We start from the raw sequence: 56,526 nt of genomic DNA on the forward strand, positions 1-56,526 counted from the left end.
TGCCGACGCCGCCCGTCTGCGGCAGATGGAGGCCGGGGCGCGGCAGCTGATGCCGGCGGCCACGGCACTGGCGCAGGAAGTGAGCGGACTGAGCTTCGACGTGCTCGACGGGGTCTATGAAAGCCTTACCGGCACTGCCAACAGCCGCAAGGTCCGGCGCCTGCGCCGGCAGGCCGATGACTGGATCGGCAGCACCCTGGGCAAGGGCTACTGGGAACAGGCGGTGTTCGGGCCGGGCTTCGAGGCCAGGGTGCAGGACATGGCCGAGTCGCTGTCCGCCTCCATCGCGCGCAGCATGCTGTGGCAGATGGTCACCGGCCGCAGCGATGCGATGGAAGAGCGCGCCGATCGCCTGGATGCGCAGATGGAGCAGCAGCTGGAAGGCCGCGCCGAGCGCATCGAAGCCCGCGCGCAGGCGCTGTGCCCGCTGGTGGCGGCCGTGGCCGAGGCCCACGACGCGCTGGAGGTGCGCTACCAGGGGCAGCCGCTGCGGCTGATCCAGCGCAGTGACGGCGTGCAGGTGGCGGCCAGCGTGCGCGAGCAGCCGCAGGATGATGCGGTGGCGCCGAGCCGATAAGCGCGCCGCGCTGTTGTAGAGCCGAGCCCACGCTCGGCTGCCTTTCGGCACGTCATTCAGAAGCAGCCGAGCATGGGCTCGGCTCTACAACCAGCGGCCCCCTCACGCCCGGTGCGGGGTGCCCAGGTACTCGGCGCTCTGCATTTCAATCAGGCGCGAGGCGGTGCGCTCGAAGGCACCCTGCAGGCGCTCGCCGGCATACAGCTCCACCGGCGAGGTGCTGGCGGTGCAGACCAGGTTGACGTGGCGGTCGTACAGCTCGTCGATCAGGTTCACGAAACGGCGCGCGGCATCTTCGTTCAGGCGGTCGAAGGCGGGAATGCCGCCCAGCAGCACCGTGTTGAACTCGTGCGCGATCTCGATGTAATCCGACGGGCCGCGCGGGCCTTCGCACAGCGCGGCGAAATCGAACCAGGCGATGCTCTTGCCGCGGCCGCGCACCGGAATCTTGCGGCCCTCGATCTGGATGTTGCCGGCCTTGGCCGGCTGCCCGCCGCTCAGTTCACCCCAGCGGCTGGCCAGCCAGCCATCGCTGTCGGCGGCCAGCGGCGCGCGGTACACCGGCGAACGGGTCAGCGCGCGCATGCGGTAATCCTCAGTGCCCTCGGCATACAGCTCGACGCAGTAGCGCTGCAGCAGGCCGATGGCCGGCATGAAGCTCTCGCGCTGCAGGCCGTTGAGGTACAGGTTCTCCACCGCCGTGTTGGAGGTGGTGACCAGGGTCACGCCCTCGGCGAACAGGCGTTCGAGCAGGCGCGCCAGCAGCATGGCATCGCCGATGTCGGTCACGAAGAACTCGTCCAGCACCAGCACGCGCAGGTTGCTGCGCCATTCCTGGGCGATCTTCGCCAGCGGGTCGCTCTGCCCCTGGTGCTCGCGCAGGCGCTCGTGGACGCTGCGCATGAAGCGGTGGAAGTGCGTGCGGTACTTCTGCTTGATCGGCAGGCCGTCGTAGAACAGGTCGACCAGGAAGGTCTTGCCACGGCCGACACCGCCCCAGAAGTACAGGCCCTTGACCGGCTCGGGCTTCTTCCAGAACGAGGACAGGCGGTCCAGCCAGCCGTCCTCGGCGCTGTCGACCAGGCCCCGGTGGATGCGGTCCAGCTCGGCCAGGGCCGCGTGCTGGGCCGGGTCGTCCTGCCAGTCGCCGCTGGCAACCCCGGCCGCGTACCGCTGCGACGGGGTCAACGCCTGCTCGCTCATGCCGCCGCGCCCAGCCAGTGCTTGACGCCGTGGGTCAGCGCGCCGCGCAGGTCGATCAGCTTGCGGTGGAAGAAGTGGCTGGTCTCGGGCATGCGCACCAGCTCATGCGGAAAATCGAGCGTGTCCAGCCACTGGTAGACGGCCTGCGGGTCGACGATCTCGTCCTGCTCGCCCTGGATGACCAGCCAGCGGGCCGGCGGCTGCACGCCGCTGAAATCCCAGCGGCCGGCCGGCGGCGCGATCGAGATCAGCGCTTCCGGCTGCAGCTCGCCTGCGGCCTTCAGCGAAACGAAGGAACCGAAGCTGAAACCGGCCAGCCACAGGCGGTCGTCCGGGCGCTGGCTGCGCACCCAGGCGGTGACGGCCTTGAGGTCGTCCTGCTCGCCCACGCCGTGGTCGAAGCTGCCGGCCGAGCCGCCGACGCTGCGGAAATTGAAGCGCACCGTGGCGATGCCCAGCTCGCGCAGGGTGGTGGCGGTCATGGTGACCACCTTGTTGTGCAGGGTGCCGCCTTCGGTGGACAGCGGGTGGCAGATGACGGCCACGATCGGCTGCACCGGCACATCGGCCTTGGGCAGGTCGACGACCACTTCCAGCGGGCCGGCCGGGCCATCCAGTACGAGGCATGCGGTTTCGCCGGGGGCGACGGGGAACGAGGGCTTGTGCATGGCACCATGATAGCGTCCCCCGCCCCTGCCCTGTGCCCGCCCCATGCTCTACCTGTCCCTGGCCGTGATCTGCAGTGTGCTGGTTTCGGTGTTGTTGAAGCTGGCCAAGCGCCGCGCGCTGGACGTGCCGCAGATGGTGACCTGGAACTATCTGGTGGCCGCCACCCTGACCGCCGTGGTGCTGCAGCCGCCGCTGGACGCGCTGCGTGCACCGCATGCGCCGTGGGTTTCGCTGCTGGCGCTGGCGGTGGTGCTGCCCTCGATCTTCCTGGTGCTGGGCCGCGCGGTGGCGGTGGCCGGCATCGTGCGCAGCGATGTGGCCCAGCGCCTGTCGCTGCTGCTGTCACTGGCCGCCGCCTTCCTGTTCTTCGGCCAGACCGCCACGCCGTGGAAGCTGGCCGGGCTGGGTCTTGGCCTGGTGGCGATGGTGGCCATCAGCCTGCGCCCGCGCGGCCCGACGGTGACTGCATCGGCCGGTGGCTGGGGCTGGTTGCTGGGCGTGTGGGCCGGCTTTGCGGTGGTGGACGTGCTGCTCAAGCAGGTGGCGCTGTCGGGCACGCCGTCGATGGCGGCGGTGCTGGCCAGCTTCAGCGTGGCCTTCGTGCTGATGCTGGCGCTGCAGCTGTGGCGGCATTTCAGCGGGCGCAGCCGGCTGGCCTGGCGCAACCTGGGGGCCGGCGCGCTGCTGGGCCTGCTCAACGGCGGCAACATCCTGTTCTATGTGCACGCGCACCAGTCGATGCCGGACAGTCCGGCCACCGTGTTCGCCGGCATGAACATCGGCGTGGTGGTGCTGGGCGCGCTGGTGGGCGTGTTCGCCTTCGGCGAGGCCACCACGAAGTGGAACCGCGCCGGCCTGGCGCTGGCAGTGCTGGCAATCGGCTTGATCGCCTGGGGGTGAGGCCCCGGCAATCCTGCACTTGTAGAGCCGAGCATGGGCTCGGCTCTACAAAATGGATCGCGAGGTTATTTACCGAAACCCAGCAGCAGCGGGTCGTGGTCGGAGCTGCGCCACGGGCCCGGCACGTTGCGGCCCTGGTAGCCGCTGGCGTCCTGCTCGTCGGCGTTGCTGTGCCATTCGGCGGCACCGCGCAGGCGCTTGGCCATGCCCGGGCTCAGCAGCGCGTGGTCGAGGCGGCCGGTGTAGCCGTTGTAGACGTAGCTGTAGGGGTGTTTGACCTTGGCCACCTTGAAGGCGTCCTGCCAGCCGAGGTCATGCAGGGTGCGGATCGGGTCTTCCTGCGCATAGGCGTTGAAGTCGCCCAGCAGCACCGCGTCCTGGCTGCCGGTGCCGGTCGGGTTGGTCTTCAGCCAGTCGTTCAACTGCTGCGCCGAGGCCACGCGGGTGGCGTTCCAGCAGCCCTGGCCGTCGTTGCGGTCGGCGTCGGCGCCTGCGGCATCACGGCAGCCCTTGGACTTGAAGTGGTTGGCCACCACCACGAACGGCGCGCCCTGCTTGGCCTGGAAGGCCTGGGCCAGCGGCACGCGGCTGTGTTCGACGAACGGGCCGCCGTTCAGCGTGGCCGGCTTGCCCAGCGGCTGCAGGCGGCTGCTGCGGTAGATGATGCCGACGCGGATCGGGTTGTCGCCCGGGCCGTTGCCAGCATCGACGAAGCGCCAATCACCCTGCGCGCCACGGTCGCGGTTGAGCGCATCGACCAGTTCGGCGATGGCCGACTGCGGGCCGTAGCCGTCGTTCTCCAGTTCCATCAACGCGGCGACATCGGCGCCGAGCGCGTTGACGGTGGCGACCAGCTTGGTCACCTGGGCCTTGTGCTCGTCCAGCGTGCGCGCGCCGCGCAGGGTCGGGAAGCCGCCGCCCTGGCCATCACCGTTGAAGAAATTCTCCAGATTGAACGCAGCGATATGCAGGTCTCCGGCCACCTTCGGCACCGCCGGGCGCTGCAGCGCCGGCAGCTTCAGCGTGCCCTGCACCTGCAGGCTGGGGCGGCCCTGTGCGTCCACCCGCACGATGCCTTCGACGTTGCGCAGCTGCATGCCGGTGCGCAGCACCGGGTTGCCGGCCAGGTACGGCACGCTGCCCGGGTCGCGGGCATCGCTGCCGTCATCGAGCACCAGGCGGCGACGCTGGTTGTCGGCCATCACCTGTTCGATGCCGGCCGTGCCGGGCGCGGCCACTTCGGTGGGCTGCCAGAGGCGGCCATCGAAGGCCACGGTGAGCTGGCCGAAGCGCTCCAGGCCGTCGGTACCGGCCAGGGTGAGCGGGGCGGCGATGCGCACGTGCTGCCCGTCCAGCGCGCGCCAGTCGGCCGGCGCGGTGGTCAGCACGACCGGGGCCTTGCTGCGCGCGGTGGCTGCGGTCGGAGTCGGCGCGGCCTGCGGCTGGGCCTGGGCAAAGGCGGTGGCCGGCAGCAGCAGGGACAGGGCAAGGGCGAGGGAACGGCGGCGCATCGACGGGCGACTCCACGAAATGGGCGCACAGACTAACCCTGAAATGTGCAGCCTTGCTTGCAGCGCAGGTTTCGGCCTTGGTGGGCAAAGCCGGGGTGGTGGCAAGGGATGTTGTAGAGCCGAGCCCATGCTCGGCTGCGCTTGGCCATGCCGCGCGCAGAGCAGCCGAGCGTGGGCTCGGCTCTACAGAAGGCGGCGTATTGCGGCGCTTACTTCAGGTTGCCCAGCATCCAGTCCACGGTGGCGTGGATCTGCTCCTCGGTGAGTGCCGGGTTGCCGCCCTTGGGCGGCATGATGCCGCCATCCGGGCCGGTGTAGCCCTCGATGGCGTGCTTGTAGAGGGTGTCCTTGCCCTGCGCCAGGCGCTGGTCCCAGTGCGCGTGGTCAAGCGTAGGGGCCTGACCGACGCCGGTGGTGTGGCAGGCGGTGCACAGGTTGTCGAAGATGACCTTGCCATCCTTGGTGCCGCCGTAGGCGACCTGGGAAGCCGCCTTGGCCAGTGCGGCGGCCTTGGCTGCGGCCTGTGCGGCGGCGCCGGTGCTGCCGGCATAGACCGCGCCGGTGGGCGAAATGCGCTGCTCGGTGCGTTTGGCCGCCGTGGGCGACACCTCCGGCGGAATCCGGGTGTGGATGTAAGCCGCCAGGAGGATGAGACCGAGGGTGATGGTCGCCAGCAGCGCGATCACCATGGAGAAGCGTTTCAGGAACTCCAGATCGTAATTCCGCACTCTTCGTTACCCCTGGCTGATAGTCGTTGGACCACGGCTGAGCGACTGCGTGATGGGCCGAGTATAGAACGCGCTTTGCGTGCGACAACAGGCGTCGATGCTGGTGCGGCGCAGCATGCGGCCGTGGCCGCCTCGCTTTGTAGAGTCGAGCCATGCTGCTTCTGCCAAGCAGCATGGCAACAGCCGCCGGGCATGGCCCGGCGCTACCGTGTTGCGGGGGCGCCGATCGCGCGCAGGCAGAAGCTGCAGATGGCATCCACCAGCGCGCCTTCGTCGCGATGCGCTTCGCGGCTGGGCGCGGTCGGGCCCACCATCGCTTCGGTGAAGGCACCGACCAGACAGGCCGCGGTGGCGTGCGCGTCCTGCGCGGGCAGCTCACCGGCGGCCACGCCCTCTTCCACCAGGCGCAGGAACACATCACCGAACGCGCGGCGCCCGCGCATGCGCTCGGCCTCCACGTCCGGGTCCACCGGTTCGACGATGAAGGCATGGGCCAGCCCCGGCCCGGCCAGCGCGCGGCGGACGAAGGCGGAGATCGCCAGGCGCAGGCGCTCGCTGGCCACCTCGGGCCCGCTGGCAATGCGCTCCATGATCGCTACCTCGTGGGCCACGGCGGCGTTGAGCACCTCCACGAACAGATCGGCCTTGGACGGGAAGTGCCGGTAGATCAGCCCGGTGGACACCCCCGCCTGGGTCGCCACGGCGGTCACCGGGGCATTGCGCCAGCCGCCGGCAGCGACCAGCTCGCGGGTCGCCAGCAGGATCCGTTCACGGGCCCCGGCCAGGCGTTCTTCCATCAATGCAGAGCGTTTGTAGGCCATATCCTGATTCTAGTTTCAATTTTTGAATTTGTATTCACTTCTTTCCCGAACCCCGCTACGCTGGGGCCATCGCCCGTGCTGGCCGCTGCCTTCAACAGCCACCAGCCTCCCCCTGACGGGTGCGTCCATTCCCCCACCTTCCTCGTGGAGCCGCTGTAATGCACGTGCCATCCCTGAACTTCGATCTTGGCGAAGAGATCGACCTGCTGCGCCAGAGCGTGGCCCATTTTGCCGCTGCCGAGGTCGCTCCGCTGGCCGCCGAGGCCGATGCCACCAATCAGTTCCCGCTGGCCCTGTGGCCGAAGCTGGGCGAACAGGGCCTGCTCGGCCTCACCGTGGAAGAAGCATACGGCGGCACCGGCATGGGTTACCTGGCCCACGTGGTGGCGATGGAAGAAATCTCGCGCGCGTCCGGCGGCATCGGCCTGTCCTATGGCGCGCACTCCAACCTGTGCGTGAACCAGCTGCGCAAGAACGGCAACGAGGAACAGAAGCAGCGCTTCCTGCCCGGCCTGTGCAGCGGCGCGCTGGTCGGTGCGCTGGCGATGAGCGAGCCGGGCGCCGGTTCGGACGTGGTGTCGATGAAGCTGCGCGCGGACAAGCGCGGCGACCGCTACGTGCTCAACGGCAACAAGATGTGGATCACCAACGGCCCCGATGCCGACGTGCTGGTGGTCTACGCCAAGACCGACATGGAGGCCGGCGCCAAGGGCATCACCGCGTTCCTGGTTGAAAAGGGCATGAAGGGTTTCTCCACCGCGCAGAAGCTGGACAAGCTGGGCATGCGCTCCTCGCCCACCTGCGAGCTGGTGTTCCAGGACTGCGAAGTGCCGGAAGAGAACGTGCTGGGCCAGGTCGGTGGTGGCGTGCGCGTGCTGATGTCCGGCCTGGACTACGAGCGCGTGGTGCTGTCCGGTGGCCCGCTGGGCCTGATGGCGGCGGCCATGGACGTGGTGATGCCCTACGTGCACGAGCGCCACCAGTTCGGCGAGGCGATCGGCAGCTTCCAGCTGATCCAGGCCAAGATCGCCGACATGTACGTGGGCCTGGGTGCCTGCCGCGCCTATGTCTACGCCGTGGCGCGCGCCTGCGACCAGGGCCGCACCACCCGCCAGGACGCGGCCGGTGCCATTCTCTACGCCGCCGAAAAGGCCACCTGGCTGACCGGCCAGGCGATCCAGATCCTCGGCGGCAACGGCTACATCAACGAATACCCGACCGGCCGCTTGTGGCGCGACGCCAAGCTGTATGAAATCGGCGCCGGCACCTCGGAGATCCGCCGCATGCTGATCGGCCGCGAACTGTTCCAGCGCACCCTGTAAGGCACCGCGATGACCGTCCTCAACAGCCAGCTGCAACCGGGCAGCGACACCTTCGAAAGCAACCGCGCGGCCATGCAGGCCGTGGTTGATGACCTGCACGCCACGCTGGCGCGCACCGCGCTGGGCGGCAACGAGGCCGCGCGTGCCAAGCACACCGCGCGCGGCAAGCTGCTGGTGCGCGACCGCATCGATGCCCTGCTCGACCCCGGCAGCGCCTTCCTGGAAATCGCACCGCTGGCCGCGCACGGCATGTATGACGACGCCGTGCCAGCGGCGGGCGTGGTGGCCGGCATCGGCCGGGTCAGCGGCGTGGAATGCGTGATCGTGGCAAACGATGCCACGGTCAAGGGCGGCACCTACTACCCGATGACGGTGAAGAAGCACCTGCGCGCGCAGGAGATCGCCGAGCAGAACCACCTGCCCTGCATCTACCTGGTCGATTCCGGTGGCGCCTTCCTGCCGCTGCAGGACGAGGTCTTCCCCGACCGCGATCATTTCGGCCGCATCTTCTACAACCAGGCCAACCTGTCCGCACAGGGCATCCCGCAGATCGCCTGCGTGATGGGCAGCTGCACCGCTGGCGGTGCCTATGTGCCGGCGATGAGCGACGAGACCGTGATCGTGCGCGAACAGGGCACGATCTTCCTCGGCGGCCCGCCGCTGGTGAAGGCGGCGACCGGTGAGGTGGTGACGGCCGAGGAACTGGGTGGCGCCGACGTGCACACGCGCATTTCCGGCGTGGCCGACCACATGGCCGACAACGACCTGCAGGCACTGGCGCGGGTGCGCGCGATCATCGCGCAGTTGAACTGGCGCAAGCCGGAGCCGGCGATGGCGGTGCAGCCCAGCGAGGAACCGCTGCTGTCGGCGCACGACCTGTACGGCGTGATCCCGGCCGATACGCGCAAGCCCTACGACGTGCGCGAAGTGATCGCACGCCTGGTCGATGGCTCGCGCTTTGATGAATTCAAGCCGCGCTACGGCACCACGCTGGTCACCGGCTTTGCCCATCTGAACGGTTACCCGATCGGCATCATCGCCAACAACGGCATCCTGTTCTCCGAGTCGGCACTGAAGGGCGCGCACTTCATCGAGCTGTGCACCCAGCGCAACATCCCGCTGGTGTTCCTGCAGAACATCACCGGCTTCATGGTCGGCCGCAAGTACGAACAGGGCGGCATCGCCAAGGACGGGGCCAAGCTGGTGATGGCCGTGGCCTGCGCCAAGGTGCCCAAGTTCACCGTGGTCATCGGCGGCTCGTTCGGTGCCGGCAACTACGGCATGTGCGGCCGTGCCTATTCGCCCAACTTCCTGTGGATGTGGCCCAACGCACGCATCGGCGTGATGGGCGGCGAACAGGCCGCCAGCGTGCTGGCTACGGTGAAGCGCGATGGCATCGAAGCCAAGGGTGGGCGGTGGCCGGCGGCGGAAGAAGATGCGTTCAAGGCGCCGATCCGCGAGCAGTTCGAACAGCAGGGCCACCCCTACTACGCCAGTGCCCGCCTCTGGGATGACGGCGTGATCGATCCGGCCGACACCCGCCGCGTGCTGGCCCTGGCCCTGTCGGCCAGCCTCAACGCCGCCCCGCAGCAGACGCGCTTCGGCGTGTTCCGCATGTAACCCGTGCCATGACCGGACACGTTCCCATGAAGCCCGTTGCCATGTTCAGCAAAATCCTCATCGCCAACCGTGGCGAGATCGCCTGCCGCGTCATTGCCACCTGCCGTCGCCTGGGCATCGCCACGGTGGCGGTGTATTCCGATGCCGACCGCAACGCGCGCCACGTGCGCCTGGCCGACGAGGCCATCCATATCGGCCCGGCCGCCGCGCGCGAAAGCTACCTGCGCGGCGACGTGCTGCTGGACGCCGCGCGCGCGACCGGCGCACAGGCGATCCATCCCGGCTACGGCTTCCTCTCCGAAAACGCCGATTTCGCCGATGCCTGTGCCGCTGCCGGCATCACCTTCATCGGCCCGCCGGCCAGCGCCATCCGCGCGATGGGTGACAAGAGCGCAGCCAAGGCGCTGATGGCCCAGGCCGGCGTGCCGCTGACCCCGGGCTACCACGGCGACCAGCAGGAACCCGCGTTCCTGCGTGCGCAGGCCGATGCCATCGGCTACCCGGTGCTGATCAAGGCCAGCGCCGGTGGCGGTGGCAAGGGCATGCGCAAGGTCGAACGCAGCGAAGACTTCGTCGATGCGCTGGCCAGCTGCCAGCGCGAGGCCGCCTCGGCCTTCGGCAACGACCACGTGCTGGTGGAAAAGTATGTCGAGCGCCCGCGCCACATCGAGATCCAGGTGTTCGGCGATACCCACGGTGATGCGGTCTACCTGTTCGAGCGCGACTGTTCGGTGCAGCGCCGCCACCAGAAGGTGCTGGAAGAAGCCCCTGCACCGGGCATGAGCGCCGAGCGCCGGGCAGCGATGGGCAAGGCGGCGGTCGATGCCGCGCGCGCGGTGGGCTACGTCGGGGCAGGCACGGTGGAGTTCATTGCCGGCCCGGACGGCGATTTCTACTTCATGGAAATGAACACGCGCCTGCAGGTCGAACATCCGGTGACCGAATACATCACCGGCACCGACCTGGTGGAATGGCAGCTGCGCGTAGCCGCTGGCCAGCCGATGCCGCTGCGCCAGGAACAACTGGCCATCCACGGCCATGCCATCGAAGCGCGCCTGTATGCCGAAGATGCCGACCGTGGTTTCCTGCCGTCCACCGGCACCCTGCGCCGCCTGCGCCTGCCGATGCCCTCGGCGAAGGTGCGCGTGGATGCCGGCGTGGAAGAAGGCGACAGCATCACCCCGTACTACGACCCGATGATCGCCAAGCTGATCGTCTGGGACGTGGATCGCGATGCCGCGCTGCGCCGCATGAGCCAGGCCCTGGCCGACTGCCAGGTGGTGGGCGTGACCACCAATGCCGGTTTCCTGCGCCGTCTGGTCAACACCGATTCGTTCGCCAACGCGAAGCTGGATACCGCGTTGATTGAACGCGAACAGGCTACGCTGAACGCCGTGGGCGACAGCGACGATGCACTGTGGCAGCTGGCCGCCATCGCCGCCGTGGCGAGTACCGCGCGTGCCGGCAGTGACGCGCGCGATCCGCATTCGCCGTGGCAGGCGCAGGACGGCTGGCGCCTGGGGGCTTCGGCACCGCGCGTGCTGCCGCTGCAGCAGGGTGAGCGTACGCACACGTTGAAGGTGTGGGCGCAGGCCGATGGCTGGCGTGTGCAGCGCGATGATGCGGCAGCGACTACGGTGGCCGGTCGCATCGACGGCGAGCGCCTGACCGCGCAGCTGGACGGGCGCCGCTGGCAACTGCGGCTGCTGCGCGAAGGCGACCAGCTGTATCTGTTCGGCGCCGATGGCCAGCACCGCTTCACCCTGCATGACCCGGTGGGTGAATCGGACAACGCAGCGGCCGACGCGGGCAGCCTGCTGGCACCGATGCCGGGGAAGATCGTGGCCACCCTGGTGGAAGCCGGTACGCAGGTGAAGCGCGGCACGCCGCTGGTGGTGCTGGAAGCGATGAAGATGGAGCACACCCTGCAGGCCCCGGCCGATGGCACGGTGAAGGGCTATCGGGCCAAGGCCGGTGACCAGGTGGGGGATGGGGCGGTGCTGGTGGATTTTGAAGCCGTTTGACAGGGACGGACGCGCGCTCAACCGGCGCGCGTCCAGATCTCGCCGGCCGGGTCCAGCTCGGCGGCCTGCATCCTGGTCGCACGCCAACCAAAGCCACAGATGGCCAGAGCCCCTTCCGTCAGCGGATCCAAGGCGAACACCTTTTCAAGGGGGCGCTCATTGATCGCGCCTGTGATGAAAGCACCAAGTCCCAGATCGGTAGCCGACAGGTACAGCGTCTGGGAGATGTGACCCGCCTCGAGCGTCACCACGCGGTAGCCCTTGTCGTGCCGCCGATACTTCCAGAACGTACGCTCGAACGCGGCCACCAGTACCACCAGGCAGTGGGCATTGGCGAACCAGTCCTGCTGGCTGACTGCTTCCAGCGCCAGCGCCGGCAGGTCCGCAGCATCGAAAGGCAGTGCCACCAACTGGTGGCTGTCCGCAAGGTAACGGTAGAGACCTGGCGCGATGCCTTCAACGTTCTGCACGATCAGGCAGGCCGAGGTGGGATGCAACCCGCCCCCCGAGGGCGAGTTCTTCTTGTCGAAGACCAGGCCGCCGCGCTGCACCCGCGCCTGGACGCCAAACGTGCGGGCCAGCAGCGTCGAGAACAGCGACAGCGGCAGTGCGCGTGCTACATCGAAGTTGCGACACGTGACACGTCGGCGCAGCAGGGTGTCAAAGTCAGTCTGCCGCGCAGCTGGCAGCGTACGCACATCGGCGGCAGAGGGCAAAGACCTTGGGCCCGGTGGCTCACCATGGCGTTCCAGCAGGCCGGCCGCAGTGTCGATACCCGCTGCGCGCGCGTCGGTCACCGAATCCACGTCGCTCCAGCGAGTGAACGAGTGCAACAAGGCAGCCAATGGGTGCCAGTACACGTGGCGCAGACGAGCGTCGTCGACTGCGGCAGATGAGGCGGTCGCCGAAAGCTCGGGCTGGAGGGATGCAGCTTCCTGGACAACGAGGCCGTTGTCGATCAATGACTGAAGCTCACTGGCCTGTGCCACCGCGCTCTGCTCGATCCACTGGTTGGGGCTGAGGCTGCCCAGCAACTCGCGTCCGGCGAGGCTGACTTCCACCGGCGCCGCCAGATGTGGCGCCAGTGCGTACCAGCGCATCGTCCGGGTAACGCCTGCACCACCGGACAACAGCCCTGTCAAGGCGAAAACTACGTCTTCGCGCGGCTCGAGGAAGACGATTGCACAACGTCGTATACGCATGGAGTCACGCCACCTTCAAGAGATTGCCTTGGGTTGCCGATAAGTTCGCCACATGCCGCACGCACATCTGCGTGCGGGTGCACGTCGACAGGGGAACATCCGTGAGCACCGAAGGCAACAATCCGCAATCACATCCGGCTTTTACGACCGAGTTCGCTACCCATCTGCTTGATCTGCTGTCCAGCGATGACGCGTTCCGTACACTCTTCGTCAGCGATGCGCACGCTGCGCTGGTGCAGGCAGGGCTGACAAGTGCAGACGCTGACGCCGCGCTGGTGGGCGACAGTTGTATGCGTCCGGAAACGTTGGCCAGCAAGGAGGAGATCGCTGCAGCGCGGGATGCGCTACTGGAAAGCATGACGTCGCAGACGGCGCACACTGTCCCCTTCTGCCTGCTGACCTGAGCGGTCCACTTTGATCGTCGCCGACGCGGCAGGGACATCTGCAAGGTCGGCGACGTTCATCACCATGAACGCCTGCGCGGCGATGGGATCCCCATAGGCACGTCCACGGTTCTGTTGAAGCCACTGCTGTTCGCGCACGGAGCGCGTTGCCTGGCCCAGATCATGCTGCGCATCGCGCATGGCGACATGCCACTGCACCAGATCCTGTCCATCACTCATGCCCATCAGCATCTGGGCGCTGCCCTCTGCATCGTGCCGCAGGCGCAGCTGGTCGGCTCTGACAATGGCCCACAGTGATTCATTGCGCGGATGACCGGATGCTGCCACCACCTGCGCCATCCGGCTCATCTGGGTGACGTTCAACGCGATGCCGGCGTAGCGTTGCTGGAGCCTGGCTGTGGCAAGGGCAATGCCCGCAAGGTCGTCACGTTCTTCACCAGCTGCGCTGGACGCAGAACGCAGCGCCTGTTGCAGTAATGCATCGACCTGCTGCGTCGAAGGTGGCTGGCCGGCGCGATAGCGAGCCACCATGGCACCCAGCTTCAACGGTACCGACATTACCTCCCCTTCCGTTGCGGCCTTGCTGACCCCCTTGTCGGCGATCATGATCGCCTCCTCCGCACGGCCGGCCCCGATCAACGTCGCCGCCCAGTCCAGGTACAACAGAAAGTCCTCGGGATGCGTGTGGGCGCGGGTCTGCGCCATCAGCAGCGCCTGATCGTTTCGGCCCAGGGTCGCCAGCACCGACACATGGCGCCGGTTCGGCGTGCTGGCACCGATACGCTCGGATTCGATCAGATCGCGTAGCGCGCCTTCCTGGTCACCCATCTGCTGGCGGATGCGCGCGGCCAATTCACGCGAAAGATGACGCGTGGCCTCCTTGGCCTGCGCAGCTTGGTCGGCCGCGCGCAACGCTTCCTGCGAATGCCCTTGCACGAACATCGCCCAGGCATAGTTCTGCTGTGCTGCGGGAATGTCCGGGTATACCTGCGCCAGCAGGCGCCATTTGGCTGGGGCGTGCAGTGCGGGTTGGCTTCCGAACTCGGCCTGCCAAGCGTCGATATAGAGGCGATCACGCACCGGCAGGTGATCACGGAGTGCTGCGGCCTTCTGCATCCATGGCGCGGCCTGTGCGGCCTCGCCCTGTGCCAGGTAGGTCAGCATCACGCCCACGTAGGCCAATGCGAACTGCGGGTCCACGGCCAGTGCCTGCATGTGAAGGTCCCGCGCGTCATCCATCTTCCGGGCGATGTACGCCTTGCGGGCAAGTGCGTAGATCTTCAGCGCATCCAGGCTGGACGTCGCGACCGCAGGCAATGCCTCGCCGCGCACCTGCATTGAGCTGGACGCCTCTCCGAGTTTGTCGCGCACTTCCCTCGATACGCCGTCAACAGCCTCCAACAGGCCGCCTACACCGCGTGCGTCACGCGCAACGAGATAGACCGTGCTCCTGTTGGCAGGATCGACAACTTCGGCAGACACGCGGAGGCGTCCGCCCACCTCAGCCACCACTGGCAGGATCACGGCACGTGCGCCGTCGCGCGTGGCGATCTCGCTGCCCAGCGCACGATCAACGGTGGAGTCACTCGGCTTCTGCATGCGTTCCAGCGCCTGACTCACCGCGACGTCGCTGATGATGTTCACGTGCTGGGACTGTTCCAGACTGATTCGAAACGCCTGGTCCAGAGAACCATCAAGAATGTGGTTCGCGGTCAGGTTGCGGAAACCGCCGACCACCACCCAATCGCGCTCGGCAAAGGCAATGGCCGGCTGCGGCCGGGTCAGGAACCAGCCGCCGACCAGCAACGCTGCCGCCAGCGCGACTTCGGCCGTCATCATCGCCGGCTGCCGCCAGAACGGGATGTCACGGCTCGCCTTGGCGCTCTGCCGCGGCCGTCCGGTCGACGCCATGCCGGGGTCCTGCAGGCCGAACACTTCCATCGACTGCGCCACGCCCTTGAAGCGCCAGCGCCCGAAGGACTTCCACTTCAGCCCCAGCGCGGCATCACCCAGATCGCCGGCCGCGCGCCGCACCATCGATTCGGCGGTGGCCGACAGCAGGAACTGGCCGGGCTGCGCCAGCTGCATCAGGCGCGCGGCCATCGGCTTGGCCAGGCCTTCCACTTCCACCGGCTTGGCGCCCAGCGCAATGGACTCGGCACTGTTGTTCCACAACAGCACCTCACCCACATGCAGGCCCATGCGTGCGCGCAGCAGGATGTTGCGCTTGCCGCCCAGCGCCTGCAGGCCGCGCTGGTAATCCAGCGCGAAGCCGAGGGCATCCACTGGCCGTTCAAACAGCATGAACAGGCCGTCGGAGCGATCGATCTGCTGCCCGGTCCAGCGCTGCTGCAGCGCCATCACCAGACGGTCGTGGTCCTGGAACAGTTCCGCCGCGGCGGCATCGCCCATGCGCTCCACCAGCAGGGTGGAATCGCACAGATCAGTGAACAGCAGTGCCCGCAGCTGTGCGGTGTGCGGGGTCGACGTTCCGGTGTCGCCGTTCATTGCCCAGGCCTCCGTTCACTGTCCGTCCATGCTGTCAGCCCAATGCAGACAGTTGCCGCCCGCGCGCTTGGCACGGTAGAGCGCACGGTCGGCGCCCGCATACCATTCGCTCCAGTCCCCTTCGGCCGCGAGCAGGCTGACACCGATGCTGGCCGGAGTGACATGCGGCGTACCATGGCTGCGCTCGAGCAGGCCATGCACCGCGCTGAGGATGAACTCGGCCGCGTGCTGTGCCGCCTCACGGTCTGCATGGCGCAGAATCAGGCAGAACTCATCGCCGCCCAGCCGGCAGGCCAGATCGTGTTCGCCGGCCATCGACCGCAGGATGTTGCCCATGCTCTGCAGCACGCGGTCGCCGGCCTGGTGGCCATGGCGGTCGTTGACCTGCTTGAAGCGGTCGCAGTCGATCAGCAGCAGTGCCTGCGGCGTGCCGTGGGGCTGGCTGCGGCACTCCTGCAGGTACAGGGTCAGGCCGCGGCGGTTGTGCAGGCCGGTCAGTTCATCGGTACGCACCAGTTCGCGGGTATGGGTGAGCTGGTGGGTGGTGATGTACAGGTTGTCCAGCGCGGTTTCCAGGTCGTGGTTGCGCCGGCGCAGCTGGCTGATCAGGGCCTGTTCGTTGGCCAGCACGCGCATGATCGTGCGCCGCAGGAAGTAGGCCACCAGCCCCGGATCGGATTCGACCAGGCAATGGAAATCGGTCGGCCCCAGTTCCAGCAGATGGCAGTCTTCGACCGCACGGGCGCCGGCGCTGCGCGGATGGTCGCCCACCAGCAGGCCCAGTTCACCGAAGAACTCGTGGCGCCCCAGGGTCTTGGTCACCAGGTCATCGCCGAAGTCCAGTTCGATCTGGCCGTCCAGGATGACGTACATGCCATCGCCGCGGTGGCCCCGGTGGAACAGCCATTGCCCGGCCTCGACCTTCAGCGGCCGCGCGAAGCGCGCGAACAGGGCCACTTCATCGTCCGACAGCAAGGCATGCACGATCTCGGCCATCGCCACCTGGGCGATACCGGTTGTCATATCGATGTTCTCGGCCGTGCCCCTGCCGGTCATTCCCTGCCGCCAGCGTCCCCTGGTGAGATGCGGAGCATAGCAGCGAAACAAACTGTGCGCCCCTTCTCATTTTTCATGAAGTGGCCGCCATCTGCCCCGAACAGGCGGGCAAGGCGCATTCAGGGGGGGCGGCCAGGCCCCCGGATACAACGACGCCGGCAGGTCCCCCGACCTGCCGGCGTCGTCTGGCCCTTCCCTGGCCACCCTGATCGGTCCGAAGGCCTTGGTAGCGTCGAGCTTGCTCGACTGCACTGGCTTCGGCTGGGGGCACGTCAGTCGAGCAAGCTCGACTCTACTGACATACCGGGTCAAGGCCGGGTCAGGCGGCGCGCTCGCTGCGGCCGCCATGGAACTGCTCTTCCTCGGTCGAGCCGGTCAGCGCCGTGGTCGAGGACTGGCCCTGCTGGATGGCCTGGGTGACCGCATCGAAGTAGCCGGTGCCGACCTCGCGCTGGTGCTTGACCGCGGTGAACCCGCGCTCGGCCGCTTCGAACTCGGCTTCCTGCAGTTCCACGAAGGCGCTCATCTGCCGGCGGGCATAGCCGTGGGCCAGGTTGAACATGCCGTAGTTCAGCGCATGGAAGCCAGCCAGGGTGATGAACTGGAACTTGTAGCCATAGCTGCCCAGCTCGCGCTGGAACTTCGCAATCGTGGCGTCGTCCAGGTTCTTCTTCCAGTTGAAGCTGGGCGAGCAGTTGTAGGCCAGCAGCTTGCCGGGGAACTTCGCATGGATGGCCTCGGCGAACTTCCGCGCGAACTCCAGGTCCGGCTTGCCGGTCTCGCACCAGACCAGGTCGGCATAGGGGGCGTAGGCCAGGCCGCGGCTGATCGCCTGGTCCAGGCCGTTGCGGGTCTTGTAGAAGCCTTCCACGGTGCGCTCGCCGGTGGTGAACGGCTGGTCGTTGCCGTCGATGTCACTGGTCAGCAGATCCGCCGCCTCGGCATCGGTACGCGCCACCAGCAGGGTCGGCACGCCCAGCACGTCGGCGGCCAGGCGCGCGGCGTTGAGCTTCTCGATCGCCTCACGGGTCGGCACCAGCACCTTGCCGCCCATGTGGCCGCACTTCTTCACCGAGGCCAGCTGGTCTTCGAAGTGCACGCCGGCCGCACCGGCTTCGATCATCGCCTTCATCAGCTCGAAGGCGTTGAGCACGCCACCGAATCCGGCCTCGGCGTCGGCCACGATCGGCTGCAGGAAGTCGATGTCATCCTTGCCCTCGGCGTGGTGCAGCTGGTCGGCACGCAGCAGGGTGTTGTTGATGCGCTTGACCACCGCCGGCACCGAGTCGGCCGGGTACAGCGACTGGTCCGGGTACATCTGCCCGGCCAGGTTGGCATCGGCCGCCACCTGCCAGCCGGACAGGTAGATCGCCTTCAGCCCGGCCTTGACCTGCTGCATGGCCTGGTTGCCGGTCAGCGCGCCCAGTGCGTTGACGAACTCCCGCTCGTGCAGCGATTTCCACAGCTTTTCCGCGCCCAGCCGGGCCAGCGAATGCTCGATGTGGACGGTGCCACGCAGGCGCACCACGTCGGCGGCGCTGTAGTTGCGCTGGATGCCTTGCCAGCGCGGGTGGGTGTCCCAGTCGTGCTGGATCTGTTCGGCAGTGGGCAGGGTGCTCATGTCTTTCTCCAGTTCGGTTCGTGCAGCGGTTGCAGCGGGGAAGGAACAGCGGGGAAGCAGGCCGTCAGTCGATGCGTGCGTAGGCCGGCAGGGTCAGGAAGTCGGTCAGTTCGTCGCTGCGGCTCAGTTCGCCCAGCAGGGCGATGGCTTCGCCGATGCGGGCGCCACCGGGCAGTGCGCGGGTGTCGCCCAGCCGCGCCGGCAGCTGGGCCAGAGCGGTGTCGAGCAGCGGCAGGTCGATGGCGGTACCGTCGTCCAGCTGCTGGCCCGGGGTGTGCAGCCACTGCCACAGCTGGCTGCGGCTGATCTCGGCGGTGGCCGCGTCTTCCATCAGGTGATGGATGGGCACGCAGCCATTGCCGTCCAGCCAGGCGGCCAGGTAGCGCACGCAGACTTCGACGTTGCCCTCGAAACCGGCGCGGGTGATGCTGCCCGGTGGCCGCGCGATCAGGTCATCGCGGCCCACCCGCACATCCTGGCGCAGCACCTGGTGCTGGTTCGGGGTCGGCATGTGTTCGTCGAAGATGGCCATCGCCACCGGGATCAGCGCCGGGTGCGCGACCCAGGTGCCGTCGTGGCCGGCACTGACTTCACGCAGCTTGTCGGCACGCACGCGGGCCATGGCCTGTTCGTTGGCGGCGGCATCGCTGTTGATCGGGATCTGCGCGGCCATGCCGCCCATCGCATGCGCGCCACGGCGGTGGCAGGTCTGGATCAGCAGTTCCGAATACGCCTTCAGGAACGGCTGGGTCATGGTCACCTGGCCACGCTCGGGCAGCACGCGGTCGGCGTGGCGGCGGAAGGTTTTCAGATAGGAAAAGATGTAGTCCCAGCGGCCACAGTTCAGGCCGACGATGCGCTCGCGCAGGGCGTGCAGGATTTCGTCCATCTCGAACACCGCCGGCAGCGTTTCGATCAGCACGGTCACCTTGATCTGGCCATGCGGCAGGCCGAGCATGCCTTCGATGTGCGACAGCGCGGTCTCCCACAGCGCGGCCTCTTCCATGCTCTGCAGCTTGGGCAGGTAGAAGTACGGGCCGCGGTCCTTGGCCTGCAGCGCGCGGGCATTGTGGAAGGCGAACACCGCCGCATCGAACAGGCCACCGGCCAGCGGCTGGCCGTCCACGGCCACGTGCTTCTCGTCCAGGTGCCAGCCGCGCGGGCGCACGATCAGGACCGCCTGTTCCTCAAAGGGGCGCAGGCTGTAGTGCTTGCCTGGCTTGCCGTTGACGGCCGGTGCGGTGAACTGCAGATCGCCGCGCACGGCGGCGGCCAGCGACTGCTGTCCGGCCAGCAGGTTGCGCCAGGTGGGCGAGGTCGAATCCTCGAAGTCGGCCATGAACACCTTGGCACCGGAGTTCAGCGCGTTGATGACCATCTTCGGGTCGGTCGGGCCGGTGATCTCGACGCGGCGGTCCTGCAGCGCGGCCGGCAGCGGGGCCACGCGCCAGTCACCTTCGCGGATGGCGGCGGTATCGCTGCGGAAGTCCGGCAGCCCGCCTTGGTCGAAGAACGCCTGGCGCTCGCGGCGGGCCTGCAGCCGCGCCTGCCGGCCCGGTTCCACCGTCCGGTGCAGCGAGACCAGCAAGGCCAGCAGCGGCGCCGGCAGCAGGGTCTCCTGGCCGGCCACGCGGGTCGCCAGGGCGATGCCGGGGGTGGCCTTTGCAGGGGCGGGGGAAACGGCAGAAGCGACGGCGGACATGGGGCGACTCCAGCGGTGGGGGAACGCCCCCAAAGTGCCGCCCGGGCCGAGTATTTGGCAAAACAGTTTTTGCAATGTTCCACATAAGGTGTGCTAATACTTATGACGCCATGACCACGCGCAGCCCGCCAAGTCCGCGTTTTTCCTACAAATCCGACCGGCTGAAGCCGCTGCGGGCGTTCTGCCAGACGGTGCGCCTGGGCTCGGTCTCACGGGCAGCTGAGGCGCTTTTCGTCAGCCAGCCCGCGATCAGCCTGCAGCTGCAGGCACTGGAACGTGAGCTGGGAGTGCCGCTGTTCGAGCGCAGCGGACGGCGCCTGGTGCCCAGCCGCGAGGGCCAGGTGCTCTATGAGATGGCGCAGCCGCTGGTGGAAAGCCTGGACGGGCTGGAAGCGCGCTTCCGCGACAAGGTGCGCGGGCTGGATGCGGGCGAGCTGAACATCGCCGCCAACAGCTCGACCATCCTCTACCTGCTGCCGAAGATCGTTGAACGCTTCCGCCTGCACCATCCGGACGTGCGCCTGACCCTGCACAACGCGATCAGCGCCGATGGCACCGACCTGCTGCGCGAGGATGCGGCCGACCTGGCGATCGGGTCGATGACCGACGTGCCGGCCGACCTGACCTATGCACCGGCCTACCGCTTCGAGCAGGTGCTGATCGCGCCACACGACCATCCACTGGCCAGTGGTGGCGAGCTGGAGCTGGCCGACATCGCCCGTTACCCGCTGGTGCTGCCGCCGAAGCGGCAGATCACCTACCGGCTGGTGGACCAGGTGTTCCAGCGCCACCGCATTGCGTACACCGTTGCATTGGAAGTGGGCGGCTGGGAGGTCATCAAACAGTACGTGGCGATGGGCATGGGCATTTCCATCGTGCCGGCGCTGTGCCTGCATGAAAGCGACCATGCGCGCTTGGCGGCGCGGTCGATGAAGCGCTGGTTCCCCGAGCGCAGTTACGGGGTGATCGTGCGGCGGGGCAAGGCGTTGTCGGCGCAGGCGCGGGCGTTCATCGAGCTGATCCAGCCGGAGCTGTTCAGTCCGCGCGATTACGACCAGAGCGGGCATTCCGAGCGGTAGGGGTGTCCGGCAGGGCTGCGCCCTGCACCTGGGATGGCGGGGGGCATGGTCTGCTCTCGGTAGGTGTCGACCTTGGTCGACACGGTAGATCCACGCCATTCGTGGATGCGCTTGATCGCCCGGGGTCAGAGCCCGCGTCCGGCCCATTTCCGGCTGACGATGAATAAACTGGCCCCATGTCCATCGAACTCCGCCACCTGCGTTACTTCCTTGCCGTTGCCGATACGCTGCACTTCGGCCAAGCAGCCGAGCGTCTGGGGATGTCGCAGCCGCCGCTCAGCCAGCAGATCCGCCAGCTGGAAGAACTGATCGGCGCGCGGTTGTTCGTGCGCAGTCATCGCCGCGTGCAGCTCACCGCTGCGGGCGAGCTGCTGCAGGAACGCGCACGGGCCATCGTGCAGCAGGTGGAAACGGCGGTGGACGAGGTGCAGCGCGCGCAGCGCGGTGAGCAGGGCGAGCTGCATATCGGCCTGACCCGGGCCACGCCGCTGTCGCCGCAGATTCCGCGGTCGATCCTGCAGTACCGGCAGCAATACCCGCAGGTACGCCTGCAGCTGAGCGAGATGAACACCCTGCAGCAGATCGATGCGCTGCTCGATGGCAGCCTGGATGTGGGCATCATCCGCAAGCGTGCGCTGCCGCCGGAACTGGTGGCGCACAGCCTGTTCGTCGATCCGCTGGCGTTGATCGTGCACGCCGACCACCCTGCCCTGCGCCGGCTGTCGAAGCAGGGCACGCTGGCGCTGCGTGATTTCGCCCAGGAACCGTTCGTGGCGTTCCGCCGCAGTGCCGGTGCCGGCATCCATGACCACATGATCGCATTGTGCGCGGCGGCGGGATTCACTCCGCGCATCGTGCAGGAAGCCGGTGAGGCCTCGACGCTGATCAGCCTGGCAGCCGCCGGGCTGGGCGTGGCGGTACTGCCTTCCTCGTGCGACCACATCCGGGTGGAAGGCGCGCGCTTCGTGGCCCTGGCCGATGCCGGGGCGCATTCGGAAGTGCAGCTGGCCTGGCGACGCGAAGGGGTGACGCCGTTGATCCGCAATTTCGCCGGGTTGCTGCGCGGCGCGTTTGCGGAAGGGTGATGCGGCCGACCCGGCGCCTTTGCTAGACGCCAACCTTGGTTGGCCGCCCTGCCAGAGCGCCGACCAAGGTCGGCACCTACCAGAGCAACGCCGTGCCGTGCGGAACGTGGATTGCGCAGGGGTGGGCCGACCGACCAGGCAGCTTTGGTAGTTGCCAACCTTGGCTGGCCACCCTGCCAGAGCGCCGACCAAGGTCGGCATCTACCAGAGCAACACCGCGCCCATGCGGAACATGGATTGCGCAGGGGTGGGCAAACCGACCAGGCAGCTTTGGTAGTTGCCAACCTTGGTTGGCCGCCCTGCCAGAGCGCCGACCAAGGTCGGCATCTACCAGAGCAACGCCGTGCCCATGCGGAACGCGTGTCGGGTCAGGCAGCGACCGGCTGCGGGGCGCGCTGCTGCAGGGCCCAGATGATGCCGCCGCCGAGCAGGGTCAGCACGCCGGTGAACAGGCACACGCCCAGCCAATCCCACGCGGCATAGGCCAGGCCGCCCACGGCGCCGAGCACGCTGCTGCCCAGGTAATAGGCGAACAGGTACAGCGCCGAGGCTTCGGCGCGCATCGAACCGGCACGGCTGCCGACCCAGCTGCTGGCCACCGAATGGCCACCGAAGAAACCGAAGGTGACCAGGGCGATGCCCAACGCCATCGTGGTCAGCCACGGCATGGCCAGCAGCACGATGCCGGCACCGATCAGGCCGAAGGCAATGGTCAGCACGCGGCCGCGGCCGTAGCGCGTGGCCTGCTGTCCCATCCACGCCGAGCTGAAGGTGCCGACCAGGTACACGCTGAAGATCAGCCCGACCACGGTCTGGCTGAGGTGGTACGGCGGCGCCAGCAGGTGGTAACCCAGATAGTTGTAGAGGGTGACGAACACGCCCATCAGCACGAACGAGGTGGCGAACAGCCACGGCAGGCCCGGATCGGCGAACAGCGTGCGCCAGCGTGCGGGCAGCTGGCGCAGGCCGCCACGGCGGGCCTGGAAGTGCCGCGACGGCGGCAGCTGCAGCCACAGCAGCACGGTACTGGCCACGGCGATGATCGAGACCGCGCCGATGCCCCAGCGCCAGCCCCAGTGGTCAGCGATGATGCCGGCCAGCAGGCGACCGCTCATGCCACCGATGGCATTGCCGCCGATGTACAGGCCCATCGCCAGGCCCAGCGCGCGGCTGTCCATTTCCTCCACCAGGTAGGTCATCGCCACCGCCGGCACGCCACTCAGGGCCAGGCCCAGCAGGGTGCGCAGCACCAGCATGGTGGTCCAGTCATCAACCAGCGCGGTGCACAGCGACAGCAGGGCCGAGGCCATCAGCGCGGCAATCATCATCGGCCGCCGTCCGATGGCATCGGACAACAGGCCGGCCAGCAGCATGGCCACGGCCAGGGTGCCGGTGCTCAGCGACAGCGACATCGCGCTGCCGGCCGCGGACACGCCGAAGTGGCGGCTGAACTCGGGCAGCAGCGGCTGCACCGTGTACAGCAGGCCGAAGGTGGAGAACCCGGCCAGGAACAACGCGACCGCCGTGCGCCGGAACGCCGGGGTGCCCTGCTGGATGCGGGTGTCGACGAGAGAATCAGGAGTGCGGGGGCGGCCGCTGAGGGACGCCGCAGTTTCGCCAGTCATGGGATCGAGAGGCCGTGGGGGCGGCCAACGTGGGGGTACGGGGCCCAGCGTAGGCCCCTCGATCCAGTCGATCCATAACCTGATAAGTCAGGATCGATATGCAGGAAATATCAATTCAGCTTAGAGGTGCGCCCACTCGAAACCATCGCCGCGGCGGTAGTAGATGGCCACGGCGCGGCCGTAGACCTTGTCGGCATCAACGAAACCAAAGAAGCGGCCGTCGAAGCTGTTGCCGCGGTGGTCGCCCAGCACCAGCAGTTTGCCGGCCGGCACCACCAGGTCGGCAATGTCGGGGCCGCCGCCCATGTCGAGGTCGAGCTGGGCCTGGCGCTCGCCGAAGGCTTCGGTGTCGCGCAGGTCGGCGATCTGCAGCGGTTGGCCGTTGATGGCCAGGTGGCCGCCGTGCAGCTGCACATGGTCACCGGCCACGGCCACCACGCGCTTGATCAGGCGGGTGCCATCGGCCGGCGAATCAAACACGGCCACTTCGCCGCGCTGCGGGCTGCCGGTGGCCAGCAGCTGCTGGCTGGTGAACGGCAGGCGCAGGCCGTACGCACGCATGTCCACCACCACGCGGTCGCCCGGCTGCAGGGTCGGCTGCATCGAGCCGCTGGGCACCACGTAATGGTTGGCCAGGGTGTCGCGGGCGGCGGCGAGCAGGCCAAGCATGACCAGCAGCGGCAGCGCTTCCTTCTTCAGCCAGGTGAGCGCGCGTTCGGCAAACGGGGGGCGGGCGGCGGCGTCCATGACAGGTTCCGGTGGGTGGAAGCTCGGTAAGACCTCTGGCAGGCGCGCGAGGTTCCCGGATGCCGCCTCCGGGCGCCGGGGTCAGAGCCCTTTCCGCGGGCGGAAAGGGATCCGACCCCGGCGCGCGTCAGGTGCCGACGTGCACGCCGTTGGCGTACTCGGCCAGGCCGAGGTGGTCCAGGGCGATATCCAGCGCCAGCACGTAGCTCTGCGCGCCGTAGCCGGCGGCGATGCCCAGGCGCTGGCCGACACCGGCCGGCAGGCACGGCTCGGCCACGGCGCCGTCGTCGTGCACTTCCACGTAGGCGTTGTGCAGGTTCGGCAACAGGCGTTGCAGGCGCAGGCTGCCGGCACAGGCGCCGGGGTCGAGCAGGGTCACTTCGCCACGGCTGTGGTCGGCCACGCGCAGCGCGTCCAGCAGTTCCTGTTCCGAGCCGCAGGCGCGGATGGCCACGCTGGTGCCGGCGTCGATCGCACGGTGCACCAGCGATTTCAGCACCGGCGCCGGCAGCGGCTGGGCGGTGCGGATCAGTGCACCGGCGACTTCCGGGCCACGGATGATGAAGATCGACATGGCTCAACCCTCCTGCGCCAGGCGGCGGCCGACGATGGCCAGCGACAGCGGGTAGCCCGCCTGCTGGCTGCGCTGGTCGACCACCACCGCGGCCGGCCCGTGCTGCAGGTGCAGGCGTGCATCCAGGCCCGGCGCATGCGGGGCCTGCAGTTCGATGTACGAGGCGGGCATGCGCTCCAGTGCCGCCTGCAGGGCGCCGCCCTCGGCCTGCCACTGCGCGTCGTCGGCCACGCCCACGTCCAGCAGCACCCAGTCGTCGGCCCGGGCCTGGCACAGGCATTGGCGCACATCGGACAGGCTGGCGCAGTCGTTGCACAGCACGCGATGGCCGCACAGTTCCAGCGGAAGCTGCGGGCGCGGCGCCGACGACGGCGCGTGCCGGATCACCAGGAGGGTCATACACCACCTTGCACAAAGCGCCCTGCGGCGCGGTAGGCACACGATGCGCGTGCAGGCCGTAAAGGTGCGATGGCGGGGGATGGCGCGAGGCGTAAAAGGTGCGTAACGCAACCGGGGTCGGAGCCCGCCACGCGATGCGCGACGGGATCCGACCCCGGAGGTGCTGCGTTCTACGTTGTTATTTCAGCCCGCGGAACTTCAGCAGCGGTTCCACCGACGGGTCCTTGCCGCGGAAATCGCGGTACAGGGTAGACAGTTCCACGCTGTTGCCGCGCGAAAGGATCTTGTCGCGGAACTCCTGGCCGTTGGCCGCCGTCAGGCCACCGTGTTCGGTGAACCACTGGTAGGCGTCATGGTCCAGCACCTCGGCCCAGAAGTAGGCGTAGTAACCGGCCGAGTAGCCGCCGCCCCAGATGTGGTCGAAGTAGGTGGTGCGGTAACGCGGCGGCACCTGCGGCAGGTCGACCTTGAACTTCTTCAGCGCGCTGGCTTCGAAGGCGCCCACATCCTGCAGCGGGGCATCGGCCTTCTGCGTGTGCCAGGCCAGGTCAAGCAGTGCGGCCGACAGGTACTCGGTGGTCGCATAGCCCTGGTTGAAGCTGCGTGCCTTGAGGATCTTGTCGACCAGTTCCTGCGGCATCGCTTCGCCAGTCTTGTAGTGCTTGGCGTAGTGGGCGAAGACCTTCGGGTCCAGCGCCCAGTGCTCGTTGAACTGCGAGGGGAACTCGACGAAATCGCGCGAGGTGGCAGTGCCGGCGATCGACGGGTACTTCACGTTCGAGAACATGCCATGCAGGGCGTGGCCGAACTCATGGAACATGGTGGTGACGTCGTCGAAGCTGATCAGCGCAGGTTGGCCATCGGCCGGCTTGGTGAAGTTGCAGACGTTGTAGACCACCGGCTTGGCACCGGTCAGGCCGTCCTGCTCGACGAACACGTCCATCCAGGCGCCGCCGGACTTGGTGTCACGCTTGAAGTAGTCGGTGTAGAACAGGGCCAGCGAGCTGCCGTCCTTGTCGAACACTTCGTACACCTTCATGTCCGGGTTGTAGGTCGGAATGTCGGTGCGCTGCTTGAAGGTGATGCCGTACAGCTGGGTGGCGGCGTAGAAGACGCCGTTCTGCAGCACGTTGTCCAGTTCGAAGTACGGCTTGACCTGCGATTCGTCCAGATCGTACTTGGCCTTGCGGACCTGCTCGGCGTAGAAGTCCCAATCGGAGGCGGCAACCTGGAAGCCACCCTTCTGGGCGTCGATCACCTTCTGGATCTCACCGGCTTCGGCACGGGCCTTGGCGGTAGCAGCCGGCACGGTGTCGGTCAGCAGCTTCAGCGCCGCGGCCGGGGTCTTGGCCATCTGGTCGCCCAGCTGGTAGTCGGCGAAGGTCTCGAAGCCAAGCAGCTTGGCCTTCTGCGCACGCAGCTGGGCCAGGCGCTGCACGGTCTCGCGGGTGTCGTTCTTGTCGCCACGCTCGGCACGGGTTTCCGAGGCCTTCAGCACGGCAGCGCGCTGGTCACGGTCGCTGAGCGAACCGAGCACCGGCTGCTGGGTGGTGTTCTGCAGCGGCAGCACGAACTTGCCGTCCAGCTTGCGATCCTTGGCGGCGTTGGCCGCGTTGTTGATCGCGTTGTCGTCCAGGCCGGCGAGCTTGGCCTTGTCGTCCACAACCACGGCCGCAGCGGCGGTCGCGGCCACCAGGCGGGTGTGGAACTGGGTGGAGAGGGTGGTCTCTTCGACGTTGAGCTTGCGCAGGCTCGCCTTGTCGGCGTCGGACAGCTGCGCGCCAGAGCGCACCAGGCCGTCGTAGTAGTGCTCGACCAGGCGCTTCTGCACCGGGTCCAGCTCCAGCGTGTCACGCTGGTCGTACAGCGACTTCACGCGGGCGAACAGCTTCGGGTCGAGGTTGATCTCGTCCTGGTGCGCGGCCAGCTTCGGGGCAATGTCTTCCTGGATCTTCTGGCGTGCTTCGGTGCCATCGGCCTGGACCAGGCCGAAGAAGATGCGCGACACGCGGTTGAGGGTCTCGCCGCTGCGCTCCATCGCCACGATGGTGTTGTCGAAGGTGGCCGGCTCGGCGTTGTCGGCGATCTTGCGGACTTCGGCCAGGTGCTGGCGCATGCCTTCTTCGAAGGCCGGCGTGTAGTCGCTGTCCTTGATCTTGTCGAACTGCGGCGCCTGGAACGGCAGCGTGCTGGCGCTCAGCAGGGGGTTGGTGGAGGCTTCGGCCGGCTGCTGGGCCGGGGCTTTCTGTGCTTCGGACACGGGGGTGGACTCCTTGCCGGAACAGGCCGCCAGCGCCAGGCTGATGGCGGCGGCCAGGACTACGGTACGCGACATGTAAAACGCTCCTTGGGCGGACGGTATGGGATACCAGCCCCCCACCCTACTCCTGTCGCGCACGCCCGGCATGTGCCGGACGTGGCGCCTGGCCTGCCGCCGATGGCCGGCTCAGACCGTGCCGCGGGTCTTGCCCAACCACGGCCGGTAGAACTCGCGGATGGCGGCCATGTCGGCCGCATCATCGCCGGTCGGCTGGAACAGCGGGCCGATGCCGATGGTCTTTTCCGGGTAGTGGAAGTACGCCGCCAGAACCGGCACGTCGGCCATCCGCGCGATCTTCAGGAACCCGGCCTTCCAGTCCTTCACCGCCTTGCGGGTGCCCTCGGGGGTGATGGCGAACCACATCTTCTCGTTGTTGCGCAGCAGGTCCACGGCCTGGCCGACGGTGCCCTGCGGCGCGCTGCGGTCCAGCGGGATCACGCCCAGCCTGTGCAGCAGCGGGCCCAGCGGCCACCAGAACAGCGAGGCCTTGCCCAGCACCTTCACCTTCATGCCCAGCGCGATCTTGGCCGCCATGCCCCACAGGCCGTCCCAGTTGGACGAATGCGGGGCGATGATGAAGACCAGCCTGGGAATGTCCGGCAGGGTACCGGTTACTTTCCAGCCCCCCAGGCGCAGCGTGCAGCGCGCCAGCCAGCGCAGGAAGGGGTTGGACTTGACCTGCGGCATGCTCGGCGGAACGGCCGGCAGCAACGGTGTCGGGTTGTTCAAGCAATCACTCCCAGTCACGTGATGAGCGCCCGCGCTTGATCTGCGCGCGCCCGCGTTTGGCGTCCAGTCGACGCAGTTTCGACCCGAGGGTCGGCTTGGTGGCCTTGCGTGGCTTGGGCACGCTCAGCCCGGCCTGGATGAAGGCCGCCAGCCGCTCGCGCGCATCCTCGCGATTGCGATCCTGGGTGCGGAACCGTTGCGCGTCGATGACCAGCACGCCTTCGCCGGTCATGCGCCGGTCGCGCCGCGCCAACAGGCGCGCGCGCAACGGGTCGGGCAACGAGGGCGAGTTGGCCACGTCGAAACGCAGTTCCACCGCGGTGGAGACCTTGTTGACGTTCTGCCCACCGGCGCCACTGGCACGCACGAACCGCTCGACGATCTCGCCGTCGGGGATTTCAAGCTGCGCGCTGATGGTGACCGGTCCACTGCCCATCCGCGCATTGTAGCGGCAGCCGCGTTGCCGTGGCTGCCATCGCGTGGCGTATGCCGCCGATCAGGTACCGAACACGCCGCCTTCGCCTTTGCAGCGGGTATGCTGGCCGTCCCATGTACCGCAGGAAGCCTCGCATGACCCGCCTCATTCCCGCCCTGTCCACCGGCCTGCGCCGCGCCGTGCTGCTGGTCGCACTGGCCGTGGCCAGCGCGCCGGCCCTGGCCGCGCCGCCCACCGATGCCGACATCAACCGCCTGCTGGCGGCCTCGCGCGCGCAGAGCCTGCTGGACGGCATGCTGCCGCAGCTGGAAGCGATGCAGCGCCAGCAGTTCGAGGAGATCGCCCGGCAGCGCCAGCTGACCCCCCAGCAGACCGAACAGCTGCAGCGCATGCAGCAGCGCACCACCGCCACCCTGACCAAGGCGCTGTCCTGGCAGCAGCTGCGGCCGATGTATGTGGACCTCTACAAGAAGAGCTTCAGCAAGGAAGACGTGCTGGCGATGGCCGAGTTCTACGAGAGCTCGGCCGGGCAGAGCCTGCTGGACAAGACCCCGCTGCTGATGCAGAACGTGATGATCGCCATCCAGGAAAAGATGAAGCCGCTGATGGCCGACCTGGAGAAGGACATGCAGGCGATCCTCAGCGAGCCGGAAACCAAGTGAGGTAGTGCCGGCCGCTGGCCGGCAACCCTGGATTGTTGGGGGTCAGAGTCCTTTCCCTGCGGGAAGGGGATCCGCCCCAGGATCGGTTACGGCGACCTGCCAGCCGAACAGGCCCAGGGCCTTCTGGAATTCACCGTCCAGCGGTGCGCGCACGTCCACCGTGCCGCCATCGGGGTGCGGGAAACGCAGGCGTTCGGCGTGCAGCAGCATGCGGTGCACGCCCTGCATGCGGAAGTTGCGGTTGTGGCGGCCATCACCATGGCTGGTATCGCCGATCAGGTGATGCGAGAGGTGCTTGAGGTGGCGGCGGATCTGCCGGAAGCGGCCGGTCTGCGGCTGGCAGCGCACCAGTGCGTAACGCGAACTGGCGAAGTCGCCCACCGGCACGGACAGCTCGCCGGTGGCCAGCCGCTGGAAATCGGTCACCGCCGGCTTCTTCACCGGCTTGCCGGGGCCGCCGTCCAGGTCGTGGTCGACCTGCCAGGCCTCCTCGGCCGGCCAGCCACGGCAAATGGCCAGGTAATCCTTGCTCACTTCGCCGCCCATCAGGGCCTTGCCCAGCGCACTGGCGGTGTCGCGGTCGAAGGCCAGCAGCAGGCAGCCGCTGGTGGCGCGGTCCAGGCGGTGCACCAGGAAGATCGGCCGGCCCAGCTGCTCGCGCAGGCGGTCGGCGAGGAAATCGTCTTCGCCACGGGCCAGCTTGCTGTCGTGGACCATCAGCCCGGCCGGCTTGTTGACCACGGCCAGGCGCTCGTCCAGGTGCAGCAGCTGCAGGGGGGCGGTTTCGATCTCGACCGCGGCGAGGATGTCAGGTTCGGTGCTCACCGCGCGATTATAAGGGCGCCCCTGCCCGGTAGAGTCGAGCTTGCTCGACTGGCGCTCCCAGCCCGGTAGAGCCGAGCCCATGCTCGGCTGCTGTGCGCGATTGGAAACAGCGTGCCAACCAAGGTTGGCATCTACCTGTGGTAGCCGAGCATGGGCTCGGCTCTACAAAGAGGGTGTTCAAGCGTTGCGCACGGCCAGCAGTTCGCCATTGCCCACTGGTACCAGGCTGGTACTGAAGGCCGCATCGGCATCCAGCAACGCGCGCAGCGGCGCCATCTGTTCCGCGTGCGAGATGGCGTTGTCCACCACCAGCAGGCCGCCGGGGCGCATCACGCGGCGCAGCTGCGGCCACCAGCCGGCGTACTGCTCGCGGTCCGAATCGAGGAACAGCAGGTCGATGCTGGCATCGGCCGCACCGGCCAGCCACGCGCCGGCGTCGCCCTGCACCAGGGTGATGCGCTCGGCCAGGCCGCTGCGCGCGAAGTTGGCGCGCGCCATTGCCACCTTGTCGGCCGCGTATTCCAGCGTGGTGACGTGGCCATCGACGGCGTCGGCGGCTTCGGCCAGCCACAGCGTGGAATAACCATTGGACGTGCCGATTTCCAGCACGCGCCGCGCCTGGCCGAAGCGCACCAGCACCGACAGCAGCTCGCCGGTGTCGGCGGTGATGTTCAGCATGCGCCGGCCACGCTCGGTCTCGCGCGCATCGTTGGCCGCGCCGTGGCGGGCCAGCTCGTCTTTCAGGACCTGCAGCGCGGTATTCATCGCCACCACGCGCGGGCCAGGGCGAACGCACCCAGCGCGGCCGCGCCCAGGCTCAGTATCGGCAGGTCGCCCCAGTACCAGCCCGGCGGCTGCAGCACGTACATCAGCGTGGCGATGGCCAGCAGGCCGACGCCGGTGATGGCGCCGACCGCGCGCTTCTGCAGGCGCTGCAGGCTGGCATCGAGGGTAACCAGGTCACGCGAGCGCATCGCCAGTTCGTGACGGCCTTCCACCTGCTGGGTCAGCCAGGCGTGCACCAGGCGCGGCATGTCCGGCGCGTGGGTCATGATTTCCGGCAGGCGCTTGCCGATCTCGCGCACGACCCGGCGCGGGCTGTAACGCTCGCGCAGGATCTTCGCCAGCACCGGCTTGGCCACCGCCCAGATGTCGATCTGCGGGTCGAGCTGGCGGCCCACGCCTTCGATGTTCAGCAGGGTCTTCTGCAGCAGGATCAGCTGCGGCTGCAGGGTCAGCTGGTAGCGCTGGGCCACCCGGAACAGCTTCAGCAGCACTTCGGCCAGCGAGATCTGCGACAGCGGGCGGGTGAAGTACGGTTCGCACACTGAACGCACCGCCGCTTCCAGGTCGTCGATGCGCACGTTGTCCGGCATCCAGCGCGCCTGCACGTGCAGTTCGGCGATGCGGCGGTAATCACGGTTGAAGATGGCCATGAAGTTCTCGGCCAGGTAGTACTGATCTTCCTGCGAGAGCTGGCCCATGATGCCGAAATCCAGCGCGATGAAGCGCGGGTTTTCGCGGCGCGCCGGATCGGTGTCGACCCAGATGTTGCCGGCGTGCGCATCGGCGTGGAAGAAGTTGTCGCGGAACACCTGGGTGTAGAACACCCGCACGCCCTTGGCAGCCAGCGCCTTGCGGTCGATGCCGGCCTGGTCCAGCGCAGCGATGTCGTCGGAGGGAATGCCCCACACCCGTTCGAGGGTCAGTGCACGCTCGGCGGTGTGGCTCCAGATCACTTCCGGTACGTACAGATCGTCGCTGTTTTCCCAGAAGCGGCGCAGCACGCTGGCGTTGGCACCTTCGCGCTGCAGGTCCAGCTCGGCGGCCAGGGTGTTCTCGACCTCGGCCACCACTTCGCGCGGGCGGATCTTGTCGGCACGCGGATGGGTACGCTCGACCAGCGCGGCCAGCGAATTGAGCAGGGCGATGTCAGCATCGATCTGCTTCTCGATGCCCGGGCGCAGCACCTTCACCACCACCTGGCGGCCATCGGCCAGGGTGGCGGCATGCACCTGCGCGATCGAGGCCGAGGCCAGCGGCTCGGTGTCGAAGCTGGCAAAGGCCTCGCTGACCGGCAGGCCCAGCGCCTCTTCGACGATGCGGCGTGCGGTGTCGCCATCGAAGGGCTTGACCCGGTCCTGCAGCAGGGTCAGTTCATTGGCCACGTCCGGCGGCACCAGGTCGCGGCGGGTGGACAGGATCTGCCCGAACTTGACGAAGATCGGGCCGAGGTCCTGCAGCGCCAGGCGCAGGCGTGCGCCACGCGACTGCGAGGCGATGTCGGCCGAGGCGCGCGGTACGAAGGGCTTGGCCAGGCGCAACCAGCGCTCGGCCGGCGTGTCTTGCAGCAGGTCGTCGAGGCGGTAGCGCAGGATGACGCGGCCGATGCGGTTGGCCCGCAACAGCGCCTTCATGCGGCACCCCGCAGGCGCTGCACGCGTGCACCGAGGCGCTCGACGTCGTCACGCAACACGTCCACGTCGTCGTGGAAGGCATCCAGTTCCGCACGTGGCACCACGTCACGCGACTCCTCGGTGATGAATTCGGCGGCGCTGTGGGCGAGGTCGATGGCACCCTGGCGCGCGTGCTGCAGGGCGCTGCGCAGGGTGTTGGCGACCTGCACGCCGAGCACCTCGCCGAACACGCTGACGAAGGGCTGCTGCCAGTCGGGGTCGAAGCCTTTGGCCAGCTGCTGCAGGCGGCGCGCCAGTTCGGCATCGCCGGCCACGCGCACGCGGCCCTTGCCGTTGTCGTTGCCGCGGCGGGCGTTGGCCAGCAGCGGCAGCTGGGCGAGCACGCCGGCCAGGCTGCTGCGCACGGCCAGGTCGGCTTCCTGTGCGTCCACCGGGCCGACCCGCAGCTGGTCGCCATCGACGCTGATGCGCATCGCCAGCGACGGTGCGTCCAGGGTCAGGTCGATGTGGCGGCCGTCGAGGCTGGCCAGGGCGTGGCGGGTATCCGGATCCAGCGCCAGCGCGCGGTTCAGGGCGGTCTGCAGGGCGCGGCCGGCGACCGGCTTGAGGGACGAGAGCAGGGAGAGAGCCATGTGTGCATTCTACCTGCGTGGGTGGGGAGCTTGGGCCGGGCTGCCGCCCGGCACCCGCAGAGGCACCGGCCTCTGGCCGGCAACTTCAAAAGCAAAAGCCTGCATTCCGTGGGATGGCGGGGTGGGTCCGGTTGAGGGGGACGCCGTGAACCCATCCATGGGGGCTTGGTCGCGGCATCCATGCCGCTCACACCCCCTCAACCGGACCCACCCCGCCTTCGACAGTTGGCCGCGATCTTTCGGTACCTGCTGCTGATGGTGGGTGCCGACCGTTGGTCGGCACGGTTCTGCTCTGGTAGATGCCGACCTTGGTCGGCGCTCGGCATTCGGGTGTGCCAACCAAGGTTGGCAACTACCGGAACCGGGCCGGGCGGTTCATGCTGTGGGGCCTTGTTACACAGGACAACGCCCATGGCACGGACCCGGGTCGGGATCATTTTCGGAGGCATGTCCTCCGAGCACGAAGTGTCGCTGCAGTCGGCGAAGAACATCCTCGATGCGCTCGATCGCGAGCGCTTCGAACCGGTGCTGGTGGGTATCGACAAGCAGGGTCAGTGGCACCTCAGCCAGCCCGATACCTTCCTGGTCAATGCCGATGATCCGGCGCGCATCGCGCTGCATCCCTCGGGCAAGGCGCTGGCCGTCCGGCCCGGTGCCGGGCAGGCGCAGCTGCAACCGGTGGATGCGTCCACCGCGCTGGGCCAGATCGATGTGGTGCTGCCCATCGTGCACGGGCCGCTGGGCGAGGATGGCGCGCTGCAGGGGCTGCTGCGCATGGCCAACCTGCCCTTCGTCGGTTCGCCGGTGCTGGGCTCGGCGGCAGCGATGGACAAGGACGTGGCCAAGCGGCTGCTGCGCGATGCGGGGCTGCCGGTGGCGCCGTGGGTGTGCATCCGTCGTCACGAGGCGGCGAGTGTGGACGTGCAGGCGCTGATCGCGCAGCTGGGGCTGCCGCTGTTCGTCAAGCCGGCCAACCAGGGCTCGTCGGTAGGGGTCAGCAAGGTCAAGCAGGCCGGTGATTTCGCCGAGGCGCTGCAGCTGGCGCTGCGGCATGACCACAAGGTGCTGGTGGAATCGGCCGTGGTCGGCCGCGAGATCGAGTGCGCGGTACTGGGCAATGATCTACCGCAGGCCAGCGTCTGCGGCGAGGTGGTGGTGCACGACGAGTTCTATGCCTACGACACCAAGTACATCAACCCCGATGGTGCGGACGTGGTGGTGCCGGCGGCGATCGATGGCGATGCGCAGGCACGCATCCAGCAGATCGCGCTGCAGGCTTACCAGGTGCTGGAATGTGCGGGCATGGCGCGGGTGGATGTATTCCTAACCGCGGAGGGGCAGATCGTCATCAACGAGATCAATACCCTGCCCGGATTTACCCGCATCAGCATGTACCCCAAGCTGTGGGGCGCCAGCGGGTTGGGCTACACCGCGCTGATCACGCGGTTGATCGAGCTGGCGCTGGAACGGCACGCGGCCGATCGGGCGCTGGTGTAACGATGGAAACCTGCGGGCCGCGCTTGTGGCCCGGCCTGCGGGACCCTGCTTCCGTAGAGTCGAGCTTGCTCGACTGCTTCTGGCGCAGTCAAGCATGGCTCGACTCTACGGGCAGCGGGAAAAGCAGTCGGGCAAGCTCGACGCTACTACCCGCGCTTGCGGAACATCGAGATCACCGCAAGGATCAGGAACACGACGAACAGGATCCAGGCGATGTTGCTGGCAGCGCCTGCAATGCCGGAGAAGCCGAGCACAGCGGCGATGATGGCGATGACGAAAAAGATGACGGCGTAATGCAGCATGGCGTTCCTCGCGGGTGGTCCGGCCGGTGTGGCGTTGGGTCCATCCTGCGGATCTGCCGGTGTGCAACCGGTGACGGCGATCTCTGCGGCTGATGAAGCCTTCAGCGCCGTGACGCTGCCGTCACGACGCGGCCTTGAGACGGCGCAGCCCTTCTTCGATGCTCACCTGCGGCACGTAACCGAAATCGCGACGCGCCGGTTCCATGCTGTACCAGTGCGGCGTGCACAGCTGTTCGGCCAGGAAGCGGGTCAGCGGCGGTTCGCCGGGCAGGCGCAGCAGCGGCCACAGGCGCTCGCAGATCGCGCCGATGCGATAGGCGGCCTTGAAGCTGAGCGTCTTTTCCACCGCCGGCGCGCCGACCGCCGCGAGCAGCTTGTTGAGCAGCTCACGCATCGGCAGCGGCTCGCCGTTGGAAATGAAGTAAGCCTTGCCGGCACAGGCCGCGCCCGGGGCGAGTGCGTCCAACGCCAGGAAATGCGCCAGCGCGGCGTTGTCGATGTAGGTGGTGTCGACCTTGTTGCTGCCATCACCGACCAGGCGCAGGCGGCCCTGGCGGGCGCGCTGGGCCAGGCGCGGCACCAGCTGCTGGTCGCCCGGGCCCCAGATCAGCCGCGGGCGCAGCGCCACGGTCGCCAGCGTGGCGTCGTTGGCCGCCAGCACGCGCTGTTCGGCAATCGCCTTGGTCGCCGCGTACGGCGCCTGGAAGTTCTCGCCGTAAGGCACTTCGTCCGCGCCCAGCCCTTCCACCGGATGGGTGGCGCGGTGGGTCACGCTGGGCGTGGAGGTGTAGACCAGCTTGCCGATGCCGTGCGCGCGGCAGGCGGCGATGACGTTGTCGGTGCCGACCACATTGGCCTGGTGGTAGCTGTCATAGCTGCCCCAGGCGCCGGCCTTGGCGCCGTTGTGCAGCACCGCGTCGACGCCGGCCACGGCATGCAGCACGGCCTGCGCGTCGGCCAGGTCACCGCGGATCTGGCCCACGCCCATCGCCTGCAGTTCCGGGTAGTGGCTGCGGTTGAAGGCCAGTACCTGGTGACCACGTTCAAGCAGGCCACGGCACAGCGCCTGGCCGAGGAAACCACCACCACCGGTGACCAGGATCTTCATGCGCGCTTCTCCAGTTGGGCGCCTGCCCAGACGGCGAGCTTCTCGCGGCCGATCTTGGCGTTGTGACGGATATCGACGGGGAATGCCGGATGCACCAGGAAATGCTGCAGGCCGGCGGCGGCGGCGTGGGCAGCCGCATGCGCGCGCAGGGTCTCCTGCAGCGCCGGGCCGTCCGACTGCCCACGCTGCAGTTCCACGCACAGCACCGGCACCTGTGCACCGGCAGCGCCCACGCCCACCAGCGCGGTGCGGGCCACGCCCGGCACGGTGTTGAACACCGGCTCAAGCTGCTCGGTGTACAGCGGCCCGCGCGCGGTTTGCACGCGCTGGGTCTTGCGCCCGCAGAACCACAGGCGGCCCTGCGCGTCGAAGTAGCCGACGTCGCCCATGCGGTGCACCACGCGGGTGCTGCCATCGGCCAGGGTTTCGCGGATCTTGGCAGCGGCCGTCGCCTGTGGGCGGTTGAAGTAGGTGTCGGTGGCGGTGGGGCCGGCCACAGTGATCTCGCCCACCTCGCCAGCGCCCAATACGCGTGCCTGCGACCAGTCGGGCAGCGGCGCGTCGTCGATGGCGATGATGCGCACCTCGTTAGGCGCGACCACGCTGCCCACGCAGGTGCCGGCACCGGCCTCGGTGGCCGCGCGGGTGCGCTCCAGTTCGCGGCCTTCGACCACGGCCACCGGCAGGCATTCGGTGGCGCCGTAGGGCGTCCAGAACTGCGCATCGTCAGGCAGCAGGCGGCGGATGGTGGCTACCACGTCCGGCGGCACCGGCGCACCGGCCGAGGTCACCCGGCGCACCGTCGGCAGCGGCCGACCGTGTCGGGCCAGCACCCGCATCAGCGCGGGCGAACCGAACAGCTGGGTCACCCCGAAGCGCTGGATGGCATCGTGCAGGCGCGCCGGGTCGGCCTGCGCCGGCCGGGTCGGGTCCATGTCCGGGATGACCGAGGTCAGGCCCAGCGCCGGGTCGAACAGGGCGAACGGCGGGAAAGTCGGCAGGTCCACCCCGCCGGCCTCCATGCCGAAGGCGCTGCCCAGCAGCTGGATCTGGCCGACGAAGTGGCGGTGGCGGTAGACCACACCCTTGGGCACGCCGGTGGAGCCGCTGGTGAACAGGATGGCGGCCATGTCCTCGCCATCGGTGGCGGCCAGCATCGGGCCGCCGCTGGCACCGGCGCGCTCCAGCGCGGCCAGGGTGGTCCCGCCCCAGCCCAGGCGGCGGCCGACGGTGACCAGGCGGGTCGCCGACGGTGCCCAGCGCAATACCAGCCGGGCGACGTGGGCCAGCGGGATGCCGATGAAGGCCTCCGGCTGCGCTTCGTCCAGGCACTGCTTCAGCGCGCGCTTGTCGATGCCCGGGTCGACCAGCACCGGTACCGCGCCCAGCTTGAACAGGGCGAACATCAGCAGGAAGAACTCCGGCGAGGGCCGCACCATCACCACCGCGCGCACGCCACGGCCGATGCCGTAGCCGGCCAGGCCGGCGGCCATGGCGTCGCTGCGGGCGTCCAGCTGGCGGTAGTCCAGGGTCACGTCATAGGCGGCCATGCCATTGCCGGCACCGCGGCGGCCGGGGCAGCGGATGGCGATCTGGTCAGGGCGTTCGCGGGCCAGTTCAGGCAGCCGCGCCGCGATATTGCAGGGTCCGTTCATCCGTTCATTGTCGCCGCTTACGGAATTTCTTGCGCGGCCGCCCGCTTCGTGGAAAATCCGCAGCCTCGTTCCCGATTCCCACTGCCGCCCGAGGCGGCTTGCCCATGCAACATCCCTGCATGACCTGCGGCGCCTGCTGCACCCAATACCGCGTGGCTTTCCATTGGATGGAATCGGACGAGGTCACCCCCGGCGGCGTGCCGCACCAGCTGACCGAGGTGCTGGACCCGCATCGCCTGTGCATGCGCGGCACCCACTCCAAGCCGGTGCGCTGCGTGGCGCTGGACGCGCAGATCGGCGTCTATTCGCGCTGCACCATCCACCCCAACCGGCCCAGCGTGTGCCGCGAGGTGGATGCGTCGTGGGAGTACGGCAAGGCCAGCCTGCAGTGCGACAAGGCGCGCATCGCCTATGGCCTGGACCCGCTGACCCCGGCGGACTGGGAAAACGCCGCCTGAGGCAAGGGGTCGGATCCGTTTCGCAGAAACGGCTCTGACCCCGGATTGCCCGGATGGGGTCAGAGCCCTCTCTGCGAGAGGGATCCGACCCCGCATCTCCATCAGAGCGGGCTCGCGTCCAGGAAGGCGCGGATTTCCGGCACCAGCACTTCGTGCTTGTCTTCCAGCACGTAGTGGTTGGCGTCTTCGAAGGCATGCACCTGGGCCTTCGGCAGCGCGACCTGGAAGCCCTCCAGGAAGTGGTGGTCGAAGACGATGTCACGCAGGCCCCAGCCAATGAAGGCCGGGCGGTCGGCAAAGGACGGCAGCGCTTGGCCGGCGCGCTCCAGCAGCGACCAGCCCTTGTCGGCCGGCGACAGCGGGATGTCCTGCATGAAGCGGATGGTGCTGATGCGATTGGCGTAGCTGTTGTACGGCGACACGTAGGCGCGGCGCACGTCCGCCGGCATCTTCCGTTCCACGCCCAGCCATGAGGCACCGGACGAGAACGCATTGAAGGTGCGGATGATCCACTCGCCGATCTTCCAGTGGCGGCCCAGCCCGATCTGCCACGGCATCTTCTTGGCCGCCGGCATCGGGAAGGCGGCGGTGTTGAGCACCACCAGGCGCTTCACCTGCGCGTGGTGCGACAGCGCCCAGCCGAAGCCGATCATGCCGCCCCAGTCGTGCACGGCCAGGGTGACCGGGCCGGTGATGCCCAGGTGCTTCAGCAGCGCCTCCAGGTCATCCACGCGCGACTGCAGGGTGTACTCGTAGCGCTGGTCGTCGGGCTTGTCCGACAGGCCCATGCCGATGTGGTCCGGCACGATGCAGCGGTACTTGTCCGACAGGCCGGCCACCAGCGTGCGCCAGTAATAGCTCCACGACGGGTTGCCGTGCACCATCACCACCACCTCGCCATCGCGCGGGCCTTCGTCGAGATAGCTCATCGACAGGCCGGGACGGACCTCGAAACGCTGCGGGTGGGCGGGGTAACCGGGAAGCTGGGACATCGGATCGCACCTGTAGAAAGGGCCGGTAGAACCGGCCCTTGGAATCAACGCAGCGGGCTGCTTACCAGACCACTTCAGCCATCGAGCAGTTCAGGCCCGAGCCGATGCCGAGCAGCGCGATGCGATCGCCCTTCTTCAGCTTGCCCAGCTGCTTGAGCTTGCTCAGCACGATCGGCACCGAGGCCGGGCCGATGTTGCCGTGCTCGCCGAAGATGGTCATCACCTTCTTCGGGTCGATGCCGAAGTTCTTGATGAACGCGGCGGTGTGCGGCTGGCTGACCTGGTGGATGACGAACTGGTCCAGCTCTTCCACGGCCCAGCCCAGGGCGATCTTGGCGGCGGCAAAGGTCTTCTGCGCCAGCTTGATGCCTTCGATCAGCAGCAGGCGGGTGTCGGTGACCATGCGGTCCAGGTTGCCCAGGCACAGCTGGTTCCACTCGGTGGCCGAGCGGGTCACGCCGCCCTTGTAGCGCGGGGCGTCGGGCACCAGTTCCGAGCGCGCCATCACCATGGCGGCGGCACCCGAACCGGTGGTCAGCGCAGCCAGCTCGTTTCGGAAGTCGTCGGCGGTGACGTCCGGGGCGGTCATCCGCTCCAGGGTCTTTTCGTACACCAGGTTGGCGGTCTCGCCGTCCACCACCAGCGCGTAGTCGATGTCACCGCGCTCGAGCATGCGCGCCGCGATGTCCATGCCGTTGATGAAGGCCAGGCAGGCATTGGCGACGTCGAAGGTCATGCATTCGTCGCTGACACCCAGGTTGCCGGACACGATGGAGGCCGTGGACGGCTCCAGGTAATCACGGCTGACCGAGGTGTTGACCAGCAGGCCGACCTGGCCGGCGGTGATGCCCGCGTCTTCCAGGGCCTTGCGGCCGGCCATGGTGGCGGCATCGGAGGCGAGCACGCCGTTGTCCCACAGGCGGCGGGCGTGGATGCCGGCGATATCGCCGAGCACGTCGGTGCGGATGCCGAGGCGGTCCAGCGTTGGCTGCAACCGTTCGTTGATTTCCTTGGTCGTCAACGTATGCGGCGCGTCGACGTGTGCCAGGCCGGCGATCGAGACATTCTTGAAGAGCATCGAGGTTAGCGCCAAGGCTCAGGCAACGGGGGCGCTATTCTATAACCCCCGGGCTTTCACCGCATCTTTACGAATTCAGCCTTGGCCGTATGGTGCCCGTTCAGCGCGGCGGGCACTGGAAGGCGGCGAAACGCTGGCTGCCATCGGCCGGGGCCGCGGCGGCCTGCACGGCGTTGGCGCCGGCACTGGGGGCCTCGTTGCGGGCCAGGGTTTCCAGCTCTTCCTGCACGCGCAGCGGGTTGCGGTTGTAGAAGCCGACCTTGCTCTTCACGGTGACCACGACCTCACCCTTGGTGATGCAGCCTGCCGGCAGCGGGCCGGCCGGGAGCACGCGCACGGTCTTGCCCGCCGGTTCCATCGGCACCCAGGTGCAGGCCGTGACGGTGAGCAGCAGGGACGACAGCAGCAGAAGGCGCATGGGCAGATCCTGGAAGGGTATGGGGCGATTCTGCCTGAACAGCCTGAATCGGGGGTAGCCGGGGTTGGGGGTCAGAGCCCCCTGCGGGGGATCCGACCCCCGGGTTTCGCCTGAGGCGGAAGCGGTCGGATCCCCCGCAGGGGGCTCTGACCCCGGATGCACGACGGGGTCGGAGCCCTCCCGATGGGAGGGATCCGACCCCTTGCCGCGTTATGCCTTACTTCTTGACCGGGTTGCCTTCGGCGTCGATCACGGTCACTTCGCCCAGATTCAGCGCACGCACGGCCGCTTCGGTCTGCTTGAGGTCACCCACCACCACCCAGGTCAGGCCCTGCGGCTTGATCTCGGCGGCGGCCTGCTGCACCTGCGCCGGGGTCATCGCCTCGATCTCGGCCTTGCGGCGCACCACGTAATCATCCGGGCGCTTGAACTGCACGATGTTGCCGATGGTCGAGGCCACCGCGGCGGCAGTCTCGTAGGCGCCGGGCAGACTCAGGGTCTGGATGTTGCGGATGCGGTTGACCTCAGCCTCGGTGGCCGGCTTGCTGCCATCGGCGAACTCGACGATCTCCTTGCGCATTTCCGCCAGGGCCGGGCCGGTCTTGTCGATCTGCACCGGCGCCATCGCCATCCACGGGCGCTGGCCCACGGTGTTGCTGGCGCTGGTACGGGCACCATAGGACCAGTGCTTGTCTTCGCGCAGGTTCATGTTCAGGCGCGAGGTGAAGTCACCGCCGATGACGCCGTTGGCGATGTCGAAGCGGATCGAGCTGGCATCGCTGGACGGCGGCACGACCTGGCCGGCGAACAGGTTGGCCTGCACCGCGCCCGGCTGGTCGATGAGGAACACGCGCGTGGCCTTGGGCACGGCCACGGCGGTGCTGGCCTTGATCACCGGGGCATCGCCGCTGGCCTTCCAGTCGCCCAGCTGCTTGTCCAGCAGCGGCACGATCTCGGCCAGGGTGGTGTCACCGACCACGATCAGGGTGCCGTCCTGCGGGCGCAGCCAGTCGCGGTGGAAGTCGACCAGGTCTTCGCGGCCCAGGCTGGTGATCGCCGCCTCGTCACCGCTGCCGGTGAACGGAATGGCATACGGGTGGCCCTTGCCGTACAGCAGCGGCGGCAGCACGCGCATGGCCACCGCGTTCGGGTTGACCTTTTCCTGCTGGATGCCGGCGATCCACGAGGCCTTGACCCGGTCGATCTCGCTCTGCTCGAAGCGCGGCTCGCGCAGCAGGTCGCGGTACAGCGCCAGCGACGGCACCAGGTTCTCCTTCAGTGCCGACAGGTCGACGGTGACCGAATCCAGGCCGGCACCGGCGTCCAGGCTGGCGCCCAGCGCGTCGGCGGCATCGGCGAAGGCCAGCGAGCCGAGCTTGCCGGCGCCTTCGGTCATCAGGTTCATGGTGAAGTTGGCGGTGCCCGGCTTGCGGCCCTGGTCGGCGGTGAAGCCACCCGGGAACTGGTAGCTGAACTGCACCACCGGAATCTCGTGGCGCTCGGCCAGCACCACGGTGGTGCCATTCTTCAGAGTGGCGCGCTGCAGCGCCGGGAACTTCAGCTGCGGGAACTCACGGGTCTGCGGCACGCCGGCCTTGCGGTCCACCTGCTCCGGCAGGGTGCTGAACTTCGTGTCCACGGCCGGCACGTTGAACGGCTTCGGGGTCTGCGTCGGCTCTTCCGGCAGCGCCACGCGCTCACCCGGCTCGACCACCAGGGTGTGGCTGCCCTTGTCCAGCCACTGGGCGCCCACGCGCTTGAGGTCGGCAGCGGTGGCCTTGTCGATGTTGGCCAGCGAGGTGCGGAAGCAGCCCGGATCGCCGGTGTAGACGGCGCACTCGGCCAGCGCGTCGGCCTTGCCGCCGAACCCACCGATGCGTTCGATGCCGCGGATGAAGCCGGCGCGGAAGCCGGTCTTGGCGCGCGACAGCTCGTCGGCCGTCGGGCCGTCCTTGATCAGACGCTCGATCTCCTCATCGATGATCTTCTCGACCTTGGCCGGGTCCTGGCCCTGCTTCACCGTGGCCACGACCATGAAGTTGGAGCCCAGCTGCGAGGCGTAGGCACCGGCACTGATGTTGTCCACCAGCTTGTCCTGGTGCTGCAGGCGCTGGCTCAGGCGCGACGACTTGGCGCCGCCCAGGATCTGCCCCAGCAGCTGCAGCTGGTCGATGTCGGTGGTGCCGACCTGGGCCACGTTCCAGGCGCGGTAGACGCGCACCTGCGGCACCTTGTCGGTCATCACTTCGCGGGTATCGGCCTCGCGCTTGGCCACGTCCACCTTCGGCTGGGCCATGGTCGGGCCGGCCGGGATGCTGCCGAAGTACTTCGCAGCCTTTTCCTTGGCGGTGGCCAGGTCGATATCGCCAGCCAGCACCAGCACCGCGTTGTTGGGACCATACCAGGTGCGGAACCAGGTCTTGACGTCATCCAGCGAGGCGGCGTTGAGGTCGTTCATCGAACCGATGACGCTGTGGTGGTACGGGTGGCCGACCGGGTACAGCGAACGGTTCATCTGGCTCCACACCTGACCATAAGGCTGGTTTTCGCCCTGGCGCTTCTCGTTCTGGACCACGCCGCGCTGTTCGTCCAGCGCCGCCTGGTCGATCGCACCGACCAGGTGGCCCATGCGGTCCGACTCCATCCACAGCGCCATGTCCAGCGCGGTGGTCGGCACGTTCTCGAAGTAGTTGGTGCGGTCGGTGTTGGTGGTGCCGTTCTGGCCGGTGGCACCGACCTGCTTGAAGGGCTCGAAGTATTCGCCGTCGTGGTTCTCGCTGCTCTGGAACATCAGGTGTTCGAACAGGTGCGCGAAACCGGTACGGCCGGCCGGCTCGTCCTTGCTGCCCACGTGGTACCAGATGTTGACCGCCACGATCGGCGCCTTGCGGTCGGTATGCACGATCACGCGCAGGCCGTTGGGCAGGGTGAACTGCTCGAACGGGATATCGACCTTGGTGGCGGCGGCCGGCCTGGCCGCCAGTGCGGCGGTCGGCGCAAGCGTGCCGAGGGCGGTACTGAGGGCGACGGCCAGCAGCGCGGTGCGCGGGCGCAGGGCGAGAGACATTTCCAGATCCTTGGTCACGTTGGTGAACCGCGATCCTAGCGCGCTCCAAGGGCGGCCGGTATCGGCCACCAGTCACTGGGGGTGTTCGTCGCCGGGAGCCTTCGGGGCGCCCCCTCCGCACGGTCACGTGGCACCGGATTCACGGTCCGGACAGTGTCCACCGCGCTTCGAACGGACAGGTGTCCGCCCAGCGGACACCCCTGGACGGCGACAAAATCCTTTTAAATCAACGATTAAAAGTTGGCACGGGGATTGCTTTGTACTTCCTGCGCCAGGAAGGGCTTCAGATCGAATATGACTGGATGCTGAACCAAAGCAGGGAATTGAAGATTTTCCTTGCATGCCCAGAATTGGTGTACTACCTTACTACCACACCACCGCTCACCAACACTAAACAGGCCCCGTCATGAACACCAAGACCATTGCCATCGCCATCGCCCTGATTGCCGGCACCGCGGTTGTTTCGTCGGTGCAGGCCTCCGAATCCATCAAGACCCTGGCCACCGTGCAGGTCCGCCCGGCCGCCGAACAGCTCGCCCAGCAGGCCTGGGAACAGGCCAGCGGCATCCCGACCCTGGCCACCGTGGAAGTGCGCCCCAGCGCCGACCAGCTGGCTGAGCGCGACGGCTTCATCGCCGCCCCGGTCGCCGCCGCCCTGCCGATCACCACCCTGGCCGCCGTCGAGGTGCGCCCGAGCCTGGAACAGCGCGTGGCCCTGGCCGCCGAGCTGGAAGCCCAGCGCTACGCCGCCACCCTGGCCGCCGCCGCCACCAGCGTCGCCAACCAGGTCATCACCAACCTGCCGACCCTGCAGGTGCGCCCGAGCGCTGCCGATCTGCAGGCCCTGGCCACCGAAACCGCCCAGGTCCTGCTGCGCCCGTAAGCGGTGTCCGCCCTGCCTTGCGCAGGGCGTGCGCCGTAATGGCGGCATCGGTGGCAGGTACACTGCAGCGATGAATGCCGCGCCCCTGTTCCACGTGATCCTGTTCCAACCGGAAATCCCGCCCAACACGGGCAATGTGATCCGGCTCTGTGCCAACACCGGCGCGCAGCTGCACCTGGTCGAACCGCTCGGGTTCGCACTGGAAGACAAGCAGCTCAAGCGCGCCGGGCTGGACTACCACGAGTATTCGCGCCTGCAGGTGCACCCCGACCTGGACACCGCGCTGGCACGCATCGCGCCCAAGCGGCTGTTCGCCCTGAGCACCCGGGCCAGCGTGCGCTACGACAGCGTGGCGTTCGAAGAAGGCGATGCCTTCCTGTTCGGGCCGGAAAGCCGCGGCCTGCCGCAGGACCTGCTCGATGCACTGCCTGAAGGCCGCCGCCTGCGCCTGCCGATGCGCCCGGACAACCGCAGCCTCAATCTGTCCAACACCGTGGCCGTGGTGATGTACGAGGCCTGGCGCCAGCACGGCTTTGCCGGCGGCGCGTAACCCGCCCCGGGTAGGTGCGGACCTTGGTCCGCACCAATGCCTGGTCGCGCGGTGAAACACTGTGCCAACCAAGGTTGGCACCTACCAAAGCACATCCCGGGCGACCGTATGCGCGGCATCTGCAGTAGATCCACGCCATGCGTGGATGGCCGTCAGAACGCGTTGATCCCGGTCAGCTCGCGACCGATCACCAGCTGGTGCACGGTCTCGGTGCCCTCATAGGTAATCACCGATTCCAGGTTCAACGCATGCCGGATCGCCACGTGTTCGGTGGTGATGCCGGCGCCGCCGAGCAGGTCACGGCATTCGCGGGCGATATCGATCGCCATGCGGCAGTTGTTCCACTTGGCCAGGCTGACCTGCTGCGGCTGCAGCTGGCCAGCTTCCTTCAGGCGGCCCAGCTGCAGGGCCAGCAGCTGCGCGGTGGTGATCCGGCGGGCCATTTCGGCCAGCTTGATCTGCGCGCTCTGGGTGGCAGCCAGCGGGCGGCCGAACAGCACGCGCTCCTTGGCATAGCCCAGGGCTTCATCAAGGCAGGCGATGGCCGAACCGATGGGGCCCCAGCTGATGCCGAAGCGGGCCTGGGTCAGGCAGCCCAGCGGGCCCTTCAGCCCCTTCACGTTGGGCAGTCGGTGGCTGTCGGGCACGCGCACGTCATCGAAGTACAGCGCACCGGTCAGCGAGGCGCGCAGGCTCATCTTGTGCTTGATCTCCTGCGTGGTGAAACCGGCCATGCCCTTTTCCAGCACGAAGCCCTGGATGCCGTCCTCGGTCTGCGCCCAGACGATGGCCAGGTCGGCCACCGGGCCGCTGGTGATCCACATCTTGCTGCCGCTGATGCGCCAGTCGCTGCCGTCGCGCACCGCACGGGTCTTCATGCTGGCCGGGTCGGAGCCGCCGTGCGCCTCGGTCAGGCCGAAGCAGCCGATCAGTTCGCCGCGGGCCATCGCCGGCAGCCACTGGCGGCGCTGTTCCTCGCTGCCGTAGGCGTAGATGGGGTACATGCACAACGAACTCTGCACCGACACGAAGCTGCGCAGGCCGGAATCGCCGCGCTCAAGCTCCTGGCAGATCAGCCCATAGCTGACCGCACCGAGGTCGCCGCCGCCGTATTCGGCCGGCAGGGTCGCGCCGAGCAGGCCGAGGGCGGCTACTTCCGGCACCAGCTCCTCGGGGAAGCGGGCCTGGTCGAAGGCATCGCCGATGATCGGCAGCACGCGCTCGTTGGTGAAGCGGGCCACGCTGTCCTGCACCGCGCGCTCTTCCTCGCTGAGCAGGGAACGGACATCGAACAGATCGTACGGATGCAAAGCCATGGCACTCACGCGCAGTCAGGACCGGGCCATTGTCGGTCATCCGCAAGCATCGCGTCTGGCAGGTGTGGACCTTGGTCCACACGGAAGCGGATCCGTGCGGTGAAACAATGTGCCAACCAAGGTTGGCACCTACCCAGCCACGCGTATTACGCTGCACTGCAGCAAACGTGGCGTGAACGGGATTGATCTAGCTCGATCACGCGCGTCCCGGTACCCTGACACATTCAAACAAGCGTTTCGCACGTGGTTGCACGCGCGATTCCCAGGCACCGCCGGTGGCCCCGATGCCGGCACTACCCACGAGTCATGCATTCGATGAGCGCTGAAGCCAACGCCCTGCCCCCGCGTGAAGTAATGGAATTCGACGTGGTGATCGTCGGCGCCGGTCCTGCCGGCCTGGCCACCGCGATCCGCCTGCGCCAGCGCGCGGTGGAAGCCGGCCGCGAGCTGTCGGTGTGCGTGCTGGAGAAGGGCTCCGAACCGGGTGCACACGTGCTGTCCGGTGCGGTGATGGACCCGCGCGCGCTCACCGAACTGTTCCCGGACTGGGCCGAGCGCGGCGCACCGCTGAAGCAGAAGGTCACCCGCGACGAGTTCCTGTTCCTCAGCGAGACCGGCGCGCGCAGCACGCCCAACGCGGTGCTGCCGGAATGTTTCCACAACGAAGGCAACTACATCATCAGCCTGGGTGAAGTGACCCGCTGGCTGGCGCAGCAGGCTGAAGCGCTGGAGGTGGCGATCTTCCCCGGCTTCGCCGCGGCCGAGGTGCTGTACGGCGACAACGGTGAAGTGATCGGCGTAGCCACCGGTGACATGGGTATCGAGAAGGACGGCAGCATCGGCCCGGCCTTCGAGCGCGGCATGGCTCTGCATGCCAAATACACGATCTTCGGCGAAGGCGCGCGCGGCCACCTCGGCCGCCAGCTGATCGCCCGCTACAAGCTCGATGAAGGCAAGGACCCGCAGGCCTACGGCATCGGCATCAAGGAGCTGTGGCAGATCGACCCGGCCAAGCACGAGCCGGGCCTGGTGGTGCACGCGGCCGGTTGGCCGCTGGACAACGACACCTACGGCGGCGCGTTCCTGTACCACGCCGACGGCGGCAAGGTCGCCATCGGCTACGTGGTCGGCCTGGACTACAAAAACCCGTGGCTGAGCCCGTTCGAGGAATTCCAGCGCTTCAAGACCCACCCGTCCATCCGCAAGCACCTGGAGGGTGGCACCCGCATCGGCTACGGTGCCCGCGCCATCACCGCCGGTGGCCTGATGTCGCTGCCGAAGACGGTGTTCCCCGGTGGCGCGCTGGTCGGCTGCGAGGCCGGCTACCTCAACGTCAGCCGCATCAAAGGCAGCCACGCTGCGATCAAGACCGGCATGCTGTGCGCCGATGCGGCCTTCGATGCCCTGGCCGCCGACCGCCAGCACGATGAACTGGAGGCCTACCCGAAGGCGTTCGAAGCCAGCTGGCTGTTCACCGAGCTGCAGCAGGCCAAGAACTTCAAGCAGTGGTTCAAGAAGGGCCAGACCGTGGCCACGCTGATGACCGGCATCGAGCAGTGGCTGCTGCCCAAGCTGGGCGTGCGCAACCCGCCGTGGACCCTGCGCCACAGCACGCCGGACCACGCCTGCCTGGAACCGGCGGCCAAGCACACGCGCATCGCCTACCCCAAGCCCGACGGCGTGCTGACCTTCGATCGTCTCAGCTCGGTGTTCCTGAGCAGCACCAACCACGACGAGAACCAGCCCAGCCACCTGACGCTGAAGGACGCCAGCGTGCCGGTGCAGGTGAACCTGGCTGAGTACGCCGGCCCGGAAGCGCGCTACTGCCCGGCCGGTGTCTACGAGTTCGTCGGCGAAGGTGACAGCGCGCGCCTGCAGATCAACGCGCAGAACTGCGTGCACTGCAAGACCTGCGACATCAAGGACCCCACCCAGAACATCGTGTGGGTGACCCCGCAGGGCGGCGGCGGCCCGAACTACTCGGGCATGTGATGACGCCGGGCTGCGACCGCATGTCGCAGCCCGCTGCCGGCGGCACGCCGTTATCCTGCCCGCCCATGCGCGCCCTTCGACTGCCCCTGCTACTGACGTTCGCCCTGGTGGCCAGCGCCTGCCAGCGCACGCCATCGGCACCGCTGACGCCCGAGCAGGCGCGGCTGCAGACCCAGCAGCAGGCCTTCGAGATCTGCGCCGGCTGCCACACGGTCAAGGCCGGTGGCATCCACCGCTTCGGCCCCAACCTGCACGGGGTGATCGGCCGCCGCGCCGGCAGCCTGCCCGACTACGCCTATTCGGACGGCATGCGCCGCGCCGGCTTCGTGTGGAGCGCGCAGACCTTGGACACCTTCCTGCAATCGCCCACCCACGTGGTGCCGGGCACGCGCATGTACAACGCCTTCCCCAGCCCCGAGCGGCGCGCCCTGGTGATCGCCTACCTGCAGGAGCAGGCGGCGCGCTAGCCCGCTGTCGAGGCGGCAAGGCGCTGCAGCTGCTGCTGCAGGTGCTGCACGAACCGGCCGACCTGCTGCAGCACCGGCGCAGCATCCGCATCGCCGGCCTGCTGCAGCTGCTGCTCCAGCGTTGCCGCGCGCTCGGCCAGGCCGCGTGCCCCCACTGAACCGAGCGCGCCGCCCATGCGGTGCAGCTGCTGCACCACGGTGGCACGGTCGCCCTCGCCCACTGCCCGTTGCAACAGCGTCATATCGGCCTCACTGGCCTGCAGCAGGCTGTCCCGCAGCTGTTTGGCTACCTGCAGCGAGCCAAAACGCTGCTGAAGCGCCGCCAGATCAGGCAGCAGCAGTGCCGCAGGGTCCTCCTGCGCTTCGCTGGCTGCCTGTTCCTGCAACGCTTCAGCGACCGCAGGCCCGCCTGCCTGCAGCTGCGCCGCCTGCGGCAGCCAGCGCAGCAGCGCCTGCCGCAGCGTCGCCAGCGACAGCGGCTTGGCCAGCACGTCATCCATGCCGGCTTCGCGGCAGCGCCGCGCATCATCGTTGACCACGCTGGCGGTCAGCGCCAGGATCGGCAACCGCGACTGGCCGTTGCGGCTTTCGCGCTCGCGCAGCAGGCGGGCGAAGGCAAAGCCATCGAGCACCGGCATGCGGCAGTCGGTGATCACCAGATCGAAACGCTCCACCGACAGGCGATCCAACGCCTGCTGGCCGTCGTCCACCAGCACGTGCGGCACCCCCAGCTGCTGCAGGCGCCAGGCCATCATCGCCTGGTTGGTCGGGTGGTCCTCCACCACCAGCACGCTGGCCTGGCGCAGCGGCGGCGGCAGCAGCGCCGTCTGTTCCTGTTCGGACAACAGCGCCTGCACGTCCTCGGCACGCGCTTCCACCAGTGACAGCGTCACCTCCACCCGCGTACCTTCGCCCAGCACGCTGTGCAGGGCGATCTCCCCGCCCATTTTGTGCACCAGGCGATGGCAGATGCTCAGGCCCAGGCCGGTCCCGCCATGCTCGCGCTGGATGTGCACACCGGCCTGGACAAACGGCACGAACAGATGCGGCAGCTGCGCTTCGGCGATGCCGATGCCGGTATCGGAGACGATCAGGCGCAGCGGCTGGCTGCCGTCCTCGCGGGTGGCGCCGACCACCTCCACCTGCAGGCGCACACTGCCCTGCGGGGTGAACTTGATGGCATTGCTGAGCAGGTTGAAGATGATCTGCCGCAGGCGCACGCCATCGACTTCATGTGCCGGCGCCAACCGCGGGTCGATCTCCACCTGCAGGTCCAGGCCGCGTGCGGAGGCCTGTGCCGACAGCAGCCGGCACACGCTTTCCAGCAGCGGCCGCAGCGGCATCGGCACCGGTGCCAGGCGCAGCGCGCCGGCCTCCATGCGCGAGTAATCGAGGATGTCATCAAGGATCTGCCGCAGCATCTGCGCCGAATCCTCGATCACCCCGATGATGCGCTGCTGTTCCTGGTCCAGTGGCGAATGTGAGAGCACTTCCAGCATGCCCAGCACGCCGCTCATCGGTGTGCGGATCTCGTGGCTCATGGTGGCCAGGAAGCGCGATTTGGCCTCCACCGCCTCTTCGGCCTCGACCTTGGCCGCCGCCAGTGAATCAGCCTGCGCGCGTGCTTCGCTCACATCCACCCAGTAGCCGCTCCAGGTCACCACACCCGCTTCGACCGAATAGGGATGCGCCTGCGTGCGTACCCAGCGCAGCGTGCCGTCGTCGGCGTGCACGCGGAACTCGAACGACAGCGGGGCGAAGGTGCGTGCGGCCACCTCGGTACCGCGCAGGATGCCAGCGCGGTCCTCCTCGTCGATACGCTGCAGCAGCACGGACGCATCGGCCATGGCCTGCTGCGGGGAAATGCCGAACAGGGCCTGCACATCGCCGGCAATGAACGGGAAACTGAGCGTGCCGTCGGCATCGCGGCGCGCCTGGTAGACGGTGGCCGGCAGGTTGTCGGTGACGTCGGCCAGGCGCTGTTCGACAAGGCGGCGCCCTGCCATTTCCCTGCGCAGGCGCCAGTGCCCCAGCGCATACACCAGGCCGGCGGCCAGCAGCACCAGCAACACGGGCAGGCCCCACTTGCGCAGCGCACTCCAGTGCACATCACGCGCGTACTCGGCCTCCACCCAGCGATCACGCAGGGCCTCGCGCTCGCGCGGGGTCATCTGCAGCAGCAGGCGGTCGAAGGTGGTGGCCAGGGCCGCGTGACGGACGTCCACGGCCAGCGCAAGCTCGTCGTTGAAGTTGGCCGGTGCCGCAATCTGCAGCTGCTCCGGAAAACGGGAGCGCATCAGCTGGTCGACCAGGGCCAGGTTGCCCACGTAGGCATCGGCATCGCCATCGGCCAGCCGCTGCAGTGCCTGTTCGGCGCTGCGTGCCGCAATGATGCGGGCGTCCGGCGCCTGTTGCAGCACATAGCCACGCACCCGTTCCGGATCGGACAACAGCACGCGCTTGCCCTGCAGATCGGCGAGGCCGAGCAGCACCGGGCTGCCCTGGGCGGTGACGATCACATTGGGAACGCTGATGAACGGCTGGCTGAAGACCCATCCGGGACCCAGATAGCGGGAATCCAGAGGAATGCCGATGACCGCCTGCAGTTCACCGCGCCGGGCCTTCTCGCGCACATCGAACCAGTCATGGCTGGGGTCGATGCGCAACGTGGCCCCGGCCGCCTGCAGCCGCTGCAGGTAGCCACTGGCCAGGCCACTGGGTTTGCCATCTGGCCCCGCAAAGGACAGGGGCGCGGCGTTGGGTGCGAAGCCGATCGTCAGCGGTTCCTGCAGCACCTGTTTCTCAGCCTGGCTGAGTGCCAGCTGCGCCGTCGCCGACCACTGCAGCGGCGGCAACCAGTGCTGCAGCAGCGCATCGCGTTGCGAAGGGCTGGTCCCGGCCAGAGCAACATCCAGCGCCTCGGCCAGCCGCTCACTGCCGTGGGCGACACCGAAATGCAGGCGCTCGGGCGGCAGATCGCTGGGCCGCAGCAACGTGATGCCGTCGATCTGCCGCATCGCGATCAACTCGGCGGCCACGTATGCATTCCCGATGAACACGTCAGCCTTGTCGTCTTTGACCATGCGCAACGCCGCCTGCGTGTCTGCCGCAGACACCTGGCGGGCCCGCGGGAACCGGGCGCGAACCTGCGGAGCGGTCAGGAAATCCTGCTCGGTCACCACCCGCAACCCATCCAGATCCGGCGCCTGTGACGCGCGCAGGTCGCCGCTGCGGCCCACGATGGCCAGCGGCGCTTCCACATAGGCACGGGTGTAGGCCATGCAGCGGGTCCGCTCACGGCTGAGCGCGATGTTCATCACCACGTCGATCTCGCCGCGACAGGCCGCATCCAGCACGGCATTCCAGTCGCGGTAGCGGCGGTACTGGACCTTCATGCCCAGTTGACGTGCCAGAAGCGACAGGTAATCTGGTCCCAGACCAACGGGCTGGTCCTGCTGCAGGGTCTCGAACGGTGCCCACCCACTGTCATACTGGCCGACAACGATGACCGGATGCACCGCCATGAACTGGCGCTGTTCCGGCGTCAGCAACAGGGGTCCCGGCTCGGCCTGCGCCAGCACGGACAGGCCCAGAAGTCCCAGCAAGAGGATCCATCCACGCACCGCCCGGTTCCGCATCTGCGACGTTCTCCCAGAAACCCGCCTGGTACCGCGCGACTCGCGGCTGGCACTGCCCGAAAGGCCATACTAGAGCATGACCTTGCGCATCATCATCGCAGACGACCACCCCGTAGTACGCATCGGCACCCGCGCCGTGATCGAATCCAGCGGCGTGGGCCGGGTGGTGGGCGAAGCGGAGAGCGTGCAGGCGCTGATGGCCGTGCTGGCCAGCCAGCCCTGCGACATGCTGGTGACCGACTACTCCATGCCCGGCAGCGCCCAGGCCGATGGCTTCGCGATGATCGGCATGATCCGCCGCCGCTATCCTGACATGCCGGTGCTGATGCTCAGCGTCTCCAACAACCTGGCCATCCTGCGCATGGTGCTGGACAGCGGCGTGCTTGGCCTGGTCGACAAGAGTTCGTCGATGGAGGAACTGCCGCAGGCCATCCAGACCGTCTACCGCGGGCAACCCTATATCAGCCGCAGCCTGCGTGATCGGGTGGAGGAGGCCGGCAGCTGGCGCATGCGCGAGGGCGATGGCAAGCCGCTGTCGCCACGTGAAGTGGAAGTGCTGCGGCTGCTCGGCACCGGGATGACGGTCAAGGAGATCTCCCTGCAGCTGCACAAGAGCGTCAGCACCATCAGCCGGCAGAAGGGCGATGCCATGCTCAAGCTGGGCCTGAAGGGCGACGCCGAGCTGTTCGACTACCTGCGCGACGGGAAAATCTGAACCCTTTCCCTCTGGCGATTGAACTTTCAGGCTGGCTTCATGCCGTTTGACGCTAGATGAATGCGCACGCCGCACGATGCCACGCGCAATGTTCCGACAATGTTGGACGACCAGCGTAGGCATCACGGCAGCCAGGGCGCCCCCGCCCTCCCTGCCCAACGTGGCATGCCCCAGACAGGAGAACCGAACATGATCAGTACGTCCGCAATCAGCTTCCGTGGCCTGGCGATGGCACTGGCCCTGCTGGCCGGCGTGGCCGTGGTCAGCGACGCCAGCGCCATGTCGAGAAAGGACAAGCGCACCGTGGTCGGCGCGGTGGTGGGCGGCGTGGCCGGCCATCTGATCTCCAACGGCGACCCGACCGCGACCGTCGGCGGTGCCGTGGCCGGTGGTGCCATCGGCAACCTGACCACCAGGGACCGCCATGACAACCGCTATGACCGCCGCTACGACAACCGTCGCTACGACCGCGGCTACAACCGGGGTTACAGCCGCGGCTACCACGATCGTGGCCATGACCGCCGCCATTACCACGACCGCGGCCGCCATCGCGGGTGGTAAGCGCGCCAGCGGCTGAGCGGTACCGCAACGGGCAGGTCCTTGACCTGCCCGTTTTCGTTGCGGATTCGTAAGTTGCGTCGGCAGCGCCCATGGCGTTGAATGCGCAGCCTTGGTGACTCCTTTCCGGGCAGCGGCTGCGGCATGACTTCTTCCCCCCATCGCGTGCAGGGCCTCAACAACGACGAGGTCGCCGCCGACTGGCCGGCGATCAGCGCCGAGGAAGTCGCGTGGCTGTGCACGCAGTATCCGGCGCTGGCGGCCGACAGCACACTGCAGTGGCACAGCCCGCGCCCGCTGTCGGCGGCAGCAATCGTGGAAAGCGCACGGCGCCGGGTGTTCATCAAGCGCCACCACCACAGCGTGCGCAGCGCCGCCTGCCTGCAGGAAGAACACCGTTTCATCGCCCATCTGGCCGCTCACGGCGTGCCGGTGGTGCAGGTGCTGGCCGCCGCTGACGGCGCGACCGCCGTCGAGCACGGGCCATGGACCTACGAACTGCACGCCGCCGGCGCCGGGGCGGACCTGTACCGCGACGCGGTGTCGTGGTCGCTGCTGACCAACAGCGCGCAGGCGCTGCAGGCGGGGCGCATGCTCGCGCGCCTGCACCAGGCCTCGGCCAGCTTTCACGCGCCCCAGCGCAGCACCCATATCCTGGTGGCGCGCGACGACCTGATCCGCGCCGAGGATCCCATTGCCGCGCTGCAGGCCGACCTGCCGAACCGCCCCGGCCTGGCCCGCTATCTGGCACGCATTCCCTGGCAGGCCCAGCTGCGCGCGGAGGTGCTGCCCTGGCATGTGGGCCTGGCAGCGCGCCTGCGCGACGAGCCACGACTGTGGGCGCACAACGACTGGCACGTCTCCAACCTGCTGTGGAATACCGACGGCACGGTGGCCACGGTGCTGGATTTCGGCCTGGCATCGCCCACCAGCGCCTTGTTCGATCTGGCCACGGCCATCGAGCGCAACGCCGTGGCCTGGCTGGAACTGGAACGCGGTGCCGGCGCCGTGCGCATCGACATCGCCCTGGCCCTGCTGCAGGGCTACCGCGAGGTGCTGCCGTTGCCGGCCCGGCGCGTGCAGCTGCTGGCCGACCTGTTGCCGATGGTCCATTTCGACTTCGCACTGTCCGAAGTGGAGTATTTCGAAGGCATCACCGGCTCCACCGCCAATGCCGACATGGCGTGGCAGCCATTCATGCTTGGGCACCCGGCGTGGTTCCACACCAAGGCAGGCCAGGCCTTGCTGCAGGCGCTGCGCGCGGCGGCGTAAGGGCAGGTGCCGGGGTCGGATCCCTTCCCAACGGGAAGGGCTCTGACCCCATTCCGGCCGACCCCGGGTCCCCCACCGCTCGCAAATCCGTACCGTTTGTAGTGAAATGGTCATCTGAAGCGGGGGTGCCTGGATTGCCAGGCTGAGAGAGTCCCTTGGAACCTGATCCGGTTTGCACCGGCGTAGGGAGCTTTGAGCAGCAGTCGCACCCCCGTTCCGGGCAGGTGCGTCCGTGCGCCGTCGCTTCGTCTCCCTTGCTGTCAGAAGACGAACCGAATGAACCGCTGCCTGCGCCCGACCCTGCTCGCCCTTGCCCTCTGCGCCGCCCTGCCGCTGCATGCCAGCGCAGCCGAGGCATCCCCCGACGTGGACGCCTCCGGCGCCGAACGTTCGCCGACCGAACTGGCCGCCGTGCGCGTGCAGGCCGGCAAACCTGCAGCCGATACCTCGCGCGCCAATGCCTTCGGCGGCGGCAGCTGGAAGGACACCCCGGCTTCGGTGAACGTGCTCGACCGCGATTACCTCGACCGCCGCCAGGTGCGTTCGCTGTCCGAGCTGGCCAGCAATGACGCCTCGCTGGGCGATGCCTACGCGCCGGTCGGCTACTACCAGAACATCGCCATCCGCGGCTTCGCCCTGGATGCGGCCACCGGCTACCGCTTCAACGGCCTGGCCATCGCCGGCGAACAGCGCCTGGCCCTGGAGAACGTGCAGGACGTGCAGATCCTCAAGGGTGAAGCCGGCCTTGCCGCCGGCGTGATGGCCCCGGGCGGCATCATCAACTACGTGGGCAAGCGCCCGGCCGAAGTGCGCACCGTCACCCTGGGCACCGATTCGGAAGGCTCGCGCTATGTCGCCGCCGATATCGGCCACTGGATCACGCCGCGGTTCGGCGTGCGCCTCAATGCTGCGTGGGACGCCAGCAATTCCTACGTCGAACATGCCGACGGCAACCGCAATTTCTATTCACTGGCCGCCGATTGGTTCATCGGCGAACGCGGCAAGCTGGAAGTGGACGCCAACTACCAGACCAGTACGCAGCGTTCGGTGTCCGGCTACCAGCTGCTGGGCGCCAGTGAGCTGCCGCGCGGCGTCGACCGCAAGCACCTGCTTGGCTACCAGCCGTGGCAGCGCCCGGTGGATATCGCCAGCACCAACATCA

At 67.9% G+C, this 56,526-nt stretch carries 50 protein-coding genes and 1 riboswitch (2 of these 51 cut by a window edge); of the genes, 20 read left to right on the plus strand and 30 right to left on the minus strand.

Features of this window, described 5'->3' with window-relative positions; all coding sequences use genetic code 11:
- Window positions 1–577: the 3' portion of a DUF2884 family protein gene (locus VER16_RS04685; protein ID WP_324805786.1), read on the plus strand. It extends 230 nt beyond the left edge of the window; 577 of the gene's 807 nt are visible here — the last part of the coding sequence; its start codon lies off the left edge, out of view; its stop codon occupies window positions 575–577.
- A gap of 102 nt (window positions 578–679) precedes the next feature.
- Here the strand turns inward: VER16_RS04685 and zapE are convergent, their stop codons facing one another.
- A complete protein-coding gene (zapE, locus tag VER16_RS04690; protein WP_324805788.1) occupies window positions 680–1,780 on the minus strand; it encodes a cell division protein ZapE in 1,101 nt (366 codons plus the stop codon).
- On the minus strand, window positions 1,777–2,448 hold the full coding sequence (locus VER16_RS04695) for an alpha/beta hydrolase (protein ID WP_324805790.1): 672 nt from the start codon (window positions 2,446–2,448) through the stop codon (window positions 1,777–1,779). The genes zapE and VER16_RS04695 overlap by 4 nt, the downstream gene beginning before the upstream one ends.
- Before the next feature lie 43 nt (window positions 2,449–2,491).
- On the opposite strand from VER16_RS04695, the gene VER16_RS04700 reads away from it, so the two are divergent.
- Window positions 2,492–3,349 carry an EamA/RhaT family transporter gene (locus tag VER16_RS04700; protein ID WP_324805792.1) on the plus strand — a complete coding sequence of 286 codons (858 nt, stop codon included), beginning with the start codon at window positions 2,492–2,494 and terminating at the stop codon, window positions 3,347–3,349.
- A 65-nt stretch (window positions 3,350–3,414) separates the two neighbouring features.
- On the opposite strand, the gene VER16_RS04705 is transcribed toward VER16_RS04700, so the two are convergent.
- The 3 genes from VER16_RS04705 to VER16_RS04715 all read right to left on the minus strand — a co-directional run bounded on the left by VER16_RS04705 (window position 3,415) and on the right by VER16_RS04715 (window position 6,409).
- Entirely contained in the window at window positions 3,415–4,860 is a 1,446-nt protein-coding gene (locus VER16_RS04705; RefSeq protein ID WP_324805794.1) for an ExeM/NucH family extracellular endonuclease, read from the minus strand.
- 209 nt (window positions 4,861–5,069) lie between these two features.
- Entirely contained in the window at window positions 5,070–5,588 is a 519-nt protein-coding gene (locus VER16_RS04710) for a c-type cytochrome (protein ID WP_324805796.1), read from the minus strand.
- 203 nt (window positions 5,589–5,791) lie between these two features.
- Window positions 5,792–6,409: a TetR/AcrR family transcriptional regulator gene (locus tag VER16_RS04715; RefSeq protein WP_324805798.1), complete on the minus strand. Its 618-nt coding sequence runs from the start codon at window positions 6,407–6,409 to the stop codon at window positions 5,792–5,794.
- Window positions 6,410–6,567: 158 nt separating this feature from the next.
- Here VER16_RS04715 and VER16_RS04720 point away from each other — a divergent pair, with 158 nt between their 5' ends.
- Genes VER16_RS04720 through VER16_RS04730 form a run of 3 tightly spaced genes read left to right on the plus strand, consistent with a single transcriptional unit; the run spans window position 6,568 to window position 11,375 of the window.
- Window positions 6,568–7,731 (plus strand): isovaleryl-CoA dehydrogenase, encoded by a 1,164-nt coding sequence (locus VER16_RS04720; RefSeq protein ID WP_324805800.1) that lies wholly within the window; start codon window positions 6,568–6,570, stop codon window positions 7,729–7,731.
- Window positions 7,732–7,740: 9 nt separating this feature from the next.
- A complete protein-coding gene (locus VER16_RS04725; RefSeq protein ID WP_324805802.1) occupies window positions 7,741–9,351 on the plus strand; it encodes a carboxyl transferase domain-containing protein in 1,611 nt (536 codons plus the stop codon).
- A gap of 41 nt (window positions 9,352–9,392) precedes the next feature.
- Window positions 9,393–11,375 carry an acetyl/propionyl/methylcrotonyl-CoA carboxylase subunit alpha gene (locus tag VER16_RS04730; protein ID WP_324805804.1) on the plus strand — a complete coding sequence of 661 codons (1,983 nt, stop codon included), beginning with the start codon at window positions 9,393–9,395 and terminating at the stop codon, window positions 11,373–11,375.
- Window positions 11,376–11,392: 17 nt separating this feature from the next.
- Here the strand turns inward: VER16_RS04730 and VER16_RS04735 are convergent, their stop codons facing one another.
- Window positions 11,393–12,577 (minus strand): putative peptide maturation dehydrogenase, encoded by a 1,185-nt coding sequence (locus VER16_RS04735; protein WP_324805806.1) that lies wholly within the window; start codon window positions 12,575–12,577, stop codon window positions 11,393–11,395.
- Window positions 12,578–12,678: 101 nt separating this feature from the next.
- On the opposite strand from VER16_RS04735, the gene VER16_RS04740 reads away from it, so the two are divergent.
- Window positions 12,679–12,981 carry an NHLP-related RiPP peptide gene (locus VER16_RS04740; RefSeq protein ID WP_324805808.1) on the plus strand — a complete coding sequence of 101 codons (303 nt, stop codon included), beginning with the start codon at window positions 12,679–12,681 and terminating at the stop codon, window positions 12,979–12,981.
- Here the strand turns inward: VER16_RS04740 and VER16_RS04745 are convergent.
- The 4 genes from VER16_RS04745 to aceB all read right to left on the minus strand — a co-directional run bounded on the left by VER16_RS04745 (window position 12,922) and on the right by aceB (window position 19,868).
- Window positions 12,922–15,489 (minus strand): putative peptide modification system cyclase, encoded by a 2,568-nt coding sequence (locus VER16_RS04745; RefSeq protein ID WP_324805810.1) that lies wholly within the window; start codon window positions 15,487–15,489, stop codon window positions 12,922–12,924. The two genes, VER16_RS04740 and VER16_RS04745, sit on opposite strands and share 60 nt — an antisense overlap.
- 15 nt (window positions 15,490–15,504) lie before the next feature.
- On the minus strand, window positions 15,505–16,545 hold the full coding sequence (locus VER16_RS04750) for a GGDEF domain-containing protein (RefSeq protein ID WP_324805812.1): 1,041 nt from the start codon (window positions 16,543–16,545) through the stop codon (window positions 15,505–15,507).
- Window positions 16,546–16,864: 319 nt separating this feature from the next.
- The gene (gene aceA / locus VER16_RS04755) at window positions 16,865–18,166 is read right to left on the minus strand and encodes an isocitrate lyase (protein ID WP_324805815.1); all 1,302 of its coding nucleotides are present in this window, start codon (window positions 18,164–18,166) and stop codon (window positions 16,865–16,867) included.
- Between the two features lie 64 nt (window positions 18,167–18,230).
- Window positions 18,231–19,868, minus strand: coding sequence for a malate synthase A (gene aceB, locus VER16_RS04760; RefSeq protein ID WP_324805816.1), 1,638 nt, complete (start codon window positions 19,866–19,868; stop codon window positions 18,231–18,233).
- A gap of 110 nt (window positions 19,869–19,978) precedes the next feature.
- Between aceB and VER16_RS04765 the strand changes: the two genes are divergently transcribed.
- Complete coding sequence (locus tag VER16_RS04765) at window positions 19,979–20,947, plus strand: LysR family transcriptional regulator (RefSeq protein ID WP_324805818.1); 969 nt, start codon at window positions 19,979–19,981, stop codon at window positions 20,945–20,947.
- A gap of 176 nt (window positions 20,948–21,123) precedes the next feature.
- A complete protein-coding gene (locus tag VER16_RS04770) occupies window positions 21,124–22,032 on the plus strand; it encodes a LysR family transcriptional regulator (protein ID WP_324805819.1) in 909 nt (302 codons plus the stop codon).
- Window positions 22,033–22,400: 368 nt separating this feature from the next.
- Here VER16_RS04770 and VER16_RS04775 read toward each other — a convergent pair whose 3' ends face one another.
- From VER16_RS04775 to arfB, 7 genes are all read right to left on the minus strand, one after another.
- Window positions 22,401–23,657 (minus strand): MFS transporter, encoded by a 1,257-nt coding sequence (locus tag VER16_RS04775; RefSeq protein ID WP_324805821.1) that lies wholly within the window; start codon window positions 23,655–23,657, stop codon window positions 22,401–22,403.
- 120 nt (window positions 23,658–23,777) lie between these two features.
- Window positions 23,778–24,404, minus strand: coding sequence for a signal peptidase I (gene lepB / locus VER16_RS04780; RefSeq protein WP_324805823.1), 627 nt, complete (start codon window positions 24,402–24,404; stop codon window positions 23,778–23,780).
- A gap of 127 nt (window positions 24,405–24,531) precedes the next feature.
- Window positions 24,532–24,978: a 3-dehydroquinate dehydratase gene (locus tag VER16_RS04785; protein ID WP_324805824.1), complete on the minus strand. Its 447-nt coding sequence runs from the start codon at window positions 24,976–24,978 to the stop codon at window positions 24,532–24,534.
- 3 nt (window positions 24,979–24,981) lie between these two features.
- Entirely contained in the window at window positions 24,982–25,377 is a 396-nt protein-coding gene (locus VER16_RS04790; RefSeq protein WP_324805826.1) for a hypothetical protein, read from the minus strand.
- Window positions 25,378–25,555: 178 nt separating this feature from the next.
- Complete coding sequence (gene dcp / locus VER16_RS04795) at window positions 25,556–27,712, minus strand: peptidyl-dipeptidase Dcp (protein ID WP_324805828.1); 2,157 nt, start codon at window positions 27,710–27,712, stop codon at window positions 25,556–25,558.
- 111 nt (window positions 27,713–27,823) lie between these two features.
- A complete protein-coding gene (locus VER16_RS04800) occupies window positions 27,824–28,426 on the minus strand; it encodes a lysophospholipid acyltransferase family protein (RefSeq protein ID WP_414716021.1) in 603 nt (200 codons plus the stop codon).
- A gap of 4 nt (window positions 28,427–28,430) precedes the next feature.
- Window positions 28,431–28,862: an alternative ribosome rescue aminoacyl-tRNA hydrolase ArfB gene (arfB, locus tag VER16_RS04805; RefSeq protein ID WP_324805832.1), complete on the minus strand. Its 432-nt coding sequence runs from the start codon at window positions 28,860–28,862 to the stop codon at window positions 28,431–28,433.
- A gap of 134 nt (window positions 28,863–28,996) precedes the next feature.
- Between arfB and VER16_RS04810 the strand changes: the two genes are divergently transcribed.
- Entirely contained in the window at window positions 28,997–29,524 is a 528-nt protein-coding gene (locus VER16_RS04810; protein ID WP_324805833.1) for a DUF2059 domain-containing protein, read from the plus strand.
- A 42-nt stretch (window positions 29,525–29,566) separates the two neighbouring features.
- Here the strand turns inward: VER16_RS04810 and VER16_RS04815 are convergent, their stop codons facing one another.
- The 4 genes from VER16_RS04815 to VER16_RS04830 form a co-directional block, all read right to left on the minus strand.
- Complete coding sequence (locus VER16_RS04815) at window positions 29,567–30,349, minus strand: pseudouridine synthase (protein ID WP_324805835.1); 783 nt, start codon at window positions 30,347–30,349, stop codon at window positions 29,567–29,569.
- Window positions 30,350–30,526: 177 nt separating this feature from the next.
- Window positions 30,527–31,114, minus strand: coding sequence for an O-methyltransferase (locus VER16_RS04820; RefSeq protein WP_324805837.1), 588 nt, complete (start codon window positions 31,112–31,114; stop codon window positions 30,527–30,529).
- Window positions 31,111–32,766, minus strand: a complete 1,656-nt coding sequence (gene ubiB / locus VER16_RS04825; protein WP_324805840.1) for a ubiquinone biosynthesis regulatory protein kinase UbiB — start codon at window positions 32,764–32,766, stop codon at window positions 31,111–31,113. Before ubiB ends, VER16_RS04820 begins: the two co-directional genes overlap by 4 nt.
- Entirely contained in the window at window positions 32,763–33,398 is a 636-nt protein-coding gene (locus VER16_RS04830) for a ubiquinone biosynthesis accessory factor UbiJ (protein WP_324805842.1), read from the minus strand. The genes ubiB and VER16_RS04830 overlap by 4 nt, the downstream gene beginning before the upstream one ends.
- Window positions 33,399–33,809: 411 nt before the next feature.
- Here VER16_RS04830 and ddlA point away from each other — a divergent pair, with 411 nt between their 5' ends.
- Entirely contained in the window at window positions 33,810–34,895 is a 1,086-nt protein-coding gene (gene ddlA / locus VER16_RS04835) for a D-alanine--D-alanine ligase (RefSeq protein WP_324805844.1), read from the plus strand.
- Between the two features lie 146 nt (window positions 34,896–35,041).
- Here ddlA and VER16_RS04840 read toward each other — a convergent pair whose 3' ends face one another.
- From VER16_RS04840 to oleC, 3 genes are all read right to left on the minus strand, one after another.
- Window positions 35,042–35,197, minus strand: coding sequence for a DUF1328 domain-containing protein (locus VER16_RS04840; RefSeq protein ID WP_107231440.1), 156 nt, complete (start codon window positions 35,195–35,197; stop codon window positions 35,042–35,044).
- 121 nt (window positions 35,198–35,318) lie between these two features.
- On the minus strand, window positions 35,319–36,305 hold the full coding sequence (gene oleD, locus VER16_RS04845) for a 2-alkyl-3-oxoalkanoate reductase (protein ID WP_324805847.1): 987 nt from the start codon (window positions 36,303–36,305) through the stop codon (window positions 35,319–35,321).
- Window positions 36,302–37,960: an olefin beta-lactone synthetase gene (oleC, locus tag VER16_RS04850; protein ID WP_324805849.1), complete on the minus strand. Its 1,659-nt coding sequence runs from the start codon at window positions 37,958–37,960 to the stop codon at window positions 36,302–36,304. Before oleC ends, oleD begins: the two co-directional genes overlap by 4 nt.
- Before the next feature lie 104 nt (window positions 37,961–38,064).
- Between oleC and VER16_RS04855 the strand changes: the two genes are divergently transcribed.
- The gene (locus VER16_RS04855) at window positions 38,065–38,418 is read left to right on the plus strand and encodes a YkgJ family cysteine cluster protein (RefSeq protein WP_324805851.1); all 354 of its coding nucleotides are present in this window, start codon (window positions 38,065–38,067) and stop codon (window positions 38,416–38,418) included.
- Window positions 38,419–38,519: 101 nt separating this feature from the next.
- Here VER16_RS04855 and VER16_RS04860 read toward each other — a convergent pair whose 3' ends face one another.
- The 4 genes from VER16_RS04860 to VER16_RS04875 form a co-directional block, all read right to left on the minus strand.
- Window positions 38,520–39,410 (minus strand): alpha/beta fold hydrolase, encoded by an 891-nt coding sequence (locus tag VER16_RS04860; protein WP_324805853.1) that lies wholly within the window; start codon window positions 39,408–39,410, stop codon window positions 38,520–38,522.
- A 61-nt stretch (window positions 39,411–39,471) separates the two neighbouring features.
- On the minus strand, window positions 39,472–40,488 hold the full coding sequence (locus VER16_RS04865) for a 3-oxoacyl-ACP synthase III (protein WP_079224786.1): 1,017 nt from the start codon (window positions 40,486–40,488) through the stop codon (window positions 39,472–39,474).
- Window positions 40,489–40,588: 100 nt separating this feature from the next.
- Window positions 40,589–40,906, minus strand: coding sequence for a DUF4156 domain-containing protein (locus VER16_RS04870; RefSeq protein WP_108767322.1), 318 nt, complete (start codon window positions 40,904–40,906; stop codon window positions 40,589–40,591).
- A gap of 217 nt (window positions 40,907–41,123) precedes the next feature.
- On the minus strand, window positions 41,124–43,973 hold the full coding sequence (locus VER16_RS04875) for a pitrilysin family protein (RefSeq protein WP_324805858.1): 2,850 nt from the start codon (window positions 43,971–43,973) through the stop codon (window positions 41,124–41,126).
- Window positions 43,974–44,152: 179 nt separating this feature from the next.
- On the opposite strand from VER16_RS04875, the gene VER16_RS04880 reads away from it, so the two are divergent.
- The 3 genes from VER16_RS04880 (at window position 44,153) to VER16_RS04890 (ending at window position 45,406) form a co-directional block, all read left to right on the plus strand.
- Window positions 44,153–44,383, plus strand: coding sequence for a hypothetical protein (locus VER16_RS04880; protein ID WP_324805861.1), 231 nt, complete (start codon window positions 44,153–44,155; stop codon window positions 44,381–44,383).
- Window positions 44,380–44,856 carry a hypothetical protein gene (locus VER16_RS04885; RefSeq protein ID WP_324805863.1) on the plus strand — a complete coding sequence of 159 codons (477 nt, stop codon included), beginning with the start codon at window positions 44,380–44,382 and terminating at the stop codon, window positions 44,854–44,856. The genes VER16_RS04880 and VER16_RS04885 overlap by 4 nt, the downstream gene beginning before the upstream one ends.
- A gap of 70 nt (window positions 44,857–44,926) precedes the next feature.
- Complete coding sequence (locus VER16_RS04890) at window positions 44,927–45,406, plus strand: tRNA (cytidine(34)-2'-O)-methyltransferase (RefSeq protein WP_079224780.1); 480 nt, start codon at window positions 44,927–44,929, stop codon at window positions 45,404–45,406.
- A gap of 152 nt (window positions 45,407–45,558) precedes the next feature.
- Here VER16_RS04890 and VER16_RS04895 read toward each other — a convergent pair whose 3' ends face one another.
- Window positions 45,559–46,722, minus strand: a complete 1,164-nt coding sequence (locus VER16_RS04895; RefSeq protein ID WP_324805866.1) for an acyl-CoA dehydrogenase family protein — start codon at window positions 46,720–46,722, stop codon at window positions 45,559–45,561.
- Window positions 46,723–47,037: 315 nt separating this feature from the next.
- Here VER16_RS04895 and VER16_RS04900 point away from each other — a divergent pair, with 315 nt between their 5' ends.
- Together VER16_RS04900 and VER16_RS04905 are read left to right on the plus strand one after the other, a co-directional pair.
- Window positions 47,038–48,714: an electron transfer flavoprotein-ubiquinone oxidoreductase gene (locus VER16_RS04900; RefSeq protein WP_324805868.1), complete on the plus strand. Its 1,677-nt coding sequence runs from the start codon at window positions 47,038–47,040 to the stop codon at window positions 48,712–48,714.
- A 65-nt stretch (window positions 48,715–48,779) separates the two neighbouring features.
- Window positions 48,780–49,181: a c-type cytochrome gene (locus VER16_RS04905; protein WP_324805871.1), complete on the plus strand. Its 402-nt coding sequence runs from the start codon at window positions 48,780–48,782 to the stop codon at window positions 49,179–49,181.
- Here VER16_RS04905 and VER16_RS04910 read toward each other — a convergent pair.
- Window positions 49,178–52,819, minus strand: coding sequence for an ATP-binding protein (locus VER16_RS04910; protein WP_414716022.1), 3,642 nt, complete (start codon window positions 52,817–52,819; stop codon window positions 49,178–49,180). The genes VER16_RS04905 and VER16_RS04910 overlap by 4 nt on opposite strands.
- Window positions 52,820–52,895: 76 nt before the next feature.
- Between VER16_RS04910 and VER16_RS04915 the strand changes: the two genes are divergently transcribed.
- The 4 genes from VER16_RS04915 to VER16_RS04930 form a co-directional block, all read left to right on the plus strand.
- A complete protein-coding gene (locus VER16_RS04915; RefSeq protein WP_324805875.1) occupies window positions 52,896–53,534 on the plus strand; it encodes a response regulator transcription factor in 639 nt (212 codons plus the stop codon).
- Between the two features lie 189 nt (window positions 53,535–53,723).
- The gene (locus tag VER16_RS04920; protein ID WP_324805877.1) at window positions 53,724–54,095 is read left to right on the plus strand and encodes a glycine zipper 2TM domain-containing protein; all 372 of its coding nucleotides are present in this window, start codon (window positions 53,724–53,726) and stop codon (window positions 54,093–54,095) included.
- A gap of 141 nt (window positions 54,096–54,236) precedes the next feature.
- On the plus strand, window positions 54,237–55,364 hold the full coding sequence (locus VER16_RS04925; RefSeq protein WP_324805879.1) for a phosphotransferase enzyme family protein: 1,128 nt from the start codon (window positions 54,237–54,239) through the stop codon (window positions 55,362–55,364).
- Between the two features lie 111 nt (window positions 55,365–55,475).
- A riboswitch (TPP riboswitch) is annotated at window positions 55,476–55,570 on the plus strand.
- Between the two features lie 70 nt (window positions 55,571–55,640).
- On the plus strand, window positions 55,641–56,526 hold the beginning of the coding sequence (locus VER16_RS04930) for a TonB-dependent siderophore receptor (protein ID WP_324805881.1). It continues 1,304 nt past the right edge of the window; only the first 886 of its 2,190 coding nucleotides appear in the window; it begins with the start codon at window positions 55,641–55,643; the stop codon falls past the right edge of the window.

The organism is Stenotrophomonas sp., from assembly GCF_035634915.1.
Classification (GTDB): Bacteria; Pseudomonadota; Gammaproteobacteria; order Xanthomonadales; family Xanthomonadaceae; genus Stenotrophomonas.

Bases quoted from the DNA above. Each gene is read 5' to 3' on its own strand.
- zapE (WP_324805788.1), bottom strand. From the start codon at position 1,780: ATGAGCGAGCAGGCGTTGACCCCGTCGCAGCGGTACGCGGCCGGGGTT.
- VER16_RS04695 (WP_324805790.1), bottom strand. From the start codon at position 2,448: ATGCACAAGCCCTCGTTCCCCGTCGCCCCCGGCGAAACCGCATGCCTC.
- VER16_RS04700 (WP_324805792.1), top strand. From the start codon at position 2,492: ATGCTCTACCTGTCCCTGGCCGTGATCTGCAGTGTGCTGGTTTCGGTG.
- VER16_RS04705 (WP_324805794.1), bottom strand. From the start codon at position 4,860: ATGCGCCGCCGTTCCCTCGCCCTTGCCCTGTCCCTGCTGCTGCCGGCC.
- VER16_RS04715 (WP_324805798.1), bottom strand. From the start codon at position 6,409: ATGGCCTACAAACGCTCTGCATTGATGGAAGAACGCCTGGCCGGGGCC.
- VER16_RS04720 (WP_324805800.1), top strand. From the start codon at position 6,568: ATGCACGTGCCATCCCTGAACTTCGATCTTGGCGAAGAGATCGACCTG.
- VER16_RS04725 (WP_324805802.1), top strand. From the start codon at position 7,741: ATGACCGTCCTCAACAGCCAGCTGCAACCGGGCAGCGACACCTTCGAA.
- VER16_RS04730 (WP_324805804.1), top strand. From the start codon at position 9,393: ATGTTCAGCAAAATCCTCATCGCCAACCGTGGCGAGATCGCCTGCCGC.
- VER16_RS04735 (WP_324805806.1), bottom strand. From the start codon at position 12,577: ATGCGTATACGACGTTGTGCAATCGTCTTCCTCGAGCCGCGCGAAGAC.
- VER16_RS04745 (WP_324805810.1), bottom strand. From the start codon at position 15,489: ATGAACGGCGACACCGGAACGTCGACCCCGCACACCGCACAGCTGCGG.
- VER16_RS04750 (WP_324805812.1), bottom strand. From the start codon at position 16,545: ATGACCGGCAGGGGCACGGCCGAGAACATCGATATGACAACCGGTATC.
- aceA (WP_324805815.1), bottom strand. From the start codon at position 18,166: ATGAGCACCCTGCCCACTGCCGAACAGATCCAGCACGACTGGGACACC.
- aceB (WP_324805816.1), bottom strand. From the start codon at position 19,868: ATGTCCGCCGTCGCTTCTGCCGTTTCCCCCGCCCCTGCAAAGGCCACC.
- VER16_RS04765 (WP_324805818.1), top strand. From the start codon at position 19,979: ATGACCACGCGCAGCCCGCCAAGTCCGCGTTTTTCCTACAAATCCGAC.
- VER16_RS04770 (WP_324805819.1), top strand. From the start codon at position 21,124: ATGTCCATCGAACTCCGCCACCTGCGTTACTTCCTTGCCGTTGCCGAT.
- VER16_RS04775 (WP_324805821.1), bottom strand. From the start codon at position 23,657: ATGACTGGCGAAACTGCGGCGTCCCTCAGCGGCCGCCCCCGCACTCCT.
- lepB (WP_324805823.1), bottom strand. From the start codon at position 24,404: ATGGACGCCGCCGCCCGCCCCCCGTTTGCCGAACGCGCGCTCACCTGG.
- VER16_RS04785 (WP_324805824.1), bottom strand. From the start codon at position 24,978: ATGTCGATCTTCATCATCCGTGGCCCGGAAGTCGCCGGTGCACTGATC.
- VER16_RS04790 (WP_324805826.1), bottom strand. From the start codon at position 25,377: ATGACCCTCCTGGTGATCCGGCACGCGCCGTCGTCGGCGCCGCGCCCG.
- dcp (WP_324805828.1), bottom strand. From the start codon at position 27,712: ATGTCGCGTACCGTAGTCCTGGCCGCCGCCATCAGCCTGGCGCTGGCG.
- arfB (WP_324805832.1), bottom strand. From the start codon at position 28,862: ATGGGCAGTGGACCGGTCACCATCAGCGCGCAGCTTGAAATCCCCGAC.
- VER16_RS04810 (WP_324805833.1), top strand. From the start codon at position 28,997: ATGACCCGCCTCATTCCCGCCCTGTCCACCGGCCTGCGCCGCGCCGTG.
- VER16_RS04820 (WP_324805837.1), bottom strand. From the start codon at position 31,114: ATGAATACCGCGCTGCAGGTCCTGAAAGACGAGCTGGCCCGCCACGGC.
- ubiB (WP_324805840.1), bottom strand. From the start codon at position 32,766: ATGAAGGCGCTGTTGCGGGCCAACCGCATCGGCCGCGTCATCCTGCGC.
- VER16_RS04830 (WP_324805842.1), bottom strand. From the start codon at position 33,398: ATGGCTCTCTCCCTGCTCTCGTCCCTCAAGCCGGTCGCCGGCCGCGCC.
- ddlA (WP_324805844.1), top strand. From the start codon at position 33,810: ATGGCACGGACCCGGGTCGGGATCATTTTCGGAGGCATGTCCTCCGAG.
- VER16_RS04840 (WP_107231440.1), bottom strand. From the start codon at position 35,197: ATGCTGCATTACGCCGTCATCTTTTTCGTCATCGCCATCATCGCCGCT.
- oleD (WP_324805847.1), bottom strand. From the start codon at position 36,305: ATGAAGATCCTGGTCACCGGTGGTGGTGGTTTCCTCGGCCAGGCGCTG.
- oleC (WP_324805849.1), bottom strand. From the start codon at position 37,960: ATGAACGGACCCTGCAATATCGCGGCGCGGCTGCCTGAACTGGCCCGC.
- VER16_RS04855 (WP_324805851.1), top strand. From the start codon at position 38,065: ATGCAACATCCCTGCATGACCTGCGGCGCCTGCTGCACCCAATACCGC.
- VER16_RS04860 (WP_324805853.1), bottom strand. From the start codon at position 39,410: ATGTCCCAGCTTCCCGGTTACCCCGCCCACCCGCAGCGTTTCGAGGTC.
- VER16_RS04865 (WP_079224786.1), bottom strand. From the start codon at position 40,488: ATGCTCTTCAAGAATGTCTCGATCGCCGGCCTGGCACACGTCGACGCG.
- VER16_RS04870 (WP_108767322.1), bottom strand. From the start codon at position 40,906: ATGCGCCTTCTGCTGCTGTCGTCCCTGCTGCTCACCGTCACGGCCTGC.
- VER16_RS04875 (WP_324805858.1), bottom strand. From the start codon at position 43,973: ATGTCTCTCGCCCTGCGCCCGCGCACCGCGCTGCTGGCCGTCGCCCTC.
- VER16_RS04885 (WP_324805863.1), top strand. From the start codon at position 44,380: ATGAACACCAAGACCATTGCCATCGCCATCGCCCTGATTGCCGGCACC.
- VER16_RS04890 (WP_079224780.1), top strand. From the start codon at position 44,927: ATGAATGCCGCGCCCCTGTTCCACGTGATCCTGTTCCAACCGGAAATC.
- VER16_RS04895 (WP_324805866.1), bottom strand. From the start codon at position 46,722: ATGGCTTTGCATCCGTACGATCTGTTCGATGTCCGTTCCCTGCTCAGC.
- VER16_RS04900 (WP_324805868.1), top strand. From the start codon at position 47,038: ATGAGCGCTGAAGCCAACGCCCTGCCCCCGCGTGAAGTAATGGAATTC.
- VER16_RS04905 (WP_324805871.1), top strand. From the start codon at position 48,780: ATGCGCGCCCTTCGACTGCCCCTGCTACTGACGTTCGCCCTGGTGGCC.
- VER16_RS04910 (WP_414716022.1), bottom strand. From the start codon at position 52,819: ATGCGGAACCGGGCGGTGCGTGGATGGATCCTCTTGCTGGGACTTCTG.
- VER16_RS04915 (WP_324805875.1), top strand. From the start codon at position 52,896: ATGACCTTGCGCATCATCATCGCAGACGACCACCCCGTAGTACGCATC.
- VER16_RS04920 (WP_324805877.1), top strand. From the start codon at position 53,724: ATGATCAGTACGTCCGCAATCAGCTTCCGTGGCCTGGCGATGGCACTG.
- VER16_RS04925 (WP_324805879.1), top strand. From the start codon at position 54,237: ATGACTTCTTCCCCCCATCGCGTGCAGGGCCTCAACAACGACGAGGTC.